Origin of the sequence: Litoribrevibacter albus (assembly GCF_030159995.1) — a bacterium.
In the GTDB taxonomy this organism is placed as follows: domain Bacteria; phylum Pseudomonadota; class Gammaproteobacteria; order Pseudomonadales; family Litoribrevibacteraceae; genus Litoribrevibacter; species Litoribrevibacter albus.
This window is the reverse complement of sequence record NZ_BSNM01000027.1, coordinates 1-57671: the sequence shown is the minus strand read 5'-3', so window position 1 is coordinate 57671 and position 57671 is coordinate 1. Positions and strand designations below refer to the sequence as shown.

47 protein-coding genes (1 of these 47 running past the window's edge) are annotated in these 57671 nt (G+C 44.6%); 33 read left to right on the top strand and 14 right to left on the bottom strand.

Features of this window, described 5'->3' with window-relative positions:
* The 4 genes from hslU to QQL66_RS19970 all read right to left on the bottom strand — a co-directional run.
* Positions 1 to 668: the 5' portion of an ATP-dependent protease ATPase subunit HslU gene (gene hslU, locus QQL66_RS19985; protein WP_284383919.1), read on the bottom strand. It extends 682 nt beyond the left edge of the window; only the first 668 of its 1350 coding nucleotides appear in the window; it begins with the start codon at positions 666 to 668; the stop codon falls past the left edge of the window.
* A gap of 32 nt (positions 669 to 700) precedes the next feature.
* Positions 701 to 1225 (bottom strand): ATP-dependent protease subunit HslV, encoded by a 525-nt coding sequence (gene hslV / locus QQL66_RS19980; protein WP_284383917.1) that lies wholly within the window; start codon positions 1223 to 1225, stop codon positions 701 to 703.
* Between the two features lie 79 nt (positions 1226 to 1304).
* Positions 1305 to 1940: an SPOR domain-containing protein gene (locus QQL66_RS19975; protein ID WP_284383916.1), complete on the bottom strand. Its 636-nt coding sequence runs from the start codon at positions 1938 to 1940 to the stop codon at positions 1305 to 1307.
* Between the two features lie 58 nt (positions 1941 to 1998).
* Positions 1999 to 4224 (bottom strand): primosomal protein N', encoded by a 2226-nt coding sequence (locus tag QQL66_RS19970; RefSeq protein WP_284383914.1) that lies wholly within the window; start codon positions 4222 to 4224, stop codon positions 1999 to 2001.
* Positions 4225 to 4412: 188 nt separating this feature from the next.
* Here QQL66_RS19970 and rpmE point away from each other — a divergent pair, with 188 nt between their 5' ends.
* The 3 genes from rpmE (at position 4413) to QQL66_RS19955 (ending at position 6821) form a co-directional block, all read left to right on the top strand.
* Entirely contained in the window at positions 4413 to 4628 is a 216-nt protein-coding gene (gene rpmE, locus QQL66_RS19965; protein ID WP_284383912.1) for a 50S ribosomal protein L31, read from the top strand.
* A gap of 46 nt (positions 4629 to 4674) precedes the next feature.
* Positions 4675 to 5400, top strand: coding sequence for a thermonuclease family protein (locus QQL66_RS19960; RefSeq protein WP_284383911.1), 726 nt, complete (start codon positions 4675 to 4677; stop codon positions 5398 to 5400).
* Between the two features lie 158 nt (positions 5401 to 5558).
* Positions 5559 to 6821 (top strand): malic enzyme-like NAD(P)-binding protein, encoded by a 1263-nt coding sequence (locus tag QQL66_RS19955; RefSeq protein WP_284383909.1) that lies wholly within the window; start codon positions 5559 to 5561, stop codon positions 6819 to 6821.
* Positions 6822 to 6909: 88 nt separating this feature from the next.
* Here QQL66_RS19955 and QQL66_RS19950 read toward each other — a convergent pair whose 3' ends face one another.
* Positions 6910 to 9393 (bottom strand): penicillin-binding protein 1A, encoded by a 2484-nt coding sequence (locus QQL66_RS19950; protein WP_284383908.1) that lies wholly within the window; start codon positions 9391 to 9393, stop codon positions 6910 to 6912.
* A 171-nt stretch (positions 9394 to 9564) separates the two neighbouring features.
* Here QQL66_RS19950 and QQL66_RS19945 point away from each other — a divergent pair, with 171 nt between their 5' ends.
* The 11 genes from QQL66_RS19945 to hemE all read left to right on the top strand — a co-directional run bounded on the left by QQL66_RS19945 (position 9565) and on the right by hemE (position 25351).
* Positions 9565 to 10629 carry a pilus assembly protein PilM gene (locus QQL66_RS19945; RefSeq protein WP_284383907.1) on the top strand — a complete coding sequence of 355 codons (1065 nt, stop codon included), beginning with the start codon at positions 9565 to 9567 and terminating at the stop codon, positions 10627 to 10629.
* Positions 10629 to 11219 (top strand): PilN domain-containing protein, encoded by a 591-nt coding sequence (locus QQL66_RS19940; RefSeq protein ID WP_284383905.1) that lies wholly within the window; start codon positions 10629 to 10631, stop codon positions 11217 to 11219. The genes QQL66_RS19945 and QQL66_RS19940 overlap by 1 nt, the downstream gene beginning before the upstream one ends.
* Positions 11216 to 11851 (top strand): type IV pilus inner membrane component PilO, encoded by a 636-nt coding sequence (locus QQL66_RS19935; RefSeq protein ID WP_284383904.1) that lies wholly within the window; start codon positions 11216 to 11218, stop codon positions 11849 to 11851. The genes QQL66_RS19940 and QQL66_RS19935 overlap by 4 nt, the downstream gene beginning before the upstream one ends.
* Positions 11851 to 12399, top strand: coding sequence for a pilus assembly protein PilP (locus QQL66_RS19930; RefSeq protein ID WP_284383902.1), 549 nt, complete (start codon positions 11851 to 11853; stop codon positions 12397 to 12399). The genes QQL66_RS19935 and QQL66_RS19930 overlap by 1 nt, the downstream gene beginning before the upstream one ends.
* A gap of 31 nt (positions 12400 to 12430) precedes the next feature.
* Positions 12431 to 14662, top strand: a complete 2232-nt coding sequence (locus tag QQL66_RS19925; protein ID WP_284383900.1) for a type IV pilus secretin PilQ — start codon at positions 12431 to 12433, stop codon at positions 14660 to 14662.
* Between the two features lie 9 nt (positions 14663 to 14671).
* On the top strand, positions 14672 to 15190 hold the full coding sequence (gene aroK / locus QQL66_RS19920; RefSeq protein ID WP_284384277.1) for a shikimate kinase AroK: 519 nt from the start codon (positions 14672 to 14674) through the stop codon (positions 15188 to 15190).
* A gap of 43 nt (positions 15191 to 15233) precedes the next feature.
* A complete protein-coding gene (gene aroB, locus QQL66_RS19915; RefSeq protein ID WP_284383898.1) occupies positions 15234 to 16307 on the top strand; it encodes a 3-dehydroquinate synthase in 1074 nt (357 codons plus the stop codon).
* Between the two features lie 52 nt (positions 16308 to 16359).
* Positions 16360 to 17919, top strand: a complete 1560-nt coding sequence (locus QQL66_RS19910) for an SPOR domain-containing protein (RefSeq protein ID WP_284383897.1) — start codon at positions 16360 to 16362, stop codon at positions 17917 to 17919.
* A 260-nt stretch (positions 17920 to 18179) separates the two neighbouring features.
* Positions 18180 to 22631, top strand: a complete 4452-nt coding sequence (gene gltB / locus QQL66_RS19905) for a glutamate synthase large subunit (RefSeq protein WP_284383895.1) — start codon at positions 18180 to 18182, stop codon at positions 22629 to 22631.
* Positions 22632 to 22692: 61 nt separating this feature from the next.
* Positions 22693 to 24105, top strand: a complete 1413-nt coding sequence (locus QQL66_RS19900) for a glutamate synthase subunit beta (RefSeq protein WP_284383894.1) — start codon at positions 22693 to 22695, stop codon at positions 24103 to 24105.
* Positions 24106 to 24268: 163 nt separating this feature from the next.
* Positions 24269 to 25351, top strand: a complete 1083-nt coding sequence (gene hemE / locus QQL66_RS19895) for a uroporphyrinogen decarboxylase (protein WP_284383893.1) — start codon at positions 24269 to 24271, stop codon at positions 25349 to 25351.
* Positions 25352 to 25424: 73 nt separating this feature from the next.
* Here the strand turns inward: hemE and crp are convergent, their stop codons facing one another.
* Positions 25425 to 26063 (bottom strand): cAMP-activated global transcriptional regulator CRP, encoded by a 639-nt coding sequence (gene crp, locus QQL66_RS19890; RefSeq protein ID WP_284383892.1) that lies wholly within the window; start codon positions 26061 to 26063, stop codon positions 25425 to 25427.
* A gap of 299 nt (positions 26064 to 26362) precedes the next feature.
* On the opposite strand from crp, the gene QQL66_RS19885 reads away from it, so the two are divergent.
* The 5 genes from QQL66_RS19885 to QQL66_RS19865 all read left to right on the top strand — a co-directional run bounded on the left by QQL66_RS19885 (position 26363) and on the right by QQL66_RS19865 (position 31243).
* A complete protein-coding gene (locus tag QQL66_RS19885; protein ID WP_284383891.1) occupies positions 26363 to 26782 on the top strand; it encodes an OsmC family protein in 420 nt (139 codons plus the stop codon).
* A 1-nt stretch (position 26783) separates the two neighbouring features.
* Entirely contained in the window at positions 26784 to 27194 is a 411-nt protein-coding gene (locus tag QQL66_RS19880; RefSeq protein WP_284383890.1) for a VOC family protein, read from the top strand.
* Between the two features lie 128 nt (positions 27195 to 27322).
* Positions 27323 to 29536, top strand: a complete 2214-nt coding sequence (locus tag QQL66_RS19875) for a response regulator (protein ID WP_284383889.1) — start codon at positions 27323 to 27325, stop codon at positions 29534 to 29536.
* A complete protein-coding gene (locus QQL66_RS19870; RefSeq protein ID WP_284383888.1) occupies positions 29529 to 30683 on the top strand; it encodes a sensor histidine kinase in 1155 nt (384 codons plus the stop codon). The genes QQL66_RS19875 and QQL66_RS19870 overlap by 8 nt, the downstream gene beginning before the upstream one ends.
* Positions 30684 to 30784: 101 nt before the next feature.
* A complete protein-coding gene (locus tag QQL66_RS19865) occupies positions 30785 to 31243 on the top strand; it encodes a DUF4442 domain-containing protein (protein WP_284383887.1) in 459 nt (152 codons plus the stop codon).
* Here the strand turns inward: QQL66_RS19865 and QQL66_RS19860 are convergent, their stop codons facing one another.
* Both QQL66_RS19860 and ettA read right to left on the bottom strand, forming a co-directional pair.
* Entirely contained in the window at positions 31244 to 32524 is a 1281-nt protein-coding gene (locus tag QQL66_RS19860; protein WP_284383886.1) for an HD-GYP domain-containing protein, read from the bottom strand.
* A gap of 212 nt (positions 32525 to 32736) precedes the next feature.
* Positions 32737 to 34401 carry an energy-dependent translational throttle protein EttA gene (gene ettA / locus QQL66_RS19855; protein ID WP_284383885.1) on the bottom strand — a complete coding sequence of 555 codons (1665 nt, stop codon included), beginning with the start codon at positions 34399 to 34401 and terminating at the stop codon, positions 32737 to 32739.
* A 292-nt stretch (positions 34402 to 34693) separates the two neighbouring features.
* Here ettA and QQL66_RS19850 point away from each other — a divergent pair, with 292 nt between their 5' ends.
* The 11 genes from QQL66_RS19850 (at position 34694) to QQL66_RS19800 (ending at position 46714) form a co-directional block, all read left to right on the top strand.
* Positions 34694 to 38140 carry a sensor domain-containing diguanylate cyclase gene (locus QQL66_RS19850; RefSeq protein WP_284383884.1) on the top strand — a complete coding sequence of 1149 codons (3447 nt, stop codon included), beginning with the start codon at positions 34694 to 34696 and terminating at the stop codon, positions 38138 to 38140.
* A 218-nt stretch (positions 38141 to 38358) separates the two neighbouring features.
* Positions 38359 to 39621, top strand: coding sequence for a serine hydroxymethyltransferase (gene glyA, locus QQL66_RS19845; RefSeq protein ID WP_284383883.1), 1263 nt, complete (start codon positions 38359 to 38361; stop codon positions 39619 to 39621).
* Positions 39622 to 39874: 253 nt separating this feature from the next.
* A complete protein-coding gene (gene nrdR, locus QQL66_RS19840) occupies positions 39875 to 40345 on the top strand; it encodes a transcriptional regulator NrdR (protein WP_284383882.1) in 471 nt (156 codons plus the stop codon).
* Positions 40342 to 41481, top strand: a complete 1140-nt coding sequence (gene ribD / locus QQL66_RS19835; RefSeq protein ID WP_284383881.1) for a bifunctional diaminohydroxyphosphoribosylaminopyrimidine deaminase/5-amino-6-(5-phosphoribosylamino)uracil reductase RibD — start codon at positions 40342 to 40344, stop codon at positions 41479 to 41481. Before nrdR ends, ribD begins: the two co-directional genes overlap by 4 nt.
* Before the next feature lie 37 nt (positions 41482 to 41518).
* Positions 41519 to 42193, top strand: a complete 675-nt coding sequence (locus tag QQL66_RS19830; protein ID WP_284383879.1) for a riboflavin synthase — start codon at positions 41519 to 41521, stop codon at positions 42191 to 42193.
* 49 nt (positions 42194 to 42242) lie between these two features.
* Positions 42243 to 43361 (top strand): bifunctional 3,4-dihydroxy-2-butanone-4-phosphate synthase/GTP cyclohydrolase II, encoded by a 1119-nt coding sequence (gene ribBA / locus QQL66_RS19825; RefSeq protein WP_284383878.1) that lies wholly within the window; start codon positions 42243 to 42245, stop codon positions 43359 to 43361.
* Positions 43362 to 43486: 125 nt separating this feature from the next.
* Positions 43487 to 43960, top strand: coding sequence for a 6,7-dimethyl-8-ribityllumazine synthase (gene ribH, locus QQL66_RS19820; protein WP_284383876.1), 474 nt, complete (start codon positions 43487 to 43489; stop codon positions 43958 to 43960).
* A 2-nt stretch (positions 43961 to 43962) separates the two neighbouring features.
* Positions 43963 to 44496, top strand: a complete 534-nt coding sequence (gene nusB / locus QQL66_RS19815; protein WP_284383875.1) for a transcription antitermination factor NusB — start codon at positions 43963 to 43965, stop codon at positions 44494 to 44496.
* 23 nt (positions 44497 to 44519) lie between these two features.
* Positions 44520 to 45515, top strand: a complete 996-nt coding sequence (gene thiL, locus QQL66_RS19810) for a thiamine-phosphate kinase (protein WP_284383872.1) — start codon at positions 44520 to 44522, stop codon at positions 45513 to 45515.
* 34 nt (positions 45516 to 45549) lie between these two features.
* The gene (locus tag QQL66_RS19805) at positions 45550 to 46050 is read left to right on the top strand and encodes a phosphatidylglycerophosphatase A family protein (protein WP_284383871.1); all 501 of its coding nucleotides are present in this window, start codon (positions 45550 to 45552) and stop codon (positions 46048 to 46050) included.
* Between the two features lie 13 nt (positions 46051 to 46063).
* On the top strand, positions 46064 to 46714 hold the full coding sequence (locus QQL66_RS19800; protein WP_284383870.1) for a retropepsin-like aspartic protease family protein: 651 nt from the start codon (positions 46064 to 46066) through the stop codon (positions 46712 to 46714).
* Positions 46715 to 46768: 54 nt separating this feature from the next.
* On the opposite strand, the gene dxs is transcribed toward QQL66_RS19800, so the two are convergent.
* The 3 genes from dxs to QQL66_RS19785 form a co-directional block, all read right to left on the bottom strand.
* Positions 46769 to 48691 (bottom strand): 1-deoxy-D-xylulose-5-phosphate synthase, encoded by a 1923-nt coding sequence (gene dxs / locus QQL66_RS19795; RefSeq protein ID WP_284383869.1) that lies wholly within the window; start codon positions 48689 to 48691, stop codon positions 46769 to 46771.
* A gap of 132 nt (positions 48692 to 48823) precedes the next feature.
* On the bottom strand, positions 48824 to 49687 hold the full coding sequence (locus QQL66_RS19790) for a polyprenyl synthetase family protein (RefSeq protein ID WP_284383867.1): 864 nt from the start codon (positions 49685 to 49687) through the stop codon (positions 48824 to 48826).
* Between the two features lie 25 nt (positions 49688 to 49712).
* Positions 49713 to 49949, bottom strand: coding sequence for an exodeoxyribonuclease VII small subunit (locus QQL66_RS19785; protein WP_284383866.1), 237 nt, complete (start codon positions 49947 to 49949; stop codon positions 49713 to 49715).
* A 207-nt stretch (positions 49950 to 50156) separates the two neighbouring features.
* Between QQL66_RS19785 and pomA the strand changes: the two genes are divergently transcribed.
* Genes pomA through QQL66_RS19770 form a run of 3 tightly spaced genes read left to right on the top strand, consistent with a single transcriptional unit; the run spans position 50157 to position 52642 of the window.
* Positions 50157 to 50912 (top strand): flagellar motor protein PomA, encoded by a 756-nt coding sequence (gene pomA / locus QQL66_RS19780; protein WP_284383864.1) that lies wholly within the window; start codon positions 50157 to 50159, stop codon positions 50910 to 50912.
* Between the two features lie 55 nt (positions 50913 to 50967).
* Entirely contained in the window at positions 50968 to 51939 is a 972-nt protein-coding gene (locus QQL66_RS19775) for a MotB family protein (RefSeq protein ID WP_284383863.1), read from the top strand.
* Positions 51940 to 51997: 58 nt separating this feature from the next.
* Positions 51998 to 52642 (top strand): PilZ domain-containing protein, encoded by a 645-nt coding sequence (locus QQL66_RS19770; protein WP_284383862.1) that lies wholly within the window; start codon positions 51998 to 52000, stop codon positions 52640 to 52642.
* On the opposite strand, the gene QQL66_RS19765 is transcribed toward QQL66_RS19770, so the two are convergent.
* From QQL66_RS19765 to QQL66_RS19755, 3 genes are all read right to left on the bottom strand, one after another.
* Positions 52643 to 53347: a replication protein P gene (locus QQL66_RS19765; RefSeq protein ID WP_284383861.1), complete on the bottom strand. Its 705-nt coding sequence runs from the start codon at positions 53345 to 53347 to the stop codon at positions 52643 to 52645.
* Positions 53253 to 54425: a DnaT-like ssDNA-binding domain-containing protein gene (locus tag QQL66_RS19760; protein ID WP_284383859.1), complete on the bottom strand. Its 1173-nt coding sequence runs from the start codon at positions 54423 to 54425 to the stop codon at positions 53253 to 53255. Before QQL66_RS19760 ends, QQL66_RS19765 begins: the two co-directional genes overlap by 95 nt.
* Before the next feature lie 150 nt (positions 54426 to 54575).
* Positions 54576 to 57344: a response regulator gene (locus QQL66_RS19755; RefSeq protein WP_284383857.1), complete on the bottom strand. Its 2769-nt coding sequence runs from the start codon at positions 57342 to 57344 to the stop codon at positions 54576 to 54578.
* Positions 57345 to 57671: the final 327 nt, after the last annotated feature.

Sequence of the window (57671 nt, the reverse complement as noted above, 5' to 3'; positions counted from 1 at the left end):
GCGTCTTTCACTTTAAGTTTACGACGTTTTTTCTTATCGCCTGACAAGTTTGAGAACATGCTCTGAAGTTGGTTTGTCATCTCTTCCATGCCGGGAGGTGCCATGATTTCAACACCGACGGGCTGTTGGCTGACTTCAAGCTCGATTTCTTTGTCGTCTAGTTGGCCTTCGCGTAATTTCTTGCGGAACACTTGGCGAGTTTTAGAGTTCTCTTCGCTTTCCGGTTCATCGGTACCAAAGCCTGAGCTGCGGGCCGGTGGTAATAGTGCATCAAGGATGCGGTCTTCGGCAGCATCTTCTGCGCGATGACGAAGTTTTGTCATGGCTTGTTCGCGATGCATTTTTATCGACATGTCAGCAAGGTCGCGGACGATAGATTCCACATCGCGACCAACATAGCCTACTTCTGTGAATTTGGTTGCTTCGATTTTGATGAATGGTGCATTAGCCAGTTTCGCTAAACGGCGGGCAATTTCGGTTTTACCCACCCCTGTTGGACCAATCATTAGAATATTTTTTGGGGTTACTTCATTACGCAACTCGTCATCAAGTTGCATACGGCGCCAGCGATTACGTAACGCGATGGCTACGGCGCGTTTCGCTCCTGCTTGACCAATAATGTGTTTGTCGAGTTCATGAACGATTTCGCGAGGAGTCATGTTAGACATTATGTATTCCTGAAACTGTGATTAGCAGAAAATTAATATTCGAGGACTTCAATGGTTTGATTGTGGTTGGTGTAGACGCAAATATCGCCCGCAATCTTAAGCCCTTTTTCTACGATTTCTTGTGCTGAAAGAGAGGTGTTTTCCAGTAACGCTGTGGACGCGGCTTGAGCAAATGGGCCGCCAGAACCGATAGCAATAAGATCTTGTTCCGGTTCAATAACGTCACCGTTCCCGGTAATAATCAATGAGGAGGTATGGTCAGCTACGGCGAGTAATGCTTCTAGCTTTCTCAGTGCTCGATCTGTCCGCCAGTCTTTTGCCATATCCACAGCCGCTCGTACAAGATGACCCTGATGCATTTCGAGTTTGCTTTCGAAGCGCTCGAACAGAGTGAAGGCATCGGCGGTTCCGCCTGCGAATCCTGCCAGTACTTTGTTGTTGTAAAGTCTGCGAACTTTGCGTGCGTTGCCTTTCATTACGGTGTTGCCGAGGGACACCTGTCCATCACCACCCATAACAACCGTATTGTCTCTTCGTACTGACAAGATTGTGGTCATTTTCTATCCCTTTTCATTTATCAATAATCCCTATCTAGGGGTGGATTATTGGAAATCAAGGCTATATAGAAAATTGATGTTAATTTTTCAGGGGAACTTTCTTGACCAGCCCTTGGATATTCATGGATGCCAGTGTGTCTCTGGCTTTTTCCAGCTTTGAACGGCTTGAGAACGGGCCAACATTAACTCGGTGCCATGTGCCATTCTGAGTGTTAATGCTGTCGGTAGTGGTGTTGGTAAGGTTGTTCAGGATAAGTTGGGCGCGCATGCGTTCCGCATCTTCTTTATTTCTGAAAGACCCTGCTTGCACGATATAGAGGTATTTTTTCTTTTCGGAAGCCGGCGTTGGTGTGACGTTAACCTCTACTTCGTTTTCTTTCAGTAGTTCATAAAACTCAAAGCGAGGCGCTTCTTCTTTAATTTGCTTGACTGGCTCAATGGCTTTTTGAGTGGTTTTTGCAATGGTCTCATTAGCTTGGTCAATGACTGAACTGACTTCTGGATTGCTTTTCAGGTGTTTGAAAGCGTATTGGCCACCGAAAGCTAGGGATACGCCGAGAATAATCCAAATGATTGCAGGGACTTTTTTCTTTTGGGCAGGAGGTGGTGTGTTTCCTTTTGCTGCCTTTGCTGAGCTTGTCTTGGTTGGTTTTTTAGCTGGACTGCTTTTGGCTTTGGCGGTCTTTTTATTGGATGCAAAGTCGTGGGCTGCCATTAGAAACTCATTAGCTATTGTTTAACGATTGGGTATTTGGACAGAACAGGTTATGAAACTACCAAGTGTCTAATGGATCAACGTCTATGACCCATTTTAACTTTCTAGTGCGCGGCGTTTGAATCAGGAAGTGGTGCGCAACATTCAGATAATGGTGTAGCTGTTTTCTGTCTGGCGAAGATAACATAATCAGGTAACGATACCAATTTGATTTTCGTTCGATTGCCGCTGGCATGGTAAGAGATATTTCAACATTATCGCCGGGATGGTTTGTTTTATACGTTTTAAGAGCCTGTTCTAACGACATTAGTTGTGTGAAAGCCTTGTTGTCCATCAGGCTTTGCATTCGTATGGCTGCTTGATGGTGGTATGGCGGTAAGCCAATGTTTTTTCTATGTGTTAGCTCTTCTTTAGCGAATCCTTGATAGTCTTGTTGTTCAAAGAATTTGAGCAGAGGGTGATCTACAAAGCTGGTTTGAATAATGACTTGCCCGGGTTTATCTGCTCTGCCACTACGGCCGCCAACTTGAATAAGATTCTGGAGAAGGGTTTCTTTGGCTCTGAAGTCCTGACTGTAGAGACCATTGTCGCAGTTTAAGACAACGGTCAGTGTTAAGTTCGGGAAGTTATGGCCTTTTGCCACCATTTGGGTGCCGACCAGAATGCACGGGGAATCCTCAAGTAACTGGTTTCTTATTTTCTCCAGACTGCCTTTGTTTTGAGTGCTGTCTCTATCCATTCGGATAATCGGAAAGTCTGGGAAGGTTTGGATGAGTTCATGTTCAATGCGTTCGGTTCCATATCCTAGTGGTGATAAGTAAGGGGAGTTGCACTTAGGGCATCGCTTTGGGATTGGGTGTTTAGCTTCACAATGGTGGCAATCCATGGAATTGGTGGATTGGTGCAGGGTCAAAGCAACATCGCATTGTTCGCATTCTGCTACCCAGTGACATTGGTTGCACTGTAAGGTCGGTGCAAATCCTCGTCGGTTGATAAACACCAGTACTTGCTGCTTGCTGGCAAGTGTTGCTTTGATAGTGCTTAACGTATCCGCTGTGAATATCTGATCCGGGTTGAGTGTTGATGCATCCTGTATCTGTGTTTTAGGCAGTCTTGCGCCGGTCGCTCTTTTTGTCAGTCTTAAGTGTTGAAAGCGTTGCTGATAAGTGTTTGTTAATGTTTCTAATGAAGGTGTGGCGGACCCAAGTACTACAGGTAGTCCTCTTAATTGTGCACGCTTGATTGCAACGCTTCTCGAGTGATAACGAATCCCTTCTTGTTGTTTAAATGAGCTGTCATGCTCTTCATCTAAAATGATGCAGCCTAAATTTGGTAATGGGCAGGCCACAGCAGAGCGAGTGCCAATAATAACCATTGGCTGTGATTGTTGCGTTTGTAACCAGCGAGAAGCTCGTTCTTTGTTTGCTAAGTTTGAATGCAGCGTGATGACAGGGGTGTTCAGCTGGCTTTCGAGACGTTCTGCTAACTGAGATGTGAGGCCGATCTCTGGCACTAACAGTAATACTTGCTGACCGACGGATAAAAACGATTTACAAATATGAAGGTAAACCTCTGTTTTGCCGCTCCCTGTGATTCCTTCAAGTAAGAAACAACCAAATTGATCTTTGTGTTCTACTACGGCTTGGACAGCATTAGTTTGTTCTTGATTGAGTTTAAGAGGTGCGTTGCTTTCACTGGTGTAACTTGGTGTTGGTGGGATAAGCGTTTTCTCAATCAGTCCTTTTTTACAAAGTTCCAGCAAGGTGTTGCTTTTAATGCCTTGGGCTAGCAATGTGCTTTTCGAAGTAGGGGCATTCTCGTTTAAAAGGTTGAAGGCTTCTTGTTGTTTCTTTGCATTTTTTAATAACGATTCTGTTTGGGGGTGATTTGTGCGCAGATAGCCTTCGGTGTAGAGCGAGTTAAGTGGTTTGGCCTGTTTCAGGTAGTTAGGCAAAAATGTAAAGAGCAGTTCCCCAATGGGTTGGAAAAAGTATTGGCTTGTCCATTTGGCAATCTCTATAACTTCTGAATTGACGGTAGGTGTGTCGTCAATTACCTCATCTATAGGGTTTATTGAAAAGTCCACCTCGGGGGTGATGAGGTGTTTTTCAATAACGATACCGACTTCTGTGCTATTGCCTACGGTCACTATCACCCGAGAGCCCATAGGAATATCTTTCTTAAAGGCGTAGGTGAAGCTTTGAAATAGCGGGCGATTGATGGCGATTTCAAAGAAATACAAAGGGTTGTCGGACGTAAGTAATAAGCTGGTTTGCTCAGACATTCGCTTAGCTGCTGAATAAAGTGGATCGCTTATTATAAATAGGTTTGTTCTTTGTAAAAGGTCTGTTATTATTCCGCCTCTATTTTTCGGGTGATTTAGCCGAAAAGTGAACAACTAAATTCCATTTTGCAATACGGTGCTTGACCACAGATGATGTTCAAGTTGCGGTATTGATAGTTGAGGTCGTTATGAAAGCGGATATCCATCCTAATTATGAAGAAGTAACTATCACTTGCTCATGTGGTAATAGCTTCCAAACTCGTTCTACTCTTTGTAAAGATGTTCACTTGGACGTATGTTCAAGCTGTCACCCATTCTTTACTGGTAAGCAAAAGGTTACTGACACTGGTGGCCGTATCGATCGCTTCAAGAAGCGTTTCGGTAATCGCAGTGTTGCTAAGTAAGCTTAGCGTTACCAGAAAAAGGCGTCTGATTTCAGACGCCTTTTTTGTGTGCGTTTGTTTTTTCTTTTCTTCAGCGCTTTATGCGAGTTGTACGCCGGAGGATTTTTCGCAGTTACGTGAAGTTGATGTGGTAACTGTGTTGGATGGTGATACGTTGCGTTTGGCTGATGAGGATGTGCGCCTGGTCGGTGTGAATACCCCGGAAATGAACTATGGGAAATCAAAGAAGCCGGAGCCTTATGCGGTTGAATCTACTCAGTTTGTGAAGACGTTTGTTTCTGAGAATCGAGTATTCCTTGAAAAAGCGGGATGGGATAAGTATCAGCGTCGACTGGGGCAAATTTGGGTGGCGCTCAAAGGTGACCTGTTCTTGCTTTCGGAGTATCTTCTAAAAAATGGCTACGCGTTTCAGGTCTTTGAGTCGGAATCGCGCTATGTGTCTTGTTTAAGGCAGGCAGAGATTCAGGCAAGAGACGCGAAGAAAGGGGTTTGGGGGGCGCTTGAATTTTGGCTAAATGTGGATCGAGGTGGATTTGTATTGTGGTCCGGGCGGCTGAATCGGGTCACTAAGTCTAAGCGTTATAGTTGGTTGTCGTTTTCTGATCAGCGGGTGGTGCGAGTTCCCAATCAGTGGTTCGAACAGTTGGGCGTGAAGCGTGATTTGCAAGGCGAATTTCTTGAGGTTAGGGGGTGGGCGGTTCGTCGCGAGAAGACGCGTTTTGAGCCTTACATGCTTCCTCTAAAAAGTCCTCAGATTTTTTTAGAAAATTAACTTTCGTTAATGCGTTCAACAAACGATTTAAATTTCGACAGTTTATCCACTGATAAATGTCATATTTATAGCAATCTTCTTGATTATTGCTTGTTCAATAATCGCAATTTATATATGCTTCTCGGACTTTTTATTGTTAGAGATTGGATATATTCACAATGTCTGAAGATTTAAAACAAGCAGCTCTAGATTACCACGCAATTCCAAAGCCAGGTAAAATCAGCATAGAGCTAACCAAACCTGCTGAAACTTCACGTGATCTTTCCCTTGCATACAGCCCTGGTGTGGCTGAGCCAGTGAAGGAAATTGCGAAAAACCCAGAAGATGCTTACAAGTACACTGCAAAGGGTAACCTTGTAGCTGTAATTTCTGATGGTTCAGCAATTCTAGGTCTAGGTAACCTAGGTCCTCTAGCGTCTAAGCCTGTAATGGAAGGTAAGAGTCTTCTTTTCAAGCGTTTCGCAGGTGTTGATTCAATTGATATTGAAGTTGATTGCGAAAGCCCACAGGCGTTCATTGATACTGTTAAGCGTATTGCTGATACTTTCGGTGGTATTAACCTGGAAGATATCAAAGCACCAGAGTGTTTCGAAATTGAACGCACTTTGATTGAGCAATGCAGCATCCCAGTTTTCCATGACGATCAGCACGGTACTGCAATTGTAACAGTTGCAGGTATGCTGAACGCGCTTGAGATTCAAGGTAAGAAAATTGAAGAAGCATCAATGGTGGTTCTAGGTGCAGGTGCAGCAGCGATCTCTTGTTCTAAGCTTTTGATCTCTGCTGGCATGAAGCCGGAAAACATCTATATGCTTGACCGTAAAGGCGTAATTCACTCTGGTCGTGATGACTTGAATGAGTATAAGTCTATGTTTGCGGTTGAAACTGACAAGCGTACTCTTGATGATGCGATCGAAGGTGCTGATATCTTCTTGGGTCTTTCTGGTCCAGATCTTCTGTCAGCTGATCAGGTTAAGAAAATGGCGCCAAACCCAATTGTGTTTGCGTGTTCTAACCCGACACCTGAAATCATGCCAGAACTTGCTAATGCCGTACGTGATGACTTGATCATGTCGACTGGTCGTTCTGACTTCCCTAACCAGGTTAACAATGTATTGGGCTTCCCATTCATTTTCCGCGGTGCTCTAGACGTACGTGCTACAGCAATTAACGAAGAAATGAAGTTGGCAGCGGCTCATGCGATTGCTGGCCTTGCTAAAGAAGAAACTCCGCAAGAAGTATTAACTGCTTATGGTGTTGATTCTTTGGAATTTGGTAAGGAATACATCATTCCTAAGCCTACTGATCCACGTCTATTGGGCGCTGTATCATTGGCTGTTGCTCAAGCGGCGATCGATTCTGGAGTTGCTACTAAAGAACTTCCAGCGAACTACCCGCTTAAGTCTGTTGAAGATATCTAATTGATTAGATTGATTCTAGAGACATAAAAAAACCTCCTTCGGGAGGTTTTTTTATGTCTGCTGAAATTGTTGGTTAATGAATGAGTTGTTAAAACAACTCATCCAGAACGTCGGTTGGGTGGCCTTGATCGATCAATACAGGGCGTGCGTTGTCTTCTTCTGGTGGTGGTGGGACGTGTTCGCTTCTGAATATCTCGAAGATGGCGTCTTTCTCACCAGGAAGGGCTCTGTGGCCGGTTGTGGGGTTGATGCGAATGGTTACAATGCCTTCCGGTTGTTTGGTGTTGCTTTCGTATGGCGGCAGGGCTTTTTTCATGAAATCAATCCAGATAGGGAGTGCGGCACGGCCGCCGTATTCGTTTCTGCCTAGCGTAGATGGGCTGTCAAAGCCTACCCATACCGTGGTGACGAGATCGCCATTAAACCCTGAGAACCAGGCATCTACTTGATCGTTGGTGGTGCCGGTTTTGCCTGCGATGTCATCTCGGTCGAGTTCTTTTGCTCTTCTGCCTGTGCCTAGTTTGATTACGTCCTTCATCATATCGGTAATGATGTAGATACTTCTCGGGTCGATCTCGGGCTTTTCTGATGTAATTTCAATAGATTGTGCACTTGGTGTGTGATCACCGAAAGGTGTGCTGCTCTCGGTTTTGTCTGCTTCTTTGTTATTGCTTGGATCTGAATTATCGTTGGTTCGAGTAGCGTGTTGTGTATTCGGATTTTGATACACGATATTGCCGTTGAAGTCTTCAATGTGGTCAATTAAATAAGGGGTTATGTTTGTACCGCCGTTTGCGATGGTGCTATAGGCGGTAGCCAGTTCGAGTGGTGTGACAGCTGCACTGCCCAAAGCAATGGAAAGGTCTTTAGGTAGGTGTTGTTCTGAGAAGCCAAACTTTTTGACAGTGTCTATGGTTTGCTTGATGCCAAGCGTTTGAACGATTCGAATGGATATTAAGTTTCTTGATTGGTAAAGCGCTTGTCGGAGACGCGTAGGGCCATAAAACTTTCCGCCTGCGTTTTCAGGACGCCAAGCGGTTTCCAGTTGTTTGTCCTGGAACACTACTGGGGCGTCGTTCACAATTGAGGCGGCAGTAAAACCGTCTTCCAGTGCTGAGTAATAGATGAATGGCTTGAATGCGGAGCCTGCTTGTCTTCTGGCTGAGGTGGCTCGGTTAAACTTACTTGAATAGAATTCAAATCCGCCTTGAAGTGCATTAATGGCACCTGTTTTAGGATTGATTGCTACTAAGGCTGCTTGCGCTTTTGGTAGTTGGCCAAGGCGCCATTCGTCGGTTTCTTGATCTTTATACACTCTGACAATATCACCTGACGCAAGCACATCGCTTGCTTTTCTTACTCTGGGGCCTTTTTTGTCTGCGGAAATGTATTTTCTTGCCCACGTGAGTTGTTTTGTCGGGAGGGATATGAGGTCGCCGTTGCGAGAGATTAAATTGGCTTCATCGTTGGTGACTTCCCAAACTAGCGCAGGAATTAGGTGGTTTACTTGACGATAGTCTTTTAACAAAGCGGTAAGGGACTGAAGGTCTGTCTTTGAATCTTGTGTGTTCAGTAGTGCTGTTATATCAACAGAATCTTCTGGCCCTAGATAGCCATGTCGTTTGCTGTAATCTTCTAGGTGTGTGGCAATCGCCTCCAGACCTGCTGCTTGTTGCGTGCTGTTGATGGATGTGAATATTTTATAGCCGCCGGTATATATGTCATCAGGGAACATATTTAGGGCTTCGGCACGAGCAATGTCTGCAGCATAAAGAGCATCAATTTCTGACTTTGGTGCATGATATTTTGCGGTAACCGGACTTTGTTTGGCGACCACATTTTGGGTGCTTGTTATGTAGTTTAAAGCAAGCATACGATCTAAGATCCAGTTTCTTCTTTCTATGGCTCTTTCGGGATTTCTGATTGGATTATATGCAGATGGGGCTTTAGGTAATCCAGCAATCATTGCAGTTTGAGCTAGAGTTAATTCTTGAACGGGTTTCCCGTAGTAGGTTCTTGCAGCTGCTGCAATTCCGTACGATCTGTGTCCTAGGTAAATTTTGTTTAGGTAGAGCTCTAGGATCTGTTCTTTGGAAAGAGATCGTTCAATTTGAAGTGCTAGAAGAATTTCGTTGAACTTTCTAGAGAAGGTTTTTTCTCTGCTTAAGAAGTAGTTTTTAGCTACTTGCATCGTAATTGTGCTGCCGCCTGACTTGATGCTGCCGGTGGTCGCTAGTTGAAATGCTGCGCGGGCCAGGCCAATTAGGTCAACACCTTGGTGTTCCCAAAAGCGGTTGTCTTCAGCAGAGATGAGTGCGTTAACGAAATTGGTAGGGATTTCGTGATAGTTGATCGGTGTTCGATGCTTTTCACCGTATTCAGCAATGAGCTTCCCGTCCTCTGTAAAAATCTTGAGAGGGACTTGAAGTTGGATGTCCTGAATTTCTTCTACTGCGGGTAGATTGGGGATCAGACAAAGTGTCACGCCTGAGAATATAAGGGAGACAAAACAGATGGCTGAAAAAATCAGGTAAACGGTAATTTTGAAAGTTTTAAATGTGGCCTGGATCATAGAAATCACAAAATCTTTTAGGGAAAAAAATTTAAATTACAAGCTGAGCTGGAATCATATCATTTTGGGGTCTATTTTTTTAGTTCAAGGTTTGCTATATCGATAAACCTGTTATTTAATGTACATTAATATATAGTTCTCGTAAGTGCTCGTACTATTAGGGAATTTTCGGTGTTCGGATTACTTAAAAGAAAAACAACGACGCTGTTGGGGTTGGATATTAGTTCAACAACAGTAAAGCTCATCGAACTCGGACAGCAAGGTAATCGCTACCGTGTGGAGAGTTATGCTGTGGAACCTCTTCCGGATGGTTCTGTGGTTGAAAAGAATATTCAAGACGCTGATGCAGTGGGTGAATCTATCTCTCGTGTTGTAGCTAGAGCGAAGTGTCGTTCTCGTGCTGCTGCTGTGGCCGTTTCGGGCTCGTCGGTGATTACTAAGACCATTGAAGAGAATGCGAATCTTAGTGACGACGATCTTGAAAATAAGATTATGCTGGATGCTCACCAACATATTCCTTTCCCATTAGAAGATGTTTATCTCGATTTCGAAGTGCAGGGTGTACATCCCGATAATCACGATATGGTTGAAGTGATTCTTGCTGCATGTCGTAAAGAGGACGTGGAAGTTCGTGAAGGTGTGTGTACTTTGGGTGGATTGACTGCCAAAGTGGTTGATGTTGAGGCTTATGCACTGGAACGCTCTCTAGAGTTAATTCAAAGTCAGTTGGATGGCGATATTAGCGATATGTTGGTTGCAACGATTGATATTGGTGCAACTACGACTACGTTAAGTGTGCTTAATGAAGGGAAAACCATCTACAACCGAGATCAGGTGTTTGGTGGTAAGCAGTTAACAGAAGAGATCATGCGTCGATATGGTCTTTCATTGGAAGAAGCTGGTCTTGCTAAGAAGCAAGGTGGCTTGCCAGATGATTATGAAGTTGAAGTGCTTCAGCAGTTTAAAGAAGCTGCGGTACAACAGATTAGTCGATCGCTTCAGTTATTCTTTAATGGCTCTCAGTATCATGACGTGAACTATATTGTATTGTCCGGTGGTAGTGCATCTATCCCGGGATTGGACGAGATGGTTCAAGATAAGCTGGGTACGCGAACTATTGTAGCCAACCCATTTATTGATATGTCGATTGCTCCGAAAGTGAATGCAACAGCACTTTCAAATGATGCACCATCTCTTATGGTTGCGTGCGGATTAGCACTGAGGAGTTTTGACTAATGGCAAAGATTAACCTCAGACCTTGGCGTGAAGAGCTTCGACAAGAGAAGCAGCAGCAATTTTTAATTACCTTCGTTGGTGTTTTGGTATTGGCATTTGGTGTTGTGTTTATGTGGCATCAATACCTCAATGGTTTAATTGATGACCAAAAAGCACGGAATCGCTACATTCTTCAGGAAACCGATAAGTTGAAAGAAAAAATTGCCGAAATTGATCAGCTTAAACAAGAAAGAAAGCGTCTTATTGATCGAATGAAAGTCATTCAAGAGTTGCAAGGGAATCGGCCTGTTATTGTAAAGGTGTTTGATGAGCTTGTTCGAACAATTCCAGATGGTATTTACTATGAAACTTTAAGCTTAAAAGGTCAGGAGCTTAATATTTCAGGGGTAGCTGATTCAAACAATAGAATTTCGAGTTTGATGCGAAATTTTGATAATTCAGAGTGGTTCAAAGATCCGAACTTGACATCTGTTCAGGCGATGAAAGGGCAGGGAGGAACAACAAGCAACTTTAAGTTAATTGTGAATCAAACGACCCCGAATGCTGAAGAAGAGGAAAAGGCTGCTAAAGGGCGGAGGAAGAGATCGTGAGTTTATCTGAAACGCTAGAGAAGTTGAATGACCTTGATCTCAGTGAAGTTGATTTTAACAACATGGGGTCTTGGCCTTTACTTGCAAGGGTTACTGTTTTTCTTTTAGTGATTGCGCTCGTTGTGGCTGGAGGTTATTGGTTTCATATAAAAGGGCTTGGCGAAGTTTACGATCGAGAGGTTAGTCAAGAGAAAGCTCTGAAAGAAGATTTTGAAAAGAAGGCTTTTAAAGTAGCAAATCTTGAGGCTTATAAGCAGCAAATGGTAGAAATGGAAGAAACATTTGGCGCTTTGTTACGACAGCTTCCTAGTGATACTGAAGTGGCAGGGCTACTTGAGGATATTACACATACAGGCCTTGGAAGTGGTCTGAAGTTTGAAAAAATTGATCTTCAGCCAGAGGTCGCAAAAGAGTTTTATATTGAGTTACCTTTCAAGATTACAGTTGAAGGAACTTATCATGAGTTAGGCTCTTTTGTAAGTGGTGTTGCTAGTTTACCTCGAATTGTGACTCTTCATGATTTGAATATTCATCATACAAAATCTGAAACCGTAAAAGAAAACGTTTTGGCGATGGATATATTGGCAAGAACCTATCGTTACAACGAAAAAAATACGAGAGGAGGTAAGTGATGCTGTTGAAATGCTTGTCTCGTTTTTTGTTGTTGATTTTAGTGACACTATCTTTGGTTGGCTGTTATGGCCAAAAGGGTTTAAGTGATATTAAAGCTTATATGGCTGAAATCCGCAGTAAGCCTCACGGAAGAATCGAACCATTACCTGAGTTTCATGCTTATGAAGCCTTTACTTACAAAGCAAGTGAACTAAGAGCTCCATTTGAAAAACCAGTTGTGGTAGATGTGGTTGAAACAAAAGTGAAGGAAAATGTTAACTTATTCCCTGATTTTGATCGGACGAAGGAATATTTGGAGCGTTTTCCTATTACTACCCTTTCTATGGTGGGAACTCTTTCCAAAGAAAAAGGCTTTTTATGGGCTCTGGTTAGCGATGAAAATGGAGATGTTCATCGTGTCAAAACAGGAAACTACCTTGGCCAAAATCATGGACAGATAGTGGAAGTAAATGAATTAGGTTTGCAAGTTCTAGAGATTATACCGGATGGTGATGGTGGCTGGGTTCAGAGACCGAGAGCGATTCAGATTGAAGGTTTAGAAGAATAAATAATTGCCACAGTTGAAATTGGTGATGGCTATGAAATTTTACAGTGGGTTCGGGTTAATGAAGATGATTAATGGGAATTTTTTTAAAACAAGGCTAAGGATTCGTTTGTGGGCGCTTTGTCTATTCTTATCCCTTCCTGTTGGGGCTAATGCTGTTAGCTTGAATAGTTTAGACGTGTCTTCACTGGCTAATGAAGGGGTAGAAGTTCGTTTGAAGTTTGATGGAACGCCTCCTGAACCCAAAGGCTATACTATTGAAAAGCCTGCTCGTATATCTATAGATTTAATGGATGTTAAGAGTGGTCTGAAAGAAAAATACCATAAGCTTGGCTTTGGTAATGCTAGAAGTTTAACTGTCATTGAAGCTAAAGACAGAACTCGAGTAATTGTTAATCTTACTGAGCTGGTTGATTATCGGGCTACTGTAGAAGGTGATGCACTTGTTTTGGCGTTAGGAGGCGGTGCTAAAGCCTCTGCTGGGCAGGATGCTCTTGCTAAAGGTGAATCACAAAAGCAATTTGATGATGATAAAAAGTTTATTCAGGATATTGACTTCAGGAGAGGGGAGTCCGGTGAAGGGCGCGTATTAATCACTGTTTCTGACCCCTCTATCGGTGTAGATATGGAGTCTTTAGGAGGGAAGATTTTTGTTACTTTTCCTGATGGTAATGTGGCGCCTGAGTTAATGCGTCGACTGGATGTAACTGACTTTGCAACACCGGTGACGTTTGTTGATATGCTGAAGGAAGATGGTGTTCCGAAATTGACCATCGAGACATCAGCAACTCATGAATATTTAGCTTATCAGACCGATAATTTATTAACGATTAATATTAAGCCAGTGTCAGAGGAAGAAGCGGAGGAGCGTCGTAAGCAAAAATTCCCATACAGTGGCGAGAAATTGTCGTTGAATTTCCAAGATATTGAGGTTCGATCTGTACTTCAGTTGATTGCTGATTTCACTAGTTTGAATCTTGTGGCAAGTGATACCGTTGAAGGGCGTATTACTCTAAGGCTTCAAAATGTTCCTTGGGACCAAGCGTTGGATTTAGTGCTTAAGACTAAAGGGTTGGATAAGCGTAAAATCGGTAACGTTCTTTTGGTTGCTCCGGCTGATGAAATTGCAGCTCGTGAAAAACTTGAATTAGAGGCTCAAAAACAAGTGGCGGAATTGGCTCCGTTAGAGACTGACTTTATTCAAGTTCGCTATGCTAAAGCTGCTGATGTTGTTAATCTCTTATCTTCCGAGCAAGGTTTATTGACTGAGCGTGGAAGTGCTAATGTTGATGAACGAACGAATACTTTGATTGTAAGAGATACTGCTAGAAAGTTAGATGAAATTCGTGATGCGATGAAGGTGCTTGATGTTCCTGTACGCCAGGTATTGATTGAGGCGCGAATAGTTATAGCGACCAAGAACTTAGGAAAAGAGTTGGGTGTTCGTTGGGGAGGAGCTGCTTGGGATCAGGATGCTGATAACTTTAGAGGGATATCAGGTAGTATTGAGGGTGTGAGCTCAGCTAAAGATATTTTTAATAGTCGCAAACAAACTGATTTTAAAAACCAGCAGAGTATTTTAGAGGCGCAGAATAAGTTTTTACAGGATCTTGCGGCTGGTAATGCAACTGTTCCTGATTTTGTTCAGTTGGATGCTTATGAAGATGGTTCAATTGATGATGGTATGGTTGTTGATCTGGCGGCTCAAAGTCCTAACGCGACTACCTTTGCACTAGGGGTTGCAGCTTTCGATTATGTGATTGATCTGGAATTGTCTGCTTTAGAAACCGAAGGTAAAGGTGAAATTATTTCTCAACCTAAGATTATTACTGCAGATGGCCAAACTGCACGTATTGAGTCTGGTACAGAAATTCCATATCAGGAAGCTTCTTCTAGTGGTGCAACAACAACGTCATTTAAAGATGCAGTACTGTCTCTAGAAGTGACACCACAGATTACTCCTGATGACCGAATTATTATGGACTTGAAGATCAATCAAGACTCTGTGGGTGAAATTTTCAATGGTATTCCAAGTATTGATACTCAGGCATTGGAAACACAAGTGATCGTTGAGAATGGCGAAACGATTGTGCTTGGTGGTATATTCCGTGGTGAGGATGTTGAGCAGGTAGAGAAAACCCCATTCTTGGGTGACTTGCCCTACATTGGTGCATTGTTTAGAAGAACAACTCAAACAGAAGATAAAGCTGAGTTGTTGATGTTTATTACGCCTAAGTTAGTGAAGGATACCTTGTCTGTTCGTTAATAAAGGGCTATCAAGGGGTTAGTTATTAATATCTTTTTAGTTGGGCCGATGGGTGCGGGAAAAAGCACCATCGGCAGGCTCTTATCTACAGAGTTAGACCTTCCGTTTTATGATTCGGACAAAGTAATTGAGGAGCGAGCTGGGGCCAATATCCCTTGGATATTTGATGTTGAAGGTGAAGTGGGTTTTAGGGAACGTGAAACTCAAGCTATTGCAGATTTAACTGCCCAGGATAATATTATTTTAGCCACTGGGGGTGGTGCTGTTCTGAAACCGGAAAACAGGAAGTACCTCAGTGAACGTGGCTCGGTAATCTATCTGAAAACCTCCGTTGAATTGCAAATTGAACGTACCCGTCGAGACAAGAATAGACCTTTGCTTCAGACAGAAGATCCGACTCGGGTTCTTCAAAAACTAATGGATATTCGAGATCCTTTGTATATGGACGTGTGTGATCATGTGGTTACCACTGACAAAAGGAATCCTAAGTTAGTGGTATCAGAAATTTGTCGAGTGCTTGATATCTAGCTTTGTATCTATAGAAGTAATTAATTTCTGAGTATTGAAATATATGGAAACACTGAAAGTCGATTTGGGTGAGCGTTCTTACCCTATCTTTATTGGTGAAGGCTTGCTTGGGAACTCTGAGCTACTTGTTCCTTACATCGCTGGTCAGCAAGTGATGATTGTGACGAATGAGACCGTTGCACCGCTCTATTTAGAGCAATTAAAAACAGGACTGGAAGGCTTTCAGGTTGATGAGGTTATCTTGCCTGATGGTGAAGAGTTTAAAAATGCTTCCAGTCTCGACCTTATTTATACCGAGTTGTTAAAAAAACGCCATAACCGTAAAACGACGCTTATCGCATTGGGCGGCGGTGTTGTTGGTGATATGTGTGGTTATGCGGCGGCATCTTATCAGCGGGGTGTTGATTTTATTCAGGTGCCTACGACTTTATTATCCCAAGTGGATTCCTCTGTTGGAGGAAAAACGGGTATTAATCATCCGCTAGGTAAAAACATGGTTGGGGCGTTTCATCAGCCTAATGTTGTGATTGCAGATACCTCGACCTTGCGTACTCTTCCTGAAAGGGAATTGTCAGCAGGTATTGCAGAGGTTATTAAATATGGCTTAATCCGAGATCCTGAGTTTTTGTCATGGATCGAAAGTAATATTGAAAACCTTTTGAAATGTGATTCAGAGGCATTAACTAAAGCGATTTTTGAGTCTTGTCGGAATAAAGCAGAGATAGTGGCTGAGGATGAGCTGGAGTCAGGTTGCCGTGCTTTGTTAAATCTTGGACACACCTTTGGTCATGCTATTGAAGCTCATCAGGGCTATGGAAAATGGTTGCATGGAGAAGCTGTTGGTACTGGGATGGTGATGGCAGCTCACATGTCTCGTGAGTTGGGTTGGTTGAGTTCCGACGAATACACTCAAGTGTGTTCGTTGGTGGAAAAGGCTAAATTGCCCGCGCGATCCCCAGACAATATGACGCCTGATGACTTTGTAGAGTATATGTCTTTGGACAAAAAAAACTTGGACCACCGTATTCGCCTTGTGCTGCTGAAAAAGCTGGGAGAGGCGGTCATTACGTCTGACTATCCTCAAGATGTGTTTATGAACACCTTATCTAGTTGCTAGTAGATAAGCATGGTATGTTAGTGTTTTAGACAAAAGGACTAAGGAAGACAATATGTCGACGGTAGCTCAACCTGAAATGACTGGGTTTGAATCTGAACAGGTACGATCACCACTTGTATCTAATCGATTTTTTCCTGGTGGGCAGCGTGGTGAGTTATTGGATCAAATTGTTCACTTAGCCCGTTTCGGTTCAATGACTGTAAATGTGACAGGTGAGGCTGGTGTTGGAAAAAGTCACCTGTTACATGCAGTAAAAGCTTCATTGCCTGGGAATGCTATTGAAGTTCAAGCTTCTTTGTTGATGTCTTCCTCTGAATTACTTAATCAGATGTTGCATCAATTAATGGCAAATCGCTTTCATCATGACCTTCCTGATTTGCCTTCTACCAGTGATGAGGGTGCTCTTCTTTCATTAATTGGTTCTTATCTTTTAAGACTTGCCGATTCTGGTAATAGTATTGTCTTTCTTATTGATGATGCTCATGAAATTAGTGAAGACGCTTTAGAAGTACTGTTGGCACTGGTTCATGACAAAAAGTATCGGGAGACAGTTCAATGTATTCTGTTCTCCGAGCTTTATATTGAAAAGCATCTTTTAAAGCCTTCTGTGAAAGCAGCAGGAGGGGAGCAGGTGTTTACCCTTAGGGTTCCTGTTATGGATCGGGCTTCTATTGCCGAGTACCTAAACTTTATTGAATCAGTGAAGCCCGAGTCAGAGCGAATTATGTACTCTGAGAGTGATATTAATGTCATTCATGAATTGTCCGAAGGGAAGCTTGGTCAGGTGAATGCTGCCATCCGATCATTGCTGGAAAGGGAAATGCCGTCGGCTGTTAATAGTGCTTCTTTTTCACTGCCAAAATATCAGTATGCGGTACTGGTTGTTGTTGCATTAATTCTTGGTGGGATTGCGTTCTTTTATCAGGCAGAAAAGAGTCAAAACCCAGAGGGTGAAGTGGTTAGGAAGGAGCAGCTTGAACCTGTTATTACGGGGCAGAAAGTCGAAGAAGTTGAAGAACTCTCATCTCTTTCCGTCGCTGAAGAGGAAAAGCCAGTAAGCAGTAGGCCTGCTTCCAGTAGCTTATTGGAACAGCTTCGGAAGAAGCAGGAAGAGCTGCTTGAAGAACGTAAGAATATTTCTGCTGTCGGTACTAAGCAAGCCGAACAAGAACTTCAAGGCAATGAGCTAAATGTATCTATTGCAGAGGTTTCAGCAGAGAAGGATGTGGAGCGTCCGCGTCCGATCGATGCACCTAAACCTGCAGTTGTTACTCAACAGACCCAAGATAAATCAGTGAAATCGGTGGGTCAGGATGATGCTGGTAAGCATCTTTCTATACAGTGGATTGCGGCACAGCCAGGCAATCGCTATACCATTCAGATATTGGGAGCTCATTCCAAGCAAAACGTCACTCGTTATGTGGATGGGTTTAAGGGTGATAAATCCCAGCTTCATCTTTATGAGGGTGTATTGCGAGGTCAACCTTGGTTTGTTTTGATCTATGGAAGCTTTGAGAATCGTGAATCTGCAAAAAAAACAGGTACAGAGTTAGGCTTGAAAGATCTTTGGATTCGTAATTTCTCTGCAATTCAGAAGGAGATGATTCGCTAGTATCCGGGAATTTTAGTAGTATTATTCATTCCTTTCTTTTTGAATTATTCCACATCTTCTTTTCTCCTTAAGAAGTCGCATATTTGAATAGACTCGTCGCATTTCTGTACGGATTTTGCGTAAAAGTTTGTTACCTGCCACTGTTTTGTGTAAAATTGTCGCCCCTTTGCCTGCGTGGAGGCTTTTCGCAGGTGTTTTGAGCCTAGGTATTTGTCGTGGCTCGGTTAAGAATTTTAAGATTAGCTAGGTGAGAGTGGCTTATGAGTAAAGGTCTTTATCATCCTGGGGATGTCAGAGATAACTGTGGTTTTGGTCTGATTGCTCACATGAGCGGTGAAGCTAGCCACCACTTGTTAGAGACTGCAATTGAAGCTCTAACTTGCATGACCCATCGTGGTGGTATTGCTGCAGACGGTAAAACAGGCGACGGTTGTGGTCTTCTGATTAAAAAACCAGATGCATTCCTCAGAGAAGTAGCAAATGAACAGTTTGGGAAAAGCCTAGCTGATCAGTATGCCGTTGCGATGCTGTTCCTTGATTTGAATGAGGAATTGGCCAGCACACAACGTTCTAACGTTGAAGCGGCTGTGAAAGCAGAAGGATTAACCGTAGCTGGTTGGCGTGTTGTGCCAACGAATAATGATTGTCTTGGTCCTATGGCGATTGATGTATTGCCTCGATTCGAGCAACTATTTATTGAAGCGCCGGAAGGTTTAACTGAACAAGAGTTCATGGTTAAGCTGTTTGTTACCAAACGCCGAGCTGAACAAGCCAATACGGGCCAGGAAAACTTCTACATCTGTAGTATGTCATCAGAAGTTCTGTCTTATAAAGGCTTGATGATGCCTGTTGATTTGCCAAGTTTTTATTTAGATCTTGGTGATGAGCGCGTTACTACCTCTATTTGTGTATTCCACCAAAGATTTTCTACGAATACCTTACCTCGTTGGCCGTTGGCTCAACCGTTCCGTTATCTTGCGCATAATGGTGAGATTAATACGGTTGAAGGTAACCGTAACTGGGCTAAAGCTCGTGGTAGCAAGTATGCTACGCCACTTATCCCTGAGCTAAATGATCTGCAGCCAGTTGTAAACACTACTGGATCTGACTCTTCTAGTATGGATAACATGCTTGAGTTGTTGCTTGCAGGTGGTATGGACCTAGCTCAAGCGTTGCGATTGATTATTCCGCCAGCTTGGCAAAATGCCGAGACGATGGATCCAGATCTGCGTGCCTTCTACGAATATACTTCCATGCACTGTGAAGCATGGGATGGCCCTGCGGGCGTTGTAATGACTGATGGTCGTCATGCGGTATGTATGCTTGACCGTAACGGTCTTCGCCCTGCTCGTTGGGTAACGACTAAAAATGGTTATATTACTTTGGCATCAGAAATCGGTGTATATGATTATGCTCCTGAAGATGTTGTTGCCAAAGGTCGTGTAGGACCGGGTCAAATGCTTGTTATTGACACAAGCACTGGTGAAGTTCTGCATACCAAAGATATTGATGAGCGTCTGAAAAACTCAAACCCTTATAAGAAGTGGTTGAAAGAGAACGCTATTCGTATTGAATCTTCTATGAGCGAAGAACTTCAACAGGCAGAGAGCCTGGATCAGGAAGTTCTGAAAGCCAACATGAAGATGTATCAAGTGACATTCGAAGAACGTGATCAGGTACTGCGTCCATTGGCTGAAGGTGGCCAGGAAGCCGTTGGATCAATGGGTGATGATACGCCTATGGCTGTGTTGTCTCAGAAGATCCGTCCGGTCAGTGATTTCTTCCGTCAGAAATTTGCTCAGGTTACAAACCCGCCAATCGATCCATTACGTGAAACCATCGTAATGTCTTTAGAGACATGTATTGGTGCTGAGCGAAATGTATTTGAGTTTTCGCCGGAGCATGCGTCTCGTATTATTTTGACGACGCCTATTCTTTCTGGCAGTAAAGTAAACAAGCTGGCTTCGTTGGAAGACGATCGTTTCCGAGCTGGTGTCGTGAAGCTTGAGTATACTGCGGAAGAAGGTCTTGAAGCCGCTGTTAAACGTGTATGTGATGAAGCGGTTGATCTAGTTAAATCAGGAACAACGCTGGTTATTCTTTCTGATCGTGAGATCTCGGAAGGTAAACTGCCTGTTAACTCGTTCATGGCAACGGGTGCAGTTCACCACCGTCTGATCAACGAAGGTCTTCGTTGTGATTCAAACATCATTGTTGAAACCGGTTGGGCTCGTGATTCTCATCACTGTGCTGTATTGATTGGTTTTGGTGCTACTGCAATCCATCCTTATCTTGCGTACGAAACACTTTGTGATCTTGTACGTTCTGGTGAGTTGGTTATGGATCCAATCGAAGCTCAGAAGAACTACCGTAAAGGTATCAATAAAGGGCTTCTGAAAATCCTATCTAAGATGGGTATTTCTACGATTGCATCTTACCGTGGTTCACAATTATTTGAATGTATTGGTCTGAATCAATCTGTTGTTGATCTGTGCTTTACTGGTGTTGCTAACCGTATTCAAGGTGCTGACTTCAGTGATCTTCAGGAAGATCAACAAATGTTGGCTGATCTTGCATCGCGTAAGCGTAAGCCAATCACCCAAGGTGGTTTCCTGAAGTTTGTACACAACAGCGAATATCACACCTATAACCCGGATGTAGTTAAGTTACTTCAGGACGCAGTTCAGAATGGTGATCAGCGTGCCTATGATCAGTACGCTGAATTGGTTAATGAGCGTCCGATTGCTACATTGCGCGACATGTTTAAGTTGAAAACCGGTGTTAACCCGATTTCAATTGATGACGTTGAGCCGTTAGAAAGTATTTATCCTCGTTTTGACTCTGCGGCTATGTCGCTTGGTGCACTTTCTCCTGAAGCGCACGAAGCTTTGGCTGTAGCGATGAACCGCCTTGGTGGTCGTTCAAACTCTGGTGAGGGTGGTGAGGATCCTGTTCGTTACGGTACAGAGAAACGTTCGAAAATTAAGCAAATCGCCTCTGGTCGTTTTGGTGTAACCCCTCATTACCTAGTGAATGCAGACGTTCTACAGATTAAAGTAGCTCAGGGTGCTAAGCCGGGTGAAGGTGGACAGTTACCAGGTGGTAAGGTAAATGATCTGATCGCGCGCTTGCGTTATTCAGTGCCTGGTGTGACCTTGATTTCACCGCCTCCGCATCATGACATTTATTCAATTGAAGATTTGGCACAGCTGATCTTCGACTTGAAACAAGTGAACCCAGAAGCGCAAGTGTCTGTGAAGCTTGTGTCTGAGCCAGGCGTAGGTACGATTGCTGCTGGTGTGGCTAAAGCGTACGCTGACTTGATTACGATTTCTGGCTACGATGGTGGTACCGCTGCGAGTCCGTTAACATCGATTAAACATGCTGGTTCTCCTTGGGAACTAGGTTTGAGTGAAGCCCATCAGGCACTTCGTTTTAATGATCTTCGTGACAAAGTTCGTCTTCAAACAGACGGTGGTATGAAGACTGGGGTTGATGTGGTTAAGGCTGCAATTTTGGGTGCTGAAAGCTATGGCTTTGGTACGGCTCCAATGGTGGCTTTGGGTTGTAAGATCCTTCGTATCTGTCACTTGAATAACTGTGCGACCGGTGTTGCAACGCAAGATGATCTGCTTCGTGATAAGCACTTTATTGGCACGGTTGAAATGGTGATGAACTATTTCCGTTTCGTGGCACAAGAAGTTCGTCAGTTGCTTGCAGATATGGGTGTTAAATCATTGGAAGAGCTTGTGGGTCGTACTGACTTGCTTGAAATTCTGGATGGTATCACTGAGCGTCAAGCCAAGCTTGACCTGACACCAATTCTTGATAACAGCTTTGTTCCGGCAGATAAGCCACAGACATGTGCTGTACAGAAGAATGCTCCTTACGATGAAGGCGCTAAGAATACGCAAATCGTTGAAGAAGTTCTTTCTGCAGTTGAAGCTAAGTCAGGTGGTGAGTTTGAGTTTACAGTAACTAACTGTGACCGTTCGGTAGGTGCTCGTTTATCTGGTGAGATTGCCAAGCGCTATGGCAACTTGGGGATGGCTGATGCTCCTGTTACTTTGAATCTTAAAGGTACTGCAGGCCAAAGTTTTGGTGTTTGGAACGCCGGTGGTTTGGTAATGCGCCTTGAAGGTGATGCAAACGACTACGTTGGTAAAGGTATGGCTGGCGGTAAGCTGGTGATTCGTCCGCCAGAAGGTAGTCAGTTTGAGACTCAAGAAACCTCCATTATTGGTAACACGTGTTTGTACGGTGCAACAGGTGGTACGTTGTTTGCGGCTGGTACAGCGGGTGAGCGATTTGCAGTTCGTAACTCGGGTGCACATGCTGTTATCGAAGGTGCAGGCGATCACTGTTGTGAATATATGACGGGTGGTTTTGTTACTGTTCTTGGGAATGTAGGTGTGAACTTTGGTGCTGGTATGACAGGCGGTTTCGCTTATGTACTGGATCAGGATCGTACCTTTGTTGACTGTTATAATCATGAGTTGATTGATATCCATCGTATCACTCAAGAGTCAATGGAAGAGTACCGTAATCACCTGCGTCAAGTGATCACTGAGTACGTTGCTGAAACTGGCAGTGCTTGGGGTCAACAGATTCTAGATGATTTTGATGGCTTCGTTGGTAAGTTCTGGTTGGTAAAACCAAAAGCAGCAAGCCTGGGTAAATTGTTAGATAGCATGAAGTCGCGTCCTGAATAAGGGCGCGAGTTATCTTGACAATAACCCGTGAACGAAGCTTGAGAAAAGAGGTTGAACGGAAATGGCTGAACGCTTAAATAACAATTTCCAGTTTGTCGATGTAGGCCGTCAGGATCCAAAGAAGAAGCCTGCAGATACTCGTAAGAAAGAATTTAATGAAATCTACGAGCCTTTCACGTCTGTAGAAGTACGTGATCAAAGTCATCGTTGTTTGGCTTGTGGTAACCCGTATTGTGAATGGAAATGTCCTGTGCATAACTTCATCCCTGATTGGTTGAAGTTGGTGTCTGAAGGCAACATTCTTGAAGCCGTGGAAATGAGCCACCAGACGAACTCGTTACCAGAAGTTTGTGGTCGAGTTTGTCCACAAGATCGTCTGTGTGAAGGTGCGTGTACCTTGAATGACGGTTTTGGAGCGGTAACCATTGGTTCTGCGGAAAAGTATATTACTGATACTGCTTTTGCTATGGGCTGGAAGCCTGATATGTCAAAAGTAGCCTGGACTGATAAAAAGGTTGCCGTTATCGGTGCGGGTCCTGCTGGTCTGGGATGTGCTGATATTTTGGTTCGTAATGGTGTGAAACCTACCGTATTTGATAGATATCCAGAAATTGGTGGTCTTCTAACTTTCGGTATCCCTGAGTTTAAACTTGAAAAAGAAGTGATGGTTCGCCGTCGTGAAGTTTTCACTGAGATGGGTGTTGAGTTCCGTTTGAATACGGAAGTAGGTAAAGACATCAGCTTTGAAGATATTCTGAACGAATACGATGCTGTGTTCCTTGGTATGGGTACATACAATTACATGAAAGGCGGCTTCCCTGGTGAAGACCTTCCTGGTGTGTATGATGCGTTGCCGTTCTTGATTTCAAATGTGAATCGCAATCTTGGTTTTGAGAAAGATCCTGCTGATTTCATTGATATGAAAGGCAAGAAGGTTATTGTTCTTGGTGGTGGTGATACCGCAATGGACTGTAACCGTACCTCAATCCGTCAGGGTGCTGAAGCGGTAACTTGTGCCTATCGTCGTGATGAAGCTAATATGCCTGGTTCGGTTCGTGAAGTTGCGAATGCCAAAGAAGAAGGTGTTCAGTTCCTGTTTAACCGTCAACCAGTAGCCATCATTGGCGAAGAAAAGGTTGAAGGCGTTAAAGTGGTTGAGACACGTCTTGGTGAGCCTGATGAGAATGGTCGTCGTCGTCCAGAAGTGATCGAAGGTTCTGAGCAAGTATTACCTGCAGATGCAGTGTTGGTTGCTTTCGGTTTCCGTCCAAGCCCGGCAGATTGGTTGGCGGATCACCAAGTTAACACCAATGACTGGGGCGGTGTGATTGCTCCAGAAGCGCAGGCGTATCAAACAACAAACCCTAAAGTGTTTGCTGGCGGTGATATGGTGCGTGGTTCTGACTTGGTTGTGACGGCAATCTATGAAGGTCGTCAGGCTGCAGAAGGCATTCTTGACTATCTAGAAGTTTAATTTGTTTCTAGTAGGCATTTGATTTAATTCTAGAAGCCAAAATACTTCTGACCAAAGTCAAAAAAAGCTCGGTATGTGTTGAACATACTGAGCTTTTTTTTTGCTTTTTGGTTATCATTGAGCGCAATTTTTTTAATTAGTTTGACATTACTCTGGAGTAACCATGACCGAAGCTAAAGCTGAGCTTAAAAACGACCGTTTTTTACGTGCTTTATTACGTGAGCCAGTAGATCGTACACCGATCTGGATGATGCGTCAGGCGGGTCGTTACCTCCCAGAGTATCGTGCTTCACGTGCGAATGCAGGAAGCTTTATGGACCTGTGTATGAATGCGGATTTTGCTTGTGAAGTGACGCTACAGCCTTTGGATCGCTATCCTGGTCTTGATGCGGCTATTCTGTTTTCCGACATTCTGACGATTCCTGACGCAATGGGATTAGGTTTGTATTTTGAGACGGGTGAAGGTCCTAAATTCAAAAAAATCGTAGAGACAGAAGCCGATGTAAATGCGCTTCCAGTTGTGAATATGGAGGCCGGGGATCTGTCCTATGTGACGAAAGCCGTGTCTACTATTCGTCGTGAATTGAATGGCCGTGTTCCTTTGATTGGTTTCTCTGGTAGTCCGTGGACGCTAGCTACTTACATGGTGGAAGGTGGTTCTTCCAAAGACTTCCGTAAAGTTAAAGCAATGATGTATAACCAGCCTGAAGTGATGCATCAATTATTGGATAAGTTGGCTCAATCAGTCACTGGCTATTTAAATGCTCAAATTGATGCGGGTGCCCAAGCGGTTCAAATCTTTGATACCTGGGGTGGTTCCTTGAGTGATCGTTGCTATCGTGAGTTTTCTCTGAAGTATATGGAGAAAATTGTTGCAGGATTGAAGCGTGAAAGCGAAGGGCGTAAGGTGCCTGTAATCATGTTCACCAAAGGTGGCGGTCAGTGGCTGGAATCAATGGCAGATACTGGTTGTGATGCGCTTGGCCTGGACTGGACAACCGATATTGGTAATGCCCGTAGCCGTGTTGGTGATCGTGTAGCGCTACAGGGCAATATGGACCCATGTGTATTGTACGCGGAACCAAAGATCATTCGTGATGAAGTGAAAACCATTTTGGACAGCTTCGGTCAGGGTACCGGACATGTATTTAACCTTGGTCATGGTATTCATCAGTGGGTAGATCCTGAGCATGCAAAAGCCTTTATTGAGGCGGTGGAAGAGTTGAGCCCTCAGTATCACGGTTAATATCAGATTTAATCTTTAACTAAAAAAGCCAGCATACGCTGGCTTTTTTAGTATGTAAGTGGTGAACGGGAGTTTATCGAGTACCGTAAACTACCATTGTCTTACCTTTCACAGAAACAAGACCTTGTTCTTCCAGGGTCTTGAGGACTCGGCCCACCATTTCACGAGAACAGCCAACAATTCGACCGATCTCCTGACGAGTGATTTTGATCTGCATACCATCCGGGTGAGTCATGGCATCAGGCTCTTTGGTCAACTCCAGAAGGGTACGAGCCACTCGGCCTGTAACATCAAGGAAAGCCAAATCACCCACCTTACGCGTGGTTGCACGTAAGCGGTTAGCCATTTGTTTTCCTAACATATACAGGATTTCGGGTGAGGTTTGAGTAAATTCTTTAAACTTGCTGTAGCCAATTTCAGCTACTTCACACTCCGTTTTGGCTTTAATCCAGGCGGAGCGAGTTTCTTCCTGATCGAAAAGGCCCATCTCACCGAAGAAGTCTCCGGCGTTCAGATAAGCCATAATCATTTCACGTCCATCGTCATCTTCAATGATGACGGCTACTGATCCTTTCACAATGTAGTAAAGAGAATCACATTCATCGCCAGCATAGATGATGGTACTTTTACTTGGATATTTTCTGCGATGGCATTGAGCTACGAAAGCGTCCAAATGCTTGTTGGTTTCTACTGGCTTAATAATGCTAGTCATAGGCTAAACCTGAGAGATCCCTTTTGTATTTGTGTGATTCTTCTTAACAAAGGCAACATTAGAGTGGACTTGGTTAGTCATGTAAAGCCTTGTTTTGGTGTAAACACAGACTTATTAAGAATAGACTAACTTGCCAATTATTCCCCAAATTTCCATTCGTTAGGCTGATTCTTGTCAGCTTCTTATGCAGTTAGTGTTCTACATGCATGATATTAAAGAACTTTATAAATTATTTTGAAATGTTTTGCTAGGAATGTGATCCAGTTACAATGTTTATCTCGAAAATAAAAGGTGAAGTGATGAAAGCACGTATTAAATGGGTTGAAAATGTAAGTTTCTTAGGTGAGTCGGGCACAGGTCATACTGTCTTAATGGATGGCCCGGAAGATCATGGTGGTCGTAATATCGGTATGCGTCCAATGGAAACTCTATTGATCGGTATGGGAGGGTGTGCTTCCTTTGATGTCGTGAGTATTTTGAAAAAGTCCCGTCAGCAAGTAACAGACTGTGTGGCTGAAATTGAGGCTGAGCGTGCTGATGAAGTTCCTTCGGTATTCACCAAGATTCATCTGCACTTTAAAGTGACTGGAACTAACTTGAAAGAAGCACAGGTTAAACGTGCGGTTGAACTTTCAGCAGAGAAGTATTGTTCCGCGTCTATCATGTTGGGCAAGGCGGGTGTGGAAATCACGCACGATTATGAAGTGATCGAGGGCTAATATGTCTGTAGAGCGTCCAGCAAGGCATGCCGGTTTACGGCATGTTGCTTTGTTCGTTAATAAGTTTGAAGAATGTTTGTCCTTCTATACGGATTTATTGGGTATGGAAGTTGAGTGGCATCCTGACCCGGATAATATTTATCTTTGTTCGGGTGTTGATAATCTAGCCTTACATCGAGCCACTGAAGAACCTTCCCGAGCAGGTCAGCGTTTGGATCATATCGGTTTCATCGTCGATGAGATGGATGATGTTGATCGCTGGTATGAGTTTTTAACTGCTAATGGTGTTAAGGCGCAAAGCAAGCCAAGAACGCATCGGGATGGTGCTCGTAGTTTTTACTGTTTAGACCCGGACGGTGTGACAGTACAAATGATTTATCATCCGCCAATTTCTAAAGGGGCTGCGCAATAAGTTGCGTAGCCTTTCCCTTCTTCCTTTGTTTAACCCTCTGGTGGAGTATTGCTATTGGGCGGCTGATAGCAAAAGTTCGCTGTCTAACTATACTGAGTTAATTCTTTATAACTGTTGAAAGCTATGTCATGGCAGTCACGGATGTACTTGAAAAACATCAGTCCAATACCAAACGAAGGTTAACAAAACAGCTAGTTATCTTGATGGCCGTTTTCGTGATGGGCGTGTGGCTGATTGTTACCCATCTACGCAGTCTTCAAGTGGAGCTGGTCGAATCTTCAACCATCCATAGTGCCGGTCAATACAGTCAAATGCTGGAGGAGTTTCGTACTCTCTATAGCTCAGAAGTGGTACAGCGTGTCGCTTCGGAAGGTATTCTGGTTACGCATGATTATCATCAGAGAAAAGGTGCCATTCCGTTACCTGCGACCCTGAGTATGCTTCTGGGAGAGCGAATAGGGTTACATGGTAAAGATCTTTCAGCCAAGTTATATAGCCCTTACCCCTTTCCATGGCGTCAGGAAAGCAATGGTCTAAAAGATAGTTTTGCCAAAGACGCATGGGAGCATTTTCGTTCTGGAGAAGTCGATCCTTATGTGAAGGTCGAAAATACCGGTGGAGTCGTTCGTGTGCGCTATGCGGTTGCAGATCGAATGCGTGATTCCTGTGTCAGCTGTCATAACTCTCATCCCCAGTCCCCTAAAACCGATTGGCAAGAAGGGGACGTTCGTGGCGTTCTTGAAGTGGTTCTGCCCATCACTCAGGGGCTGGCTAAAGTAGATCAGATTTTTCAGGAGGTGGGGAGTCTGACCGTATTGTTGATGGTCATCACCTTTGGTTGTATCGCATTGATTATTCGACGCCTGCAGCTTCAAAAAGAACGAATAGAGCTGATGAATGAGCAACTGGGGAATGAAGTGAATGAACGGAAGATCGCTGAGGAGGAGGCAACCGTTGCTAAGGAAGAAGCTGTGGCGGCTAACCAGGCGAAATCGGTTTTCTTAGCAAATATCACTCATGAAATTCGTACGCCAATGAATGCCATCTTAGGGTATGCACAAATCCTGGAGCGTGATGCTCAGTTAACTCAGGATCAGCAGGAGTCTGTTTCAATCATCAATAAGTCCGGGGGGCACTTGCTGGGGTTGATCAATGATGTACTTGAGCTGTCCCGAATTGAGGCGGGTGGACATCAATTGAGGGCCGAAACCTTTGACTTGGTGGCGTTACTAAGTGATCTGAGTCAAATGTTCAGCCTCAAAGCAACTCAAAAAGGCATCAGTTGGCAGGTAGAGAATGACTTTGCTTTTCAAAAACTACCGGTCGTGGGGGATGCCGGAAAGCTGCGACAGATATTGATTAACTTGGTGGGGAATGCAATTAAGTTCACCGATACCGGGTTTGTTCGTTTAGCGGTTACGAACGTTCGTGATAACACATACCGGTTTAATATTGTGGACAGCGGACCAGGCATTTCAGAAGAGCATCAAACAACTGTTCTGGAGCCCTTTAGCCAAGGGCAGCAAGGTTATGAAAAAGGTGGTACCGGACTTGGTTTATCCATCTCTGTGAAGTATTTGGCGATGATGGGAAGTCAGCTTGAACTGGAATCTGAATTGGACAAGGGCACCAGCGTGAGTTTCGAGCTTGAACTGATTCTGTCAGAATCTTTGGATTTAGATTCAGACTCCAATAGACAGGTCGTTGCGCTGAAACCGGAATACAATGCAAATATACTGGTTGTTGACGACATAGAATTAAACCGTCAGTTATTGCATCGCATGTTGTCGGATATCGGGATTAAGGTCATCACTGCGGCTAGTGGTGAAGAAGCGCTCGAATGCCTGGAAAATTATGAGTTCGATCTGGTGTTTTCTGATCTGGTGATGCCTGATATGGATGGTATCGCTTTGCTGAAGCGTGTAAGGCAGAATCCTAAATGGAGTGAACTTCCATTTATTGCCATCAGCGCTTCCAGTTTGCAAGCGGAAGCGCAATATTATATTGATATCGGCTTCGATGACTATATTTCTAAACCGTTTTATTTTGAAAGCATCTATCTGTGTTTACAAACCCACCTTCAGTTAGAGTTTGTGTATAAGGATCAGCAATCATCAGTGACTGACAGGCAATCCACAATGGACTCAATGATGTCTCCCCAGCTGAAACATTCGTTATATCAGGCCGCTGAGTTGTACCAAATATCGGAATTGGAAGAAGCCTTGAAAGGCTATGACAGTACTCAATATGGCTGGGTGTCTGAGGTTCAATCTTTCATTGCTAAGTACGATATGGAGGGCTTAATGCGTTACCTGGAGGCTGTGGAGACGAAAGATGTCTAATCTGCAGAATCACGTGTTGATTGTGGATGATAATCCGACCAATATCGATTTGTTACGTCGCTTCATGGATGATGATAAATATAACATTGCAGCGGTGACCAGTGGTGAAGTTGCGTTGAGCTTGGTAGAGAAGAACCCGCCTCATTTGATTCTTCTTGATGTGATGATGCCTGGCATTGATGGATATGAAGTGTGCCGACGATTAAAAGCCAACGTTCAGTTGGCTCATATTCCAATTATTTTTGTGACGGCCAAGACAGCCGCAGAAGACATCAAATTTGGTTTCCAGCTGGGGGCGGCAGATTACATTACCAAGCCAGCACAACGGGAAGAAGTGCTTTCGCGCGTAGATAATCAGTTGAAGCTCTTTCATCAGCGAACGATGGAGCGAGAGTTACAGCAAAAATCACTCAAAATGGCTGAACTGGGCGAAATGGTTGGGGAGATTGTGCATGAGGTCAGTAACCCGTTAGGTAACCTGAAAACGGCAATGAGCTACAGTCAGTACTGTTTGGATGAGATTCAACAAAAGTGGCAAGATCAGACCTTAACTCAGAGTGACTTTGCTCAATACATAGAACAGCAGAAAGAAGCATTGAACAGCTGTCAGGTCAGCATAGATTTGGCGGCCAACTTAATCCAAAGTTTTAAACAGGTTGCAGTCGGGCAGTGCAGTCATCAGAAGAATAAAATCAGCTTGTATCACTTTGTTGATCAAGTGGTTTTGAGTATGCAGGCTAAGCTCAAAAAATATACCCATGAAATAAAAAATACTGTGCCTTGGGAAATCGAGTTTTCGACCTATACGGGGGCGTTATCTCAGATTTTGATCAACCTAATCAATAACTCATTGTTGCATGGTTTTGAGGGGGTGACCCAGGGGAGTATTGAAATTTCGGCAGAAATGGTTGCTGATCAAGTGAGGATTATTTACCGAGATAACGGGGTAGGCATTGAAGCCGCCTTGCTTTCCAAAGTATTTGAGGATTTTTATACCACCAAACAGGATGAAGGTGGCTCTGGTTTGGGAATGGGGATCATCAAGTCTTTAGCTGAAGCGGATTTGCATGGCAAGTTGGAGTTTTCTAGTCAACCAGGGCTGGGGGTTGAAGTGGTTGTTACATTCCCTATGGAGTTAAACGACTAGCGCTGCGACGTAACAATGGGTTGAAGCTCGTTCTTGCATTAACAATGATCCGTCATTTTGATAATATAGTTGATATATCAATTATATTTAGAGGTTTGTTAATGTTTCAGAAACTCGCAAAGAATCCAGTTTGGTTTCGTAGGTTTGTGAATGTTTGGCCACCCTTTGTCGGTGCGGGAATCTCCCTGGAGCAACTTGCCGAAGACTTTTCGGAAGCAACGGTGGCAATGAAACTAAAATTTACCAACACTAATTATGTGGGGGTGCATTTTGGTGGTTCTCTCTATTCAATGTGTGACCCTTTCTACATGCTGTTGATCATGAACCGAATAGGGAAAGACTACATAGTTTGGGATAAAGCAGCTGAAATTGAATTTAAGCGCCCGGGGAAAGGGACAGTTAGGGCGCACTTCAAAGTAGATGAGGCGATGCTGGAAGACATCCGCACACATACGGAAAACGGCGATCGATATTTTCCAGTTTATGAGGTGGATATCCTGGATGAACAGGGCGAGGTTGTTGCAACCGTTAAGAAAACCCTGTACATCAAGAAAAAATAATTACTTCTCAGGATGCTTTTTAATCGCTTCTAAATAGAAGCCCATGTTCTCCTGAATACCAAGGTATTCATAAACTCTCGGTGGACACTCGCCGGGCTTGAGTACCTTGACCACTTCCAGATTATCATGATCCGCCAGGTTAATGAGTAACGCCTGGTTGGGAGGGATATCCGGGTTATAGAGCAACACTTTGGGGTTCAGAATGGTGCTTGGATCGACTGAAATGACCAGAGCAATGCTATCATCGTTTAGCTGGACAACGGTTCCTGGCGGGTAGACCCCAAAGGTCTTAATAAAGTGTTGTACCAGATCTATATCCAGCTTCCCTTGATATTTCTTAAATAACGTAGCCATTGCCACCTTGGGAATGACTGCTTCAGTAGGGTCAGGATTGTTGCACAAGTTATCGTAGATATTGGCTATGGTCACGATCCGACAAATAGTCGATATGGCATCACCCTTTAATTGGTTGGGATAACCCGTGCCATCGAGGAATTCATGATGATGCCTGATGACATGTACCACACCAGAGTCTACATCAGGAAGGGCTTCTGCTATGCGGGCTCCCAACGTGGTATGCGTCTGCAGCACCTTGATTTCACTGGGGGTTTTCTTCCCTTTTTTGATGAAGATCGAGGCAGGAAGAGCGGCTTTGCCAATATCATGAAGAATTGCGCTCAACCCAAGTAGCTTTAGTTGATCCGGTGGGAGCTTAAGCGCATGGCCAATGGTCAGGGACAGAACGGTCACGTTTAATGAATGACAGTGATTTGAGTGGTCATCACTGCTTAGGCTTACCAAATTAATCAGTACGTCTGTATCGTCGGTAAACCCTTCCAGCATGTCATCGATTACTTCACCTGCATCACGGATTGCATTAGCAGGAGAATGTTTAAGATCGCTGGTTAGATTTTTTACGCGCTTTTGTTTTTCACGATATTGTTGTGCAATTTTTCTTCGGTTAATACGAAAGGAATCTGCTTTCTTTAAGGCTTCTTGTTTTTGTTGCCAGAACTCGTCACTGGAAGTTTTATCAGACTCTTGCTCAAATTCGCTGATGGATTCTGATTCTTTGGCGGCCTTCAGGCTTTCAGGATCACTTTTTTCCGGGAATAAGAGAACTTCTTTAAGACCGAGATCTTTGATGATTTTAATCTCGTGATGACTCTTGATGGTGAGCTTTCGAAATAAAAACGGGTGTTGAGACCAGCCGAGTCGAATGTCTACATACATACCGACGGCAAGTTTATCTACACTTATCAGAGTCGTTTTAGCTGCCAATGGATAACCTGCGTATTCTTGAAGAGAAATCAAAGGGTTGCACTATAAAGAGTATATAGCAGGCTGTGCTGAGTAGGGAATTACAGAATGTAAGTGAATAAGTGAAAAGTGAGTGGAATATGGCTTTATTAGGTTGTTGGATGGTTTTTTTTAATAAGAACTATCAAAAACCAAGGGCTTCCGAAGAAGCCTTTGGTTTACTTACCTTCAGGTTACGCCAACTTCTTATGACGTACACGCTTAGGCTGAGCCGCAGCTTCACCCACGCGTTCTTTCAGGTCTTTCTCGTATTCGGTGTAGTTGCCTTCGAAGAAAGTAATTTTTGATTCATCTTCGTAAGCAAGAATATGGGTTGCGATACGGTCAAGGAACCAGCGATCGTGCGAGATCACAATAGCGCAACCAGGGAAGTCCAGCAGGGCTTCTTCCAGTGCACGTAAGGTTTCAACGTCCAAGTCGTTTGATGGTTCGTCCAGAAGCAATACGTTAGCACCTTGCTTTAGGGTGTTTGCCAAGTGTAGACGACCACGCTCACCACCAGACAGTTCACCAACGCGCTTCTGTTGGTCAGAGCCTTTAAAGTTAAAGCGACCCACGTAAGAACGAGATTGAACTTCGTAACCATTGATGTTGATGATGTCTGAACCGCCAGAAAGTTCTTCCCAAACGGTTTTGGAATCGTCGAGATCAGCACGGCTTTGATCAACAAACGCCATTTTAACCGTTTCACCCACTTCGATCTCACCACTATCTGGCTGCTCAGAGCCTGTGATCATACGGAACAGAGTTGATTTACCTGCACCGTTACCACCGATCACACCAACGATAGCGCCTTTCGGAATGCTGAATGATAAATCATCGATCAGGATTCGGTCGCCGAAGCCTTTGGTGACGTTTTTGAAATCCAGCACTTTGTCACCCAAGCGAGGCCCTGGTGGAATGTAGATTTCGTTGGTTTCACTGCGCTTCTGGAATTCCTGAGAATTCATTTCTTCGAAACGTGCCATACGAGCCTTGGATTTAGATTGGCGTCCTTTGGCGTTGGAACGTACCCACTCCAATTCGTGTTTGATGGCTTTTTCACGAGCAGCTTGTTGTTTCTCTTCGGCGGCCAAACGTTCTTCTTTGTTTTCAAGCCATGCAGAATAGTTACCTTCAAATGGAATACCGCGACCACGGTCCAATTCCAGAATCCAGCCTGCGGCATTGTCCAGGAAGTAACGGTCGTGGGTAATGGCTACCACGGTACCGGGGAATTCACATAGGAAGTGTTCAAGCCATGCAACGGATTCAGCATCCAAGTGGTTGGTCGGTTCATCGAGCAACAGCATGTCAGGGCTGGATAGAAGAAGTCGACAAAGCGCCACACGACGTTTCTCACCACCGGATAGGTTTTTGATTTCAGCGTCCCATTCCGGAAGGCGTAGTGCATCGGCAGCTACTTCCAGTTTGCGCTCCAGGTTGTGAGCGTCAGACGCTTGAATAATGTTTTCCAGCTTGGCTTGTTCTGCTGCTAATGCATCGAAGTCGGCATCAGGGTCCGCATATGCGGCATAGACTTCGTCCAAACGGGCTTGAGCATCTTTAATGGTGCTTAGGGCTTCTTCAACCACTTGGCGAACGTTTTTCGTTTCGTCCAGTTCTGGTTCCTGCGGAAGATAGCCGACGTTGATGTCAGGCATCGGACGCGCTTCACCATCAAACTCGGTGTCAACGCCAGCCATGATGCGAAGTAGGGTGGATTTACCTGCACCGTTCAGACCGAGTACACCAATCTTTGCGCCTGGGAAAAAGGACAGTGAAATATCTTTTAGAATTTCGCGTTTTGGGGGAACAACCTTACTCACACGATTCATCGTATAGACGTATTGCGCCATAAATTTTTGACCTGACTAATGTGAATTCTGAATTTGTATTTTGACTACAAGAATAGATTCGATACGTTTGAATGCGTAGATAAACGATGTGATTTTTATCTACCGGGGGCTAATCATAATTCAACCAAATAGCACTTCAAGTCCAATACTAAAAAAGTTTATGTATAAATAGATAAATAAAGCACTGAAAAGTACCTATGTCGGGTTGGTCTGGACTGGTTGATGTTTTATTATACAGTTCAAATTCTAATTACAAATCCATAGTTTTACGTATCTCTTTGTCGGGCTTTTTGTGCAGCATTCTACGTCTAAAAAAATAACCCAGGATCAGACTGCCAGTCGCTCGAAATCCGTGCCTGTTTATCCTGTTATTCTCTTTGTGGTGGCCTTCCTTTATCTCTTGGGTGTGATGGCTTGGCAGGTCTGGAAAGATCATGGCTATCATCAGGATTTGATGTCCCGGATGATTAAGAGTCGAGTGACGCTCTATCAGGATTATTTTGGGACACAAATTTCATCCTTAGAGCGTGCCTTGGTTGATAACTATGATTTGCCATTTGAGGCTCAGTCCGATCTCGATAATTTCTTCTTGTCAGTTTCAGATATTTCTCCGTGGTTGAGATCGGTGGCTCTGGTGGATATGGAGGGGCATATTCGATGGGAGACGGGAGTGCCTTTAACTCGTCAGAATGGGGCGAGCGCCGATGTTGTCTTCGATTTTGATGCCAAAACACCGATTACAGGATTTCGGTTGTTAAATGATCAGGGTGGGTTTCTTTTTCACCGACGTAAAGGTAATCAAGGGTATTTGGTTATCGTCATTCAGTTAGAGTGGCTAAAGTCTTTGCTTGCGAAGAATGATAACCCTCATGCCAGTTATGAGTTATTGGATCTCACAACGGATCGTAATGTTTGGGTGGATGTGTTACCTGTTTTACCTGCTAACCATAAGCAAAGTATCTGGACTGCAAAATTGGGCGACAGTAAGTTGGCTCTGACGGGGTATATCAATCAGTCGAGAACGCGGGATTACTACAAAACTTCAATGGCGCCTTCCGCATTGGTGGCGTTCTTTTATTTATTTGGTGGTGTTGGGCTCATTTGGTATCTGGGAACCGCTCGCCGCCACAATAAGAATCTTCAAAAGCAAAATCGGGAATTAGCATTTCGTGGGGATTTGATTTTATCGTCGATCTCGGATGCGGTTGTGGTGCTGGGAGCTCATAATCAGGTGATGTTTGCTAATTCCACTTTCTATTCGTTATTGAAGTTGGATAGTGACAAGCCTGTGTCGGATGAGGTTACACGTCAAGGACCATCCGTATTTTGGGATAGGTTAACCTCGTGGAGTGAGTCCTTACTTAATGGTGAGGTGATTGATGTGGATAATGAGTTATCCATCGATAGTCTGGTGGTTTCGCGTTGGGTGGAGCCTTCGCATCAAATGTTATCGCTGGAAGATGGCAGTCAGGTCGTTGTTTGGGTATTAAAGGATGTCACCAACCAGCATCGCATTCATGAACAACTGATTACCAGTCAGAATCATTACCGATCCACGTTTGAAGGTGCCGGAGTGCCGTTGGCGATGGTTGATCTGAATGAGTTGGGTGAGCTACTGTCCTCCGGTGTAGTCGATTCTTATGAGGCATTTTCCTGTTGGCGTGATCGTAATGCCTGGCAGTTCCGATCGATGATTGACGGAATTCTAATCACCGAGATTAATGAATCGGCGTGTCGCTTGTTGGATACCATTGATGAGATGACGGCGGTGAAACACCTCAAGAAAATTGTGTTCCATCCAGACAGTTGTATCTGGAAGTCCATCATGGCCTTGACGTTTAATCTCGATGGCAGATCTGAATCGATCATTGATCTTTACAGCGTGACGGGTAAATCCATTTCTGCCCAGATTAACGTCAGTCTGGTGGAGCCTGCAGAAACATTGGATGAGGATGGCAGTGGCGCAACCTCTTCCGGTTGTATCTTATTGAGCTTGTTGGATGTGTCGGCGTTGAAGTCGGCAAAAGAAAAGGCGGCAGAAAGAGAACAGTTTTGGCAACAGGTGGTGCATTCCGTACCCGATGTGGTTTACGTTAATGACTTCTCAACCCATGGCAATGTCTTTGTGAATCATGAGATTGGTCTCAGGTTGGGATACAGTCGCTCAGACCTTGACCGTATGGGAGATCGTTACTGGCAAACTCTGCTTCATCCTGAGGATAAGTTATTACTGAAGAGTGAACTGCCTAAATTCCGGGATATGGAAAACGGCACGGTCAATGAGACGGTTCTGCGCATGCAGCATAAAAATGGAAAGTGGCACAGTTATTTGTTCCGCGATACTCCGTTTACTCGTGATGAAAATAATAAGGTGAAGCGATATATCGGTGTCGGGCGTGACATCACTGAATTATTGGAAGCGCGAACCAAAGTTGATAAACACGAACGTTATCTGGAAGTGTTAGCTGAAAATATTCGTGATCTTGTTTGGGTGATGGACCCTGAGTTTCATTTTAAATACATCAGTCCTTCCATTATGCAGGTCCTGGGTTACGAACAGGAAGACGTCTTGCATAAAGGTGCAAGAGCCTTTCTGGCGGAAGATCAATTTACCCTGATTGAAGAGGAAATCGCTGAACCATTACGTGCGGTGATGTCAGGCGAGGTTAATGCAGAGTCCTATCGTGAGCAAACGGGTGAGCACATTGTGGAAGTGATGGCGCTTCATCAGGACGGACATTATGTGTCTTTGGAAGTGAAAGTTGGTTTGCTGTGGGACGAAGACAATAACTTTGAAGGTTTGTTAGGCAGTTGTCGGGATGTCACCCGACGTAGAAAGAGCCAGGCGGAACTTAAACTTGCAGCGGAAGTCTTCGAGAGCAGTAACGAGGCTATTCTGATTACGGATATGGACGGCGATATTGTTCGCAGTAACCGAGCTTTCAAGGTGGTTACTGGTTATGAAAATCGTGAAATCCTGGGTAAGAATCTGGCCTTCTTGTGTACTGAACAGCAAACCGAGCAGTTTTATCATACCCTGTTGGACAGTGTTGCCCGAACCGGTTATTGGCAGGGTGAAGTTTGGCATCGTAAAAAGACGGGTGAACCTTTCCCTGCTTGGGTGGGTGTGTCTGCAATTACTAATGACGATGGGTTTGTTGAAAGCTACATTGTGATTTTCTCCGACATGAGCGAGCGTAAAGAAGCAGAAGAGCGAATTCATCGTTTGGCTTATTACGATCCGTTGACCGACTTGGCTAACCGGAGTTTGTTCAAAGAACAGTTGAATCTTGAAATGCGTCGGGCAAATGACAATCAAGGCGCTGTTGCGCTTTTATATCTGGATTTGGATAACTTTAAACCGGTCAACGACACTTTGGGTCATGAAGCGGGGGATATCCTGTTAAAAGAGGTGGCTCAGCGTTTAAGCAGTTGTGTTCGTTCTTCCGATACGGTTGCTCGCATGGGCGGTGATGAATTTACCATTATTCTTGGTGGGCAGCCTTCAGAAGCTGAGGCTCGTTCCTTCAGTGAGCATGTGGCGAGTCAGGTGGTTTCTGCATTGCAGGAGCCTATTTCCATTCAGAATCAGGAATTTCGGGTAACGGCCAGTGTGGGTATCGCTGTCTACCCTGTTCATGCGGACGATGCGTCTGAGCTCCTGCGTCATGCGGATCATGCGATGTACCGAGCGAAAGCTGGTGGCCGGGATATTTATCAGTTCTATATGCCGAGTTGATTTTCGAGTGAGTAATTTTTGATTGATGAATTTCCTTCATAGGTCTATCAAAATTACTCAGTAGGCGTTCGGAATTTAATCGGTTATACTTCGCGCCAAATTTCCAGTTCCACTTTTAATATTTTTTAGTTCCACTTCAAGGCAGCAAAAAACGCTGGGAAGCCAGTAAAATAGCTGACTGAGTGGTCAACCTCACTTGATAGAATCAGAGGACGCCCATGTTTACTCGTGATATGAATATTGCTGATTTTGACCCAGATGTATGGTCTGCAATGGAAAGCGAACGTGTTCGCCAAGAAGAACACATTGAGCTGATTGCATCAGAAAACTATACCAGTCCTCGTGTTATGGAAGCGCAAGGCTCTCAGCTAACCAACAAATACGCTGAAGGTTATCCAGGTAAGCGTTACTACGGTGGTTGTGAGTACGTTGACGTAGTTGAGCAATTGGCTATCGATCGTGCCAAAGAATTGTTCGGTGCGGGTTACGCAAACGTTCAACCACACTCTGGTTCTCAAGCAAACGCAGCGGTTTACATGGCGCTATGTAAGCCAGGTGACAAAGTATTGGGCATGAGCCTTGCTCACGGTGGTCACTTGACGCACGGTGCAGCAGTTTCTTTCTCTGGTCGTATCTATGATGCGGTTCAGTACGGTCTAAACCCTGAAACGGGTGAGATTGATTACGAAGAAGTAGAGCGTTTGGCTCTAGAGCACAAACCAAAAATGATCGTTGCTGGTTTCTCTGCGTATTCTCGCGTAGTTGATTGGCAGCGTTTCCGTGACATCGCAGACAAAGTAGGTGCTTACTTGTTTGTGGATATGGCCCACGTAGCTGGTTTGATTGCGGCTGGCGTTTACCCAAGCCCGGTACCTTTCGCTGACGTTGTGACTACAACAACTCACAAAACATTGCGTGGTCCTCGTGGTGGTTTGATTCTTGCGAAAGAAGACGAAGAATTGAACAAGAAGCTTAACTTCGCTGTATTCCCTGAGTCACAAGGTGGCCCATTGATGCATGTGATCGCTGCTAAAGCAGTGTGCTTTAAAGAAGCAATGTCTGACGAGTACAAAGCATATCAGGCACAAGTTGTTAAAAATGCTCAGGCAATGGCTAAGGTATTCATCGACCGTGGTATCAATGTTGTTTCTGGTGGTACTGACGATCACTTGTTCCTTGTTGATTTGATCGGCAAAGAATACACAGGTAAAGATGCTGACGCAGCGTTGGGTGAAGCAAACATCACTGTGAACAAGAATGCGGTTCCAAACGACCCTCGTTCACCGTTTGTTACTTCTGGTTTGCGTATCGGTACACCTGCAATCACTAGCCGTGGCTTCGAAGAAGCTGAATCAGCAGAGCTTGCTGGTTGGATCTGTGATGTATTGGATGGCCTTGAGTCTGGTGATGCATCTGCTGCAATCGCAGAAGTAAAACAAAAAGTACTAAATATTTGTAAGCAGAAGCCTGTATACAAATAAGCTGCGTTGAAATAAACGCAGGATTCGGATGGTTTTACTGTCCGAATTAGGATTCTGAATTAACAGAGTTCTGAATTGAAAAGCTTCGATACGAAGAAATTCGTACCGAAGCTTTTTGCGTTTTAGGTCAAGTGAAATTACAATAGCGACGCTTTCTTAAAAGTATTGTCCCAACAGGATCGATCCTATTGTTTTGGTTGGGTGTTTAAGCGAACAAGATCGATTCTTCAGCTCTTTAACTTCAGAGGTTCACATGTATTGTCCATTTTGTGGCTACAAAGAAACCAAGGTGATAGATTCCCGTTTGATCAGTGATGGTGAACAAGTCCGTCGCCGTCGAGAATGTCTGAAGTGTAACGAACGTTTTACCTCTTACGAAGTTGCTGAACTTCTTATGCCGCGCGTCATCAAGCAAGATGGCACGCGCGAACCTTTCAATGAAGAAAAATTACGGGCCGGTATTCAACGTGCGTTAGAAAAACGTCCGGTGAGTTTCGACAACATCGAATCTGCTATTCTCAAAATCAAACATCGACTCCGTGCAACCGGTGAGCGCGAAGTGCCTTCACTTATGGTGGGAGAGGCGGTGATGGAAGCACTTAGACAGTTAGATCAGGTGGCTTATGTTCGATTTGCTTCTGTCTATCGCAGCTTTCAGGACATCGATGAGTTTCGTAAAGAAATTGATATGTTATCGAATGCGTCTTCGGAGCCCGTAAAATGATCAACCCGGAAGCCATTAACATTGAAGATGAAAAATGGATGTCTCTGGCGATTGAATTAGCCCAGAACGGTTTGTATACAACGCATCCTAATCCTCGTGTTGGGTGTGTCATTGTAAAGGACGACCAAGTGGTGGGTCAGGGCTTTCATTTCAGAGCCGGTGAGCCCCATGCAGAAGTGCACGCTTTAAAAGATGCGGGTGAGCAGGCGAAAGGGGCTACGGCCTATGTCACTCTGGAGCCCTGCAGTCATTTTGGACGTACTCCGCCGTGTTGTGATGCGCTGATTAAGGCGGGCGTTTCTCGGGTGGTTGCGGCTATGACCGATCCAAACCCGGAAGTGGCGGGGAGAGGGTTACAGCGTATTGAAGAGGCCGGTATTTCAGTGGTCTCCGGGATTCTGGAAGACGAAGCGAGAGATCTCAATCCTGGTTTCCTGAAGCGTATGGAAACGGGGCTGCCTTATGTTCGTGTTAAACAGGCAATGAGTCTGGATGGGCGTACTGCGATGGCGTCCGGTGAAAGCAAATGGATTACCGGACCTGCTGCTCGCTCAGATGTTCAACGTCTTCGTGCCATGAGTGATGCCATTATTACCGGTGTTGGTTCCATTCTTCATGACGATTCTTCGTTGACGTTGCGGGAAGATGAACTCGGTTTAGCAAAAGAACTTGCTGCAGAAGCAATCCAACATCAACCGTTACGGGTGGTGTTAGACAGTCAGCTGAGCATTCCGGAAATGGCTAAGATCTTATCTTTGCCAGGTGAGACGATAATTGTATGTTCTGATCAAGCTGATCAGACCAAGAAAGATCGCTTGGAAAAGGCGGGCGTGACGGTCTGGACTCAGACGACTGATAAGAGGATTCAGCTGGTAGCGTTATTAAAACGATTGGCAGCAGAGCGTTCGATTAACGAAGTATTGGTTGAAGCTGGGGCTCAGCTATCGACAGGTTTCCTCGAAGAAAAACTTGTGGATGAGTGCTGGACGTACATTGCTCCTAAATTGATGGGGGCTGATGCTCGTCCATTGGTGACCTTGCCATTGGAGCGTATGAATCAAGCAATTGCGTTAACCTTTGAAGAAGTATCACCGGTGGGTGAAGACCTTCGTATTATTAGTAAACCCGCCGTTTAGGTCTGTTATTTAGTTTTGTTTATCAAGGGAATCGTACGTGTTTACCGGTATTGTTGAAGCGCTAGGTCAGTTGAAAAATAAAGTCGTCAAGGGTGGCGATGTGGCTATTACCATTGCGGTAAATAGTCTGGATATGTCTGACGTTAAACTCGGAGACAGTATTGCTGTTAATGGTGTTTGCCTGACGGTAGTTGCTTTTAATTCCTCTGAATTCACCGCCGATGTGTCATTAGAATCCTTGTCGCTGACAGGATTGGATCAATTGGCGCCCGGAGCGGCGGTGAACTTAGAAAAAGCGATGTTACCTACCTCTCGTTTTGGTGGACACATTGTTAGTGGTCATGTGGATGGTCAGGGCGAAATTGTTCAGCTAGAACCGTCCGCACGTTCCGTTCGAATTGTAGTGAGACCCGATTCAGAATTGGCTCGTTATATCGCTAAGAAAGGGTCTATTACCCTGGATGGTTGCAGCCTGACTGTTAACGATCTGATTGGCGATGATTTTGTGTTGAATGTGATCCCACACACTCAACAAGAAACTATTATTAAAAACTACAAAGTGGGAGACAGGGTGAATCTTGAGGTTGATGTGGTGGCTCGATATCTTGAGCGCCTACTGACTCAGGGTTCTGATTCGGGAAGCCAGCCAAAAAGTAACATCAGTATGGGCTTTTTGGCAGAACACGGCTTCATAGGAAGAACAAAGCGATAAGCAGGAAGAACTCCTCTATCACGCATCCAACTGCTCAAAAGGCTAGAGAATGTCCCTAAATAGTATTGAAGAAATCATTGAAGATATCCGCCAGGGTAAAATGGTTATCCTGATGGATGACGAAGATCGTGAAAATGAAGGCGATATCATCGTTGCAGCGGAAAAAGTTACTCCTGAAATTGTGAACTTTATGGCCTCGAAGGCTCGTGGCCTGATTTGTCTTACTTTAACCGGAGAGCGTTGTGACTTCTTGGGCTTGCCTCCGATGGTAAGCGATAACAGTGCTCAATTCAGCACACCGTTTACGGTATCGATCGAAGCGCGTGAAGGCGTAACCACCGGGATTTCTGCGGCGGATCGTTCTCATACCATTCGTGTTGCGGTTGATCCTGAATCGCCAGCGGATGCGATTGTTCAGCCGGGTCATATCTTCCCTCTACGTGCTCAGCCTGGTGGTGTATTGAGTCGTGCAGGTCATACCGAAGCTGGTTGTGATTTGGCGCGTTTGGCTGGTTTGACGCCTGCAGCGGCGATTGTTGAGATCATGAATGAAGACGGCACGATGGCGCGTCGCCCTGATTTGGAAGAGTTTGCCAAAGAGCACGACCTAAAGATCGGAACCATCGCAGACTTGATTCACTACCGCATGATGAATGAGCACACCATTGAAGAAGTGCGCAAAGAAAGCATCGACACTGAGTTTGGTGCGTTCACTCTTCATGAATTCAAAGACTCCATTCACGGTCATCGTCACCTGGCAATGACTCGTGGTCAATGGTCGGAAGAAGATGCGGTACCCGTTCGTGTTCATGTACTTGATCCAATGCGCGATATCCTTCGTGCAACACAAAGAGATCGTGTGTCATGGTCAATTGATGCGGTTATGAAATACATTGCAGAGCGTGATCAAGGTGTGATCGTGATGCTTGATATGGACGGCCAAATGGATTTGGCGGGTAGTCTCGATAAGTTGCTGTGTCCTCAAAAGGCACACCGTGTACCTGGGCAAGGTGTTTCTGGTGCTTATCAGACCATCGGAACCGGTTCTCAGATCTTGCGCCACTTGGGTATTCGTAAGATGGATGTAATGAGTTCTCCGATGAAGTTTAGTGCACTGTCCGGATTTGATCTGGAATTGGTTAACTTCATCGAACCGGACGCCGAGTAAGATATAATCGCCCGGGTATGATCCGCCTGGGCGATGACTTTGGATGGTTAAATTCAAACCTATCATCCAACAAAAGTTACGACTTAATTCGACAGTTCAATTGTTAAAATCAAATGGTAAAAAGCATGTCTCAAATTAAAGTTATTGAAGGCGATATGACGCCGAACCAAGGTAAATACGCTTTGGTTGTTGGGCGTTGGAATGCGTTCGTTGTGGAAAGCCTGGTGGAAGGTGCGGTTGACTCTTTGAAGCGCCACGGTGTGTCAGAAGAAGATATCACAATCATTCGTTGCCCTGGCGCAATGGAGATTCCATTGACGGTTAAAAAAGTGGCTGAGACAGGTAAATACGACGCGATTATTACACTGGGTGCAGTGATTCGTGGTGGTACGCCGCATTTCGAATACGTTTCGGGCGAATGTACTAAGGGATTGGGTCAATTGGCGCTGCAATACGGTATTCCAGTAGCGTTTGGTGTATTGACTGTGGATAGTATTGAGCAAGCAATTGAGCGTGCAGGAACCAAGGCCGGTAATAAGGGTGAAGAAGCGGCAATGAGCGCCTTCGAAATGGTTAGCTTATTAAAGCAGGTGAACTAAGCATGGCTAATGGCGAAATGAACGAGCAAGGCAAAACCACTTCTCCTAAAGGTGGCTCAAAAGGTCCTCGGAAAGGGAAGCCGGGTGGTGGTCGCAAAGGGCCAGCTGCTGCGCGACATGAATCTCGCTGCCTGCTGGTTCAGGCATTGTATCAATGGCACATGAACAAAGATTCAATCACTACTATTGAAGCGCAATTTTTAGTGGATAATGAATCGAAGAAATACGATAAACCGTATTTCTCTGAGCTGTTACATGAAATCCCTAGAAAGCTAGCTGAATTGGATTCTGCGTATGTGCTATTTCTGGATCGTACTGAAGATCAGGTTGATCCGATTGAACGTGCAATCTTACGTATCGGTGCTTATGAATTACTTCATCGTTTGGATGTGCCATATCGCGTTGTGATCAATGAAGCGATTGATCTTGCGAAAAACTTCGGTGGTGAAGACGGTCATAAGTACGTGAATGGCGTGTTGGATAAATTGGCAGGTCGAGCTCGTTTGGAAGAAAAACAACGTGCTCGTTCCAAATAATCTGAACGCGTTATGATCTGCTCATGGATGAATTTGCGCTGATACAGACTCTCTTCCAACCTTTACAAGAGATTGGTTCGGAAGAGAATGCATCAACTGGGCATGGTTTCCTTAAAAAAATTGGGGATGATGCTGCAGTTTGGAAAGGTCAGGGTAACCTGGCCTTTTCTATTGATACCCTGGTTGAAGGGGTTCACTTTACTTCGGATATTCCTCCTTACGATCTGGGTTATCGTTGTCTTGCGGTTAATCTCAGTGATCTGGCTGCGATGTCTGCTACTCCTCTATTTTATACGCTTGCAATCACGCTTCCCGAGATCCATGAGCCTTGGTTACGTGCTTTTGTCGACGGTATGAGAGTACTGGCTGAGCGGTTTCATATTCCTTTGGTTGGGGGCGATACCACAAAGGGACCTCTGACGATTACCATTCAAGCGCATGGCTTGTGTCCTCATCCTGTCTATCGTGACGGAGCTCAGGTCGGGGATGATGTTTATGTGTCTGGCTCTTTGGGGGATGCTGCGGCTGGGCTACACCTCTGGTTGGATCGAGATAGTAGATCAGCTGCATCAACTCATGCTCATTCAAAAGATGAAGATTTTCTGATTCAGCGTTTTCATAAACCGACACCCCGAATTGTCTTGGGACAGGCGTTGTCAGGTATTGCCAGTGCGATGCTTGATGTATCCGATGGATTATTGGCTGACTTGCGGCACATTGCCGAGGCCAGTGGAGTATCTGTCGTTGTGGACGCTCAAAGTCTGCCAATATCTGATGCGTTAAGCCGTTGCTTTGAAATGCCTCAAGCAAATGAGTGGGCACTCACTGGCGGAGATGATTACGAATTAGCATTTACCGCGCCGCCGGATATGGAGCAAAAACTTCAAGCTGTTGCAAAACAGTCTGGTATTGCTATCACAAAAATTGGCCGAATTGAGACGGTCAATGACACACAGAAGGTGAGCGTAGAGAACGCTAATGTTGATCTAACTCGCTTAGGCTACAACCATTTCTCTTGAACGCGATTGAGACATTCAAAAAGGACATTGTTTCATGGGTGAAAAGATACATTTATCTCCGATTGAGATTATCAAAGATCCGGTCCACTTTTTTGCCTTTGGTTTAGGCTCCGGATTAAGCCCCAAGGCGCCGGGTACCTTTGGCACTCTGATGGCGTTGGTGATTTATTGGTTTATGTTGGCTGACATGAGCTTGTACTGGTACATCGCAGTAGTGGTTTCCAGTATTCCTCTAGGGATCTATTTATGTGGTGAAAGTGCACGTCGTTTAGGGGTGCATGACTACGGTGGTATTGTCTGGGATGAGTTCTCTGGTCTGTGGATAACCTTTATTTTTGCGCCGAAACATTGGCTGGTGGCATTGATCGGATTCGCCTTGTTTCGCTTCTTCGACATTATCAAACCTTGGCCGATTAAATGGGCGGATCAAAAAGTATCCGGCGGTTTGGGGATAATGCTTGATGATATTTTGGCTGGTTTGATGTCCTTGATTGTGTTGCAATTGTTGTTAATGTCGAACTGGTTGCCGTTATAAGGGGCGTTTAAGCATGGGGTTATTCCGTAGCAATCGTATCTGTCTGTTGTTTGCAGCGTGGATGCTTTCAGGGCTTGTTTGGGCAGAGGCGTCGATTCATGTGGAAGGGTTGATGAATAACATGGCTGTGCTGAACATTAACGGTACGCAGCGGATTCTTCGAAAGGGGCAAACCTCGCCAGAAGGGGTGAAGTTAATCAGTGCCGATGCGAAGCAGGCCGTGATCATGATCAGTGGACAGCGAAAAGTGTTGGGCCTGTCAGGGCATATTTCAGGTGACTATCAGGCGCCTCAAAAGGCCACGGTGAGTATTCAGTCCAGCAATGGACAGTACTTAACAACAGGCAGTATTAATGGTCGTCCGGTAAGTTTTTTAGTGGATACTGGCGCCACATCGATTTCTATGTCGATGGCAGATGCGCGGCGCCTGGGGGTGTCTGTGGATCGATCCAACCCTGTATATGTTGGAACAGCCGGTGGTCAGGTGATTGGCTATCCGGTGCTTTTAAATTCAGTTAAGGTAGGCGGCCTGAAAGCCAGTTACGTTCATGGGATTGTGCTTGAGTCTGGCTTCACTGGAGAGATCTTGCTGGGAATGACCTTCCTGAAACACGTGAACATCAAACATGAAAAGGGCTTTATGATTCTGGAGCAGAATCATTAATCCTAGTCCTGAGTATAGTGAAGGATAAGTTTGTCTTTGGTTGCTGGCTATAAGTTAGTTTGCAACCGCAGACATTACTTGCTTCCCTTCAAATGCGGTCAGTGCTTTGTTGATCGCAGCGTCAATGCCTTCGGCATCCAGTCCACACTCTTTCAGCATTACTTCTGGTTTGTCGTGTTCGACATAGTAGTCTGGCAAGCCAAGATTAATAATGTGACCTGTCTGGTATTGGCTATTGAGGAACTCATTCACGGCAGAACCTGCGCCACCCATAATGGAGTTTTCTTCCACGGTTACTAGCAGGTCATGGGTTGTGCGAGCTTCCAGAATTGCGGCTTCGTCTAAAGGCTTCACAAAACGCATGTCAATGAGTGTGTAGCTGTGCTTCTCGGCAACACCACGAGCCGCTTCCACCATAGAACCAAAGGCTAGAATGGCGACTTTTTTACCTTTGAGCAGGGTTTCTGATTTGCCTATCTCGATGGCTGATAAGTCGTCTGAGATATCCACGCCAGGACCTGTGCCTCGCGGATAGCGAACTGCAGCCGGGCCTTCATAAAGATAGCCAGTGCTTAACATTTTTCGGGTTTGGTCTTCGTTGGATGGTGCCATGATGACCATGCCAGGAATGCAACGAAGAAATGCTAAATCAAAGCTACCAGCGTGCGTAGGGCCGTCTTCTCCCACTAAACCTGCTCGGTCAATGGCGAACAGAACATCCAGATCCTGAATAGCAACGTCATGAATCAGTTGGTCATAAGCGCGTTGTAGGAATGTTGAATAGATAGCTACAACAGGTTTCAGATTTTCACAGGCTAAACCCGCTGCCAGCGTTACGGCATGTTGTTCTGCAATGGCAACGTCGAAGTAGCGCTCCGGGAATTGCTCGCTGAATTTGATCAGGTCTGAGCCTTCTCGCATCGCAGGCGTAATACCGACCAGACGCTCGTCATGATTTGCCATATCACACAACCATTGGCCGAACACATTTGAGTATTTTGGTCGGCTTGGTTTAGGCGTTTGAGAGCTGCGCTCGTTTTTGTTCGGTAACTTGTTGATGGCGTGATAACCAATCGGGTCGGCTTCTGCTGGAGAAAACCCTTTCCCTTTTTTGGTCACAATATGCAAAAACTGAGGGCCCGACAGAGACTTCATGTTAGCCAGCGTCTCGGTCAGTAATTCAACGTTATGACCATCAATAGGGCCGATATAATTGAAGCCCAGCTCTTCGAACATGGTGCCAGGTGTGGTCATGCCTTTAAGCAGATGTTCTTCTGTCTTTTTAGCTAACTCATATACCGGCGGGATGTCACCCAGGATTTTCTTGCTGTTGTTTCGCAAATTATTGTACGAAGGTGAGGATAAGAGCCTGGCCAGATAATTAGACAAACCACCGACGTTTTCGGAAATCGACATGTCGTTGTCGTTGAGAATAACTAACATGTCTGCGCCACTGTCACCCGCATGTGTCATGGCTTCAAAAGCCATGCCTGCGGTCATGGCACCATCACCAATAATAGCAACAGCTTTTCGATCTTCACCTTTCTGCTTTGCAGCCAGTGCCATGCCTAACGCGGCACCGATTGAGGTACTTGAGTGGCCAACTCCGAAGGTATCAAACTCACTTTCAGATCGACGAGGAAATGCAGCTAAACCGCCACCTTGACGGATGGTTGGCATCTGTTCGCGTCGGCCTGTCAGAATTTTATGTGGGTAAGCTTGATGGCCTACGTCCCACACTAATCTATCTTCAGGTGTGTTAAATACATAGTGAAGAGCAATCGTTAGCTCAACAACCCCCAGACCTGCACCAAAATGCCCACCTGATTGACCCACAGAGTACAGCAAATATTCCCTAAGCTCTTTGGCTAATTGAGGCAAAGTAGCAGAGGACATCTGTCGTAATTGTTCTGGACGATCAATGCTATCCAACAACGGCGTGTCTGGACGGCTTTCAGGTATTTTATGGAAAATCATCTTGGATTGATTACCTAGTCAGGCCCGTAGGTTAGACGGCGCATTCTACTACAAAGGCGAAGGTCGACAAAGTAGCAATGTGACAACTTATTGGAATTTGAGTCTGAAAGGGGAAGACCACAGCCGAGTAGGTTAGTGGTCTCTGTCTGCTACAAAGTGAGTCAAAGTGACGAGTTGTTCTGAAGAGTTCAGCTGCGCTTGATTTAATAGGGTCAGCGCCTTGTCCTTTAGCTGATTTAAGTAGTCTTTTGCGCCTTCCAGAGTGAGTAGCTTGGGGTAAGTGGCTTTGTCCAGCTCGTGATCCGAGCCCTGTTGTTTACCAAGAACTTCCGTTGAGCTGGTGATGTCAATGATGTCGTCGGAAACCTGGAAGGCCAATCCTAATGTCAATGAAAAGTCTTTCAGTGTGGATCGAATGTGCTCTGGTGCGTTAGCCGCAATACAAGCCATCTCTGTACAGGCGGAAATAAGTGCGCCGGTTTTTCGGTTATGAATCGCTTCTAGTTCACTCTGATTTAGTTGTTTTCCTTCCGAATCCAAATCGTGAGCCTGTCCGCCAACCATACCTGCAGGGCCGGATGCTTTGGATAGTACTTGAATGATGGCTACTTTTTGAGCGTCTGATAGTTGTGTTGAGTCAGCAATGATTTCAAAGGCCAGTGCTTGCAGTGCATCGCCTGCAAGAATTGCTGTTGCTTCATCAAACTGCACATGACAGGTGGGTTTGCCACGACGAAGATCATCATCATCCATCGCTGGAAGATCATCGTGTATTAACGAGTAGGTGTGAATGCACTCAATGGCCGCCGCAATATCATCCCCTTTTTCTTCGGGGAGCCCTAGCGCAGTCAATGTCATATAAGTTAAAGCGGGTCTGAAACGCTTACCACCGTTGGTAACGCTATAAGACATGGCGGTCTTTAGGCGACTAATTTCCGGTTGTGCGTTGATTTTGGTAGCAAGAATCTGGTTGCAGCGTTCTGCAGCTTGCTGCATGAGCAATTGAATATTCAAAACGTGTTTATTCGTCGTTTAAAGTGGAGTTGTCGAAAGGCTGTTCTGTTTCGCCCAGGAGAATGCTGACTTTTTGTTCGGCCTGATCCAACGCTTGCTGGCAGGTTCTCGATAGTTTGATGCCTTGTTCGAAGGTTGCCAACGACTTGTCGAGACTCAAATTGTCGTTTTCCAATGATTGAACCAGTTGCTCCAGTTCTGTCAAAGACGCTTCAAAATCAAGGTTTTTATTCTGATCAGTCATAAAAAATTCTGTATCGGTGGAAAGCTTGCGCTATTATCCTAGTATTCTTAAAGTGACTCAAGTAATCGATTAAAATTCAAAATCAGGCTTAAGTTTTAGCTCAACGAGTCGATATAAGTTCATGATGTTGATAGAAAACCCTAAAAGAATGTATGGGTTTTCTGTTATTTTGCACTCTTTCTGCCCCAATCAATAAAGAGGGATCTTGTGGATTTAGCAACACTTATCGGAATAGTAGGTGCCTTTGTAATTGTTATTGCTGCCATGGTTCTAGGCGGCTCACCTCATATGTTCTTTAATGTGCCGTCGCTATTGATTGTGGTAGGTGGTTCTATTTTTGCGGTATTAATGAAGTATGAACTTGGGCACTTCCTCGCAGCAGGTAAAATTGCAGCCAAAGCGTTTATGTTCAAGTTGCAAGCGCCTGAAGATTTGATTTCTGAAGTGGTTGAAATGGCTGCTGAAGCACGTAAAGGCGGTTTACTGTCTCTTGAAGGTAAGGAATCTGAAAATAAGTTCCTTATGAATGGAATTCAGCTTCTGGTAGATGGTCATGATCCGGAAGTTGTCAGAACCTTATTAACCAAAGAAATGAACCTTGCGGTTGAACGTCATGCATCAGGTTCCAGTATCTTTACCCAGATGGGGGAAGTGGCGCCAGCGATGGGGATGATTGGTACCCTAATTGGTCTGGTGGCCATGTTGGCTAACATGGATGACCCAAAATCTATTGGTCCTGCGATGGCGGTTGCTCTGTTAACTACTTTATATGGGGCAATGATTGCCAACATGTTTGCTCAGCCAGTTGCAGATAAGTTGGATTTAAGAGCAGGGCAAGAAGCGATGTCCAAACGCATGGTGATTGATGCGTTGTTAGCGATACAGGCAGGTCAAAACCCGAAAGTAATTGAATCCATGCTACGTACTTACCTTGCTGAAGGTAAGCGCCCACCAGAGATCTAAGGCAGTTCGGTGAATTTCCGAACCAATGTGATTATCGAGAAAAGCGAATGCCTGGATGAGTGACGAAGAACCAAAGAAAAAAGAAAAAGCCGGAACGCCCGCCTGGGTGATGACCTTTGCCGACTTGATGTCGCTCCTGATGTGCTTTTTCGTATTACTGCTTTCCTTTGCGGAAATCGATGCTATTCGCTTTAAGCGTCTGGCCGGTTCCTTAATGAATGCCTTTGGTGTGCAAAACGTCAAGAACCTGGCTGAAATCCCTAAAGGTACAAGTATCATCGCTCAGGAATTTAGCCCAGGGCGTCCCGATCCTACTCCTCTGAATGTTATCTATCAGGATACGTCTGATACCACCAAGGAAAGCTTGGAAGTAGAGTGTCAGGACCCTGAAGCTCAAAACATTGCCACAGAGGATAATCAGCGACTTCGCGAAGATCGTAAGACAAAGGATGAAGCGGAAGCTGCGAAAGCGGATGCCGAGAAAGACGCCATTGAAATTGCCACTCACATGCAGGAAGAGGTCGGCAAAGGCTCTATTCAGGTCGAAACTAAAGACCGACGCATTGTGATTCGAATTCAAGAGAATGGTTCATTCAAGTCGGGTTCTGCAACCCTGGATGACAAGTTTTTCCCGGTCTTGGCAAAATTAAAAGATATGTTGTTAATGGTTGAAGGAACGTTAAGTTTTGAAGGTCATTCGGACGATGTATCTTTACCCAGCGCCAGTGCCTTTGCTAATAACTATGAGTTATCTTCAGCCCGTGCTCAGGCGTTAGCAAATGAACTTTTAGCGTTTAAAGAATTCCAAAGAAAACGATTTAAAGTAGTTGGTTGGGGATCAACCAAGCCAATTGCTGATAATGAGACGCCGGAAGGTCGTCAATTAAATCGTCGTGTGGAGATTGTTATCGTGAAGGATGATCCATACGAAGAACATGTTGATCAAATTGAAACTTTCGATCCTTATCAGGATGGCTTTGACCCGACAGATGAATTGTACGAGTTGTCGCCAGAAGAGATTTTCTAGATTACTATGTATATAGAGTCATAAGAATAATAAAAATAGATTAGAGAGACTTTATGTTATGGGACAGACAGCTCCAATTGATGGCGGTGTTGATCGTCGACGATTTTTCAGAATAGCCGATACGGTAAGTCTTAGGTATCGCGTCCTTTCTTTATCCGAAGAAAAGTTGTGGCTAGATGGGGAGCTTAATATTGAGCCCGACCCAGATATTCGCGCATTGGATGCGGAAATTTCATCAGAGATTGAGCGTTTGAGGCAAAACTCCCCAGAATTGTCAGCAATGGCTGATTTATTAAATCAAAAGCTGAATATGTTTGCAGATTCTGTGTCTGCTCATCTGGACGCGGGGTTTCAACAAAAATATCGTACAGTTAACGTAAGCTTGAGTGCGTGTGGTGTGGGTTTTCCGTCGGTAGAACCCTTGTCGGATGACACGATTGTGCTGATGGATATGTTGCTGACATCGGATCATCGGCGTGTGTTGGTGACAGGGCGTGTTATTGGCAGTGATCGACTTTCTATTCCTGGTCCTCAAGGCACAAATTACATGATTCGTGTGAATTTTGAGCGAATCAGTGAGCAGTTGAGCGAGGAGTTGATTCAGTACGTGCTACAACAGCAGCGTCGAATCTTGGCGGCGCAAAGACTGGCTCAGGAAGAGAAAGAGCTGATTGCTTTACGCCCACTCAAGAATTCGGACTAATTAAAGACCTGTTTTCTTTCTTAATGCTTCTAAATGCTTGATTTGATCCTCTTTAGGAAGCGGAATGCTTTCTAATTGAGGAACATCTGATTTCACCTGAATATTTAGTGACTCGCCATCCCGTACTTTTGCACATAACTGTTCGTAGTTTCGTTTGAAGATCGGGAAAACTTTTGCTTCTGGTTCACTTTGTAATAGAAACCAGCCAGTGGCTCTTCCTGCCCAGTAAACGGCTGGGTGTGTCCATTTGTATTTTTCTTTGGGACTGTTAGCTCGACAGGCTTCTACATAGGCTGAATAGTCATCCGGTAAACCGTGTTCTGATAAGTCATGTTCACACATTTGAACGAGTTCAGGCAGTGTTGGCATGAACTTATTGGTTTGGATGGCTTGGTCTGTAGCGCGCTTAATCTGTTCTGGCTTGAAACGATTCAGTTGCATTGCCCACAAGCGTTTAGCACTTTTTAAGCTTTCTAGATCACCAAAAGCGCGTTTGAATTGATTGTGGTAAGCCAGTTCGAACGCGCCAAAAAGATAGGTGATGGCAGCAACCATGTCAGCGGTTGGTATTTGATTGGCGGTTTGTTCGTTGTAATTCGAATCCGCTCGGTTAGAGTTCGTCCGCCCAGCTGGTGTCCTGGTGTCGTTCGATGAATGACTGATTTGCTGTGTGACCGGATTGATGATGTGCTGAACCTTTTTCATGACTTACCGATTGTCCAATGTTGTCCAACTGATGACGCTTCGCCCAACTCCATTTGAGGTGTTGGACAAACTTAGTGTTCCAGGATGTTGAGGTTTGATTTGAATCTGACCAATATAACACAAATGGTTTGATCTGCTCTTTCACAAATTCGACATCGATTTGCGCCATCCGTGCAATATCAAAGCATTCGGGGCTTGGTTGCCAGTTTTTTGGAATACGCGTTGGGTTGGTTGAGTGTTCAATGGTTGAGCAGAACTTTTGCCATTGGTGGCGAATGTGACTCACAAACTTGTTATTCCAGGTAATCTCGGCGCTTCCTCGTTCCATCCAATACAAAAGAAACTCTGCAACACTGTCTTTGATGAATTCAGGATCAATGCCATCACGAATGAGGATGTCACGCGCATCCTGGCTGGGTTGCCATTCTTTGGTGATAGGGGCGGGTATTTTATTTGAGGCGACTTTGGTTTCGTGCTCCATCCAAAGTTTTCTTACGCGTTCTTGGAATTTTGCCCCCCAGCTAATGGCATGTTTACCACTTTCCTTCCAATAGGTAACGAACTCAGGAATGGCTTCTTGTATAAAGTTCTCTGGAATACCAAGTCGAGTCAGTTGCTGAATAACATGTGGGTCGGGATGCCACTGTTCTGGCATTGGACCTGAGCGACTGAAAGTTGGGTTTTGCTGAAGGTTTGTGTTGTTGGTGTTGCCAGTAGTATTTCCTGTTCCTATAGCATTACGATTGCCTGAGGCTTGAGGCGGGATGCTATTGACGATTGGCAGGCCAGACGTCGATGTTTTCTTCACTATTCGATATAAACACTTAGGGTTTAAAGTGTTACCGGCCTGGTGAATTTCAATCAATCCTTGCACTCGTAACTGGTTTAGTGAGCTATGAATGGTCTCGATGGTCCAAAAGGGCAGTTTTGATGTCCAGTCGTCATCGCTAATCAGTATCCAACCATTTTTATTTTGGCGAAAAGCTTGGAATTGCTGCATAACCGCGAATGCAATGGCTTGTTCCAGACCATGACTGCGCGCTAAATTTGCAGAAAAATGAATTGAATAGTCGCCCATTAGGATACTGCCTTTGACTTTGAATCAGAGAGAATCTTACATCCAGAACTGATGTAGGGTGTTGGCCGAGTCTGTTCGACTCAGCCGTTCATATTAATGCATTTCAAGATGTTTGGGGAGTTGTACCCGATGAATAAAGGTAAAGAGCTATCACTCTGTCGTTTCTTCAACAACGGTTACCACCGGTGCCCAATCTCTTAACTTGGAGCGTAATGTACTGAGCTCGATCGGTTTTTCGATATAGTCATTCATTCCGCAATCCATACACATGGCTTTCTGTTGTGGCATAACATGAGCCGATAGGGCGATGATCGGTACTTCGGTCTTTTTGTTTCTCTTTTCCCAATCTCTGATGGCTTGAGTCGCTTCAAAACCATCCATGATCGGCATTTCACAGTCCATCAAAACGATATTGAAGTCGCCATTGCGGAAAGCATCGTAGGCTTGCTCCCCGTTGCTGGTTACTTCGTAGCTGACTCCAATCTTTCTTAACATTCCGCAGATGACTTTTGTGGATACCTGATTATCTTCTGCAATCAGCACATTCAAAGTCTTGTGGCGATTAGGATCTTCAATCTGATGCAGTTCTGCTGGCGCATTTGAGTGGGTAATGTGACCAAGTCCTTTAAGAATGACCTGTTTCAGTGCGCTGCCAGAGACAGGTTTAGTTAGAATATGGCGGATTCCTGCATTCTTGACTGTGGTGTTGTTCGGAGTGAAGTTTAATCCTGTTAGCATGATGACCAGTACATCATTGGTAATCAGGTTGTCCTCTTTGATTTTGGCTGCCAGCTCAATTCCGTTCATGATTGGCATTTTGTAGTCGAGGATTACAACGTCAATCTTCTCTTCAAGACTGGCCTTATTTCGTAATATGGCAAGTGCTTCCGGGCCACCGTGAGCAATAGAGGTTTCCATTCCCCAAGAATGCGCGTGATGGGCAATGACTTTTGTGATGGATACATTATCGTCAACAGCTAATAGATGCAGACCTTCCAATACGGAATCATCAAACACATCCTCTTTTTCCACTTCGCTAGCAGGCATATTCGCGGTAAACCAGATGACATTACCTTTACCAAACTCTGATGCCATGTGCAGTTCACCGCCCATTAAGTGGATCAGCTCCTGAATCATGCTGAGGTTGAGGCTCAGATCAGATGTTTTTAGGTTGGCTTTACTTTGCTGATAAGCATCAAAAAGGCTGCTGTTCTGGTTCTTCTTAAATCCGATGCCGGTATCCCGGATCTGGAATCTCAGTTGATTTGGCGTGCTGTTGGATTCCACGCTCACAATAATTTCGCCGTGCTCAATTAAGTTAAACAGATGACTTATCAAGCCATGCAGTATTTGTCTTAGTCGCTCGTTATCCCCTCTGACCATTTGAGGAATGTCGTTGGCGATATCAGTAATAAGTTCAATTTGCTTTTGCTCTGCTTCCCGAGAAAAATCGGTTAAGCACTGAACGACAACGCTTTGTAAGTCAAAGGTACGTTCATTTAGGGAAAGCTCTCTGGATTCTATGCGAGTGTAGTCAATGACATCGTTGATCATTGTCATTAGACGTTCGCCGGATTCCTGAATGGTTGAAATGTATTCTCTTTGGTTATTGCTCAAAGGCGTGTCGAAAAGTAATTCTGTCATGCCGACCACCCCATTAAGAGGGGTTCTCATCTCATGGCTGAATTGAGCTAAAAATGAATTTTTAGCGGTAATGAGTTCCCTTCTTACCTTATTTTCGCGGTACTGACGATTACTGCTCTGGGTATGAATGAAGAGAAGTTTTCCTATGGCTGTTGTAATGAACATGCTAAGCACGATGAGTGTCAGGCTATCTTCAAATCCAAGTGTAAGCATGTCCGGCGTAATGCCAAGAGCATGAATGATGTTCGCGGTTAATAGGACGCTGGCAATGATGCTGCTAAAAACCAGGTTAGAAGCGATATGGTTTTTTCGTGTTAATTGCTGAAATCCTAAACCTGTCATAGCTAGGCAGGCGACAAGAGATGGAATGATGATAGTTGTAAGATGATTAGCATAAAGATGATGCGAAGTGACCATGAGTATGACACCTAAGGTGCCCGCAAAAATTAATATCTTTTTGATCTGGGATTTCAAGCCACATAGGTAAAGCGTCAAACTCAGGTAAGAAAGAAATGCTAGGCCAAAGGTTAGGTAGTACATGGTCAGGCTTTGCAATTGATTGAGATCGAAAATAGCTTTTGTCTGACCGGTGTAAGTAATGTAGAAGAAGCCGATTAATGTAATAACGGCTGCACCTGCTAAGGAAGAGGTGTTCCGGCTAGTACGGTAGAGATAAAGCAGCGTAGTAACCAGAGTGATCAAAATGCCGGCAAAAATTCCCTGCATCCAATTGTTTTCTAAAATGTCTTCTTGGTAGTGTTCCTTATCTAGGAATAAAAGCTCAATTCGTTGATCTGAGATGGGATGAATACGAATCAGGTTGAGCGTCGATGTTTCTTCGGGAATTTTGATGCGTATATAAGTGGCGTCATGTCCGACAAATACATTACCTGTGGTTGAATAGAAGAAAGGACCATTATGAGTAACGCTACTTTCAATCGCTTGATAGATGTTTGTTTCTGCTAATTGCAAATCTCTGATCTTTATATAGCTGACCTGTTCTTTCCTGCTTGGGTTTACCAATGCTAGTTGTAGCCAGTAGGTTCCGCCTTTCTTACTGATGTTAATGAACGGGGTGTGATTAGGTGTAAATCGGTTCAGTACATTCGACTGTGAAAAGTGTTCGTAGGTCAGCTCATTCTTAGGATCAAAGATAATTGAGACTTTTGCTGTTAAGTCTGAACCTGATGTTGTGTTGGTGATATCAATCTTATTGTCTGCTTTAGCGAATATCGAAATGAAGAGAAGCAGAGTGAGGCTAATGTAATACTTCATGCTTTGATCCTGAAAAATTTAAAATGAATCTAACATGCCTTAGGCATTTTCGCAGCGATAACCGTGAGTTTAATTGGAGTAACTATAATAAGATTTCAGCGGATAAAAATTATTTTTAAAAAATTTTAAAAAAGCGCTTGCGCTGCGAATTAATCTCCCTATAATGCGCTCCACGTTCTGAGGGGGACACGCCACAGAGGCAGAAAGAAAGGGATCTGATCCTGATCTGGAAAGCTCGAAAGGCTGAAAAAACTTCTTCAGAAAGTTAAAGAAAAAGGTTGACACAGAGATTTGAATCGTTAAAATGTGCGTCCTCTTTCGAGATAA

What these genes read in the sequence shown, in the direction of transcription:
- hemE (WP_284383893.1), top strand. Translation starts at nt 24,269, where the DNA reads ATGACCGAAGCTAAAGCTGAGCTTAAAAACGACCGTTTTTTACGTGCT.
- ribD (WP_284383881.1), top strand. Translation starts at nt 40,342, where the DNA reads ATGATCAACCCGGAAGCCATTAACATTGAAGATGAAAAATGGATGTCT.
- QQL66_RS19875 (WP_284383889.1), top strand. Translation starts at nt 27,323, where the DNA reads ATGGCAGTCACGGATGTACTTGAAAAACATCAGTCCAATACCAAACGA.
- QQL66_RS19790 (WP_284383867.1), bottom strand. Translation starts at nt 49,687, where the DNA reads ATGCAGCAAGCTGCAGAACGCTGCAACCAGATTCTTGCTACCAAAATC.
- gltB (WP_284383895.1), top strand. Translation starts at nt 18,180, where the DNA reads ATGAGTAAAGGTCTTTATCATCCTGGGGATGTCAGAGATAACTGTGGT.
- ribBA (WP_284383878.1), top strand. Translation starts at nt 42,243, where the DNA reads ATGTCCCTAAATAGTATTGAAGAAATCATTGAAGATATCCGCCAGGGT.
- aroB (WP_284383898.1), top strand. Translation starts at nt 15,234, where the DNA reads ATGGAAACACTGAAAGTCGATTTGGGTGAGCGTTCTTACCCTATCTTT.
- dxs (WP_284383869.1), bottom strand. Translation starts at nt 48,691, where the DNA reads ATGATTTTCCATAAAATACCTGAAAGCCGTCCAGACACGCCGTTGTTG.
- crp (WP_284383892.1), bottom strand. Translation starts at nt 26,063, where the DNA reads ATGACTAGCATTATTAAGCCAGTAGAAACCAACAAGCATTTGGACGCT.
- QQL66_RS19975 (WP_284383916.1), bottom strand. Translation starts at nt 1,940, where the DNA reads ATGGCAGCCCACGACTTTGCATCCAATAAAAAGACCGCCAAAGCCAAA.
- QQL66_RS19940 (WP_284383905.1), top strand. Translation starts at nt 10,629, where the DNA reads ATGGCAAAGATTAACCTCAGACCTTGGCGTGAAGAGCTTCGACAAGAG.
- glyA (WP_284383883.1), top strand. Translation starts at nt 38,359, where the DNA reads ATGTTTACTCGTGATATGAATATTGCTGATTTTGACCCAGATGTATGG.
- hslV (WP_284383917.1), bottom strand. Translation starts at nt 1,225, where the DNA reads ATGACCACAATCTTGTCAGTACGAAGAGACAATACGGTTGTTATGGGT.
- ribH (WP_284383876.1), top strand. Translation starts at nt 43,487, where the DNA reads ATGTCTCAAATTAAAGTTATTGAAGGCGATATGACGCCGAACCAAGGT.
- QQL66_RS19885 (WP_284383891.1), top strand. Translation starts at nt 26,363, where the DNA reads ATGAAAGCACGTATTAAATGGGTTGAAAATGTAAGTTTCTTAGGTGAG.
- QQL66_RS19970 (WP_284383914.1), bottom strand. Translation starts at nt 4,224, where the DNA reads ATGTCTGAGCAAACCAGCTTATTACTTACGTCCGACAACCCTTTGTAT.
- QQL66_RS19785 (WP_284383866.1), bottom strand. Translation starts at nt 49,949, where the DNA reads ATGACTGATCAGAATAAAAACCTTGATTTTGAAGCGTCTTTGACAGAA.
- nusB (WP_284383875.1), top strand. Translation starts at nt 43,963, where the DNA reads ATGGCTAATGGCGAAATGAACGAGCAAGGCAAAACCACTTCTCCTAAA.
- QQL66_RS19765 (WP_284383861.1), bottom strand. Translation starts at nt 53,347, where the DNA reads ATGAAAAAGGTTCAGCACATCATCAATCCGGTCACACAGCAAATCAGT.
- QQL66_RS19880 (WP_284383890.1), top strand. Translation starts at nt 26,784, where the DNA reads ATGTCTGTAGAGCGTCCAGCAAGGCATGCCGGTTTACGGCATGTTGCT.
- QQL66_RS19870 (WP_284383888.1), top strand. Translation starts at nt 29,529, where the DNA reads ATGTCTAATCTGCAGAATCACGTGTTGATTGTGGATGATAATCCGACC.
- QQL66_RS19910 (WP_284383897.1), top strand. Translation starts at nt 16,360, where the DNA reads ATGTCGACGGTAGCTCAACCTGAAATGACTGGGTTTGAATCTGAACAG.
- QQL66_RS19775 (WP_284383863.1), top strand. Translation starts at nt 50,968, where the DNA reads ATGAGTGACGAAGAACCAAAGAAAAAAGAAAAAGCCGGAACGCCCGCC.
- ettA (WP_284383885.1), bottom strand. Translation starts at nt 34,401, where the DNA reads ATGGCGCAATACGTCTATACGATGAATCGTGTGAGTAAGGTTGTTCCC.
- QQL66_RS19900 (WP_284383894.1), top strand. Translation starts at nt 22,693, where the DNA reads ATGGCTGAACGCTTAAATAACAATTTCCAGTTTGTCGATGTAGGCCGT.
- nrdR (WP_284383882.1), top strand. Translation starts at nt 39,875, where the DNA reads ATGTATTGTCCATTTTGTGGCTACAAAGAAACCAAGGTGATAGATTCC.
- QQL66_RS19805 (WP_284383871.1), top strand. Translation starts at nt 45,550, where the DNA reads ATGGGTGAAAAGATACATTTATCTCCGATTGAGATTATCAAAGATCCG.
- rpmE (WP_284383912.1), top strand. Translation starts at nt 4,413, where the DNA reads ATGAAAGCGGATATCCATCCTAATTATGAAGAAGTAACTATCACTTGC.
- QQL66_RS19955 (WP_284383909.1), top strand. Translation starts at nt 5,559, where the DNA reads ATGTCTGAAGATTTAAAACAAGCAGCTCTAGATTACCACGCAATTCCA.
- QQL66_RS19755 (WP_284383857.1), bottom strand. Translation starts at nt 57,344, where the DNA reads ATGAAGTATTACATTAGCCTCACTCTGCTTCTCTTCATTTCGATATTC.
- thiL (WP_284383872.1), top strand. Translation starts at nt 44,520, where the DNA reads ATGGATGAATTTGCGCTGATACAGACTCTCTTCCAACCTTTACAAGAG.
- QQL66_RS19865 (WP_284383887.1), top strand. Translation starts at nt 30,785, where the DNA reads ATGTTTCAGAAACTCGCAAAGAATCCAGTTTGGTTTCGTAGGTTTGTG.
- QQL66_RS19930 (WP_284383902.1), top strand. Translation starts at nt 11,851, where the DNA reads ATGCTGTTGAAATGCTTGTCTCGTTTTTTGTTGTTGATTTTAGTGACA.
- QQL66_RS19760 (WP_284383859.1), bottom strand. Translation starts at nt 54,425, where the DNA reads ATGGGCGACTATTCAATTCATTTTTCTGCAAATTTAGCGCGCAGTCAT.
- QQL66_RS19950 (WP_284383908.1), bottom strand. Translation starts at nt 9,393, where the DNA reads ATGATCCAGGCCACATTTAAAACTTTCAAAATTACCGTTTACCTGATT.
- QQL66_RS19770 (WP_284383862.1), top strand. Translation starts at nt 51,998, where the DNA reads ATGGGACAGACAGCTCCAATTGATGGCGGTGTTGATCGTCGACGATTT.
- QQL66_RS19925 (WP_284383900.1), top strand. Translation starts at nt 12,431, where the DNA reads ATGAAATTTTACAGTGGGTTCGGGTTAATGAAGATGATTAATGGGAAT.
- QQL66_RS19800 (WP_284383870.1), top strand. Translation starts at nt 46,064, where the DNA reads ATGGGGTTATTCCGTAGCAATCGTATCTGTCTGTTGTTTGCAGCGTGG.